This window comes from Leptospiraceae bacterium (genome assembly GCA_024233835.1).
In the GTDB taxonomy this organism is placed as follows: Bacteria; Spirochaetota; Leptospiria; order Leptospirales; family Leptospiraceae; genus JACKPC01.
This window is the reverse complement of the sequence record JACKPC010000005.1, coordinates 288,358-346,028: the sequence shown is the minus strand read 5'-3', so window position 1 is coordinate 346,028 and position 57,671 is coordinate 288,358. Positions and strand designations below refer to the sequence as shown.

Genomic DNA, 57,671 nt, shown 5'->3' with positions numbered 1-57,671 from the left:
GATTATTGCCGATATCTTTGAATATACTTCAAAGTATATGCCCAAATTTAACTCGATCAGTATTTCGGGTTATCACATGCAGGAAGCCGGTGCAACTGCTGATTTGGAACTGGCGTATACTCTTGCAGATGGTCTGGAGTACCTTCGAACCGGAATTCAGGCGGGTCTGGATATTGACAGTTTTGCTCCGAGGCTTTCCTTCTTCTGGGCTATAGGCATGAACCATTTCATGGAAATTGCCAAGATGAGAGCCGGAAGACTTCTGTGGTCAAAAATTGTAAAACAATTCAACCCGAAAAACCCGAAATCACTGGCTCTGCGTACTCATTGCCAGACTTCTGGCTGGAGCTTGACCGAACAGGATCCATTTAATAATGTGGGTAGAACCTGTGTGGAAGCACTCGGTGCAGCCCTTGGACATACCCAATCCCTACACACCAATGCCCTCGATGAGGCGATTGCTTTACCGACTGATTTCTCTGCAAGAATTGCCAGAAATACCCAGATTTACCTTCAGGAAGAAACCAATATTTGCCGGGTGATTGACCCCTGGGGAGGTTCTTATTATATCGAGAAACTGACCCATGATCTGGCCCATAGAGCCTGGGACTTGATTGAAGAAATTGAGAAACTCGGTGGAATGGCCAAGGCTATAGAAACGGGTATTCCCAAAATGCGTATAGAAGAAGCGGCTGCGCGTAAGCAGGCTCGTATTGACTCCGGTAAAGATGTGATTGTGGGTGTAAATCGCTTCAAACTCGAAAAAGAAGAGCCTATTGAAATCCTGGATATTGATAATACTGCTGTTCGTCTGGCCCAGATAGAGCGCTTAAAACAACTCCGTGCCAATCGAAATGAAAACGATGTCAGGGCAGCTCTTGAAGCCTTAACAAAATGTGCAGATACGGGAAAGGGGAATTTACTGGAGCTTGCTGTAGATGCAGCCAGGAAAAGAGCTTCCCTGGGCGAAATCTCAGATTCTCTGGAAAAAGTATATGGTCGTTACCAGGCAACTATTCGCTCTATTTCGGGTGTATATTCTTCGGAAATCTCCGAAAACCCTGATTTCTTGAAAGCCAAGGAATTGGCCGATAAATTTGCCAAAGTTGAGGGAAGAAGACCGAGGATCATGGTGGCCAAGATGGGACAGGATGGACATGATCGGGGAGCCAAGGTGATCTCCACGAGTTTTGCCGATTTAGGCTTTGATGTCGATATAGGCCCTCTATTCCAGACTCCACAGGAAGCAGCCAAGCAGGCTGTTGAAAACGATGTGCATATCCTCGGAGTATCCAGTCTGGCTGCGGGTCATAAAACCCTTGTTCCAAAAGTAATTGAAGAGTTAAAAAAACTGGGAAGAGAAGACATTCTCGTGATCGCCGGTGGAGTAATTCCCCATCAGGACTACGAGGCTCTTTATAATGCAGGAGTGGCAGGAGTTTTTGGTCCGGGAACGGTAATTTCTACGGCCGCTATTCGGATTTTGGAAATTCTTTTAAAAGCTTAAAGTTCTATAGTAGGCGAACCATCGGGTGCGCCTACTTCCTATTCAGGTAAAGATTTTCTTTAGACCTTCCCAGGTGACAAGAAAGGTTCCGATAGTACTTCCGATTTGAGGGAATAGAAGAACCAGAAAAATCCGAATTACACGATTTTGCCAGAAGCCGGTGAAATGCGTGGTGTCATCCGCAATCTTCTCAAAATCTTCTACCAGCGGTTTTCTCAGAAAAGACTCGACGAGAGCCGACATCCAACCCGGTTTGAAAATCGGAATAAAGGTTCCGAGAGGGGCCATCACAAAAGCAGTAAGAATAGATAGCGGATGAGCAAAAGCTAAAATGGCACCTATTGCAGCCAGGCCACCTTTTACCAGGATAAGGTAGTAAATATAATCCATTCCTTCTTTTTTTCCACCGGAGTAGAAGGCATAAGAAATCAGACCGACCAGAAGAAAAGGGATAATTAAAACAGAAGATTTTTGTAACAGGCTTTTTTTTGGAATTTCATCGAGAGCTTCGATTTTGTTTTCATTTTCTATATGTTTCATAATCCCTTCGAGATGTCCGGCTCCAACTACGGCAAAAAGTTTCTTGGATCCGAAGCTGGCCCTGCGAATATTCTCTGCCAGATAGATATCACGTTCATCGATAATTACATTTTTAATTTCTGAATACCTTGCCGGGAGCTGGGAGAACAGGTCTTTTAAGGCATCTTCACTTTTCATTTCTTCGATTTTATCCGGACTGATGTCTTCTTTGACCAGAAGAGAAGCGATAAGATTGGAGAGTAAATACATTTTAGAGAAGAATCCTACATTCCCCCAGGAACGTTTCAGGGTAGTTTGCACTTCCCTGTCTACCGGAACAATTTTTGCTCCTATATTTTCTGCTTCTGAAATGGCTTTACGAAGTTCATCCCCCGGCTTTACTTCTCCTCCAATTTTCTTTTGAAAGGAGGAAAGAATGAGATTGGAAAGAAGAAGATACATTTTCCGCTCTTTAAAAACCTTGAAAATATCAAGTTTTTGGAGATAGTTCGGATCTTTCATGGAATTCATTCTGGACTGGCAGAGCTCTACACAGACTGTATCCGGCTTTTCCTGTTGAATGAAGGACTCAACTGCTTCCACACTTTTTTTGCTAACATGAGCAGTCCCAAGAATATTGAGTTCGCAGTCTTTAATTTTAATTTTTCGCAGAGGTTCGGTTTGAATTTTTTCTTCAGTAGTTTCTTCTGACATGATTATCCGTTCTTTAAGAGTGTTCTAACAGTAAAAAAAAGCTTTTCTGTACTTCAAGTAGATTTTCAGAGCCCCAAAAGTGAGATTCTTTGCGAAGTTTTTTTTTGCTTAACTTGACAGGATAGATATATTTTATATAACTACTAAGTCAGGGTTCCATGATTCTTAGGGATTATAAAATCATTAATGTGGGGATAGCCGAAATTCGATCGGCAAAATCTCCCTACGTACTGAGAACCACTCTTGGCTCCTGTATTGGAGTGGTTTTATACCAGCCGGATATGAAGATTGGAGCTATTGCCCATATCATGCTCTCAAAAGATCCTATCGGTCGAGACAAACTTAAAAATCCGGATAAGTATGTAGAAACGGCTATGCCTCGCTTAATTCAGATGTTCGAGTCAGAAGGGTGCAGGCCGGGCACCTATTCTGCAAGGGTATTTGGTGGTGCTTCTATGTTTAAAAATATAAATTCTTCATTCTTACAGCATATCGGAGAAGATAATATCAATACAGTTCGAGAATTCTTACAATGGAACCAGATTCCCTTGTTAGTAGAAGATGTTGGTGGTCATGAGGGCAGAACAATTAGTCTATATCTCGATGATGGAAGAATCCTCTTAAAAAAGGCCGGTTTTGAAAAGTTCTTGTATAAGGTTAGATGATAATATGAAAGAACAGATAGATACAGTCGTCAGGGACATTAATAAACTTCCACCAATGTCAAATGTTGTGATAAGGGTTATGAACCTTGTCAGGGATCCTGCTGTTTCTATACAGGAACTGGCAACTGAGATATTAAAAGACCCTGCTATCACGGCTTCCATCCTTAAGCTTTCTAACTCGGCTTATTATAGGGCCAGTAAACCTATTCGTACAGTGCAGGAAGCTCTTATGACTCTCGGAATTAAAACTGTAAAAGAAATTATTATTTTAACTGCATCTAAAGCTATTCTAAACAAGGAATTAAAAGGATACCAGTTGGAGGGGGATGCTCTCTGGTTACAATCCCTGGTTGTAGCGGAACTATCCTCTCGAATAGCCAGAGAGAAAGGCCTGAATGTAGAAAAAGACCTGATTTTTACAGCGGGTCTTTTGCATGGAATAGGAAAAGTTATATTAAGCCAGTTTTTTCCGGGTGTCATGTTTAAAATTCGGAATGAATTAAAAGCAGATAATACTCTGAAATTTACAGAAATCGAGAAGAAATATTTCGGTTATACTTATGCCGAGGTGGGTAAAATTGCCCTGGATACCTGGAACTTTCCGGATGAATTGAAAGAAGCTGTTGCATACCATTTGGAACCGGAAAAAGCGAAAGGTTATCCTTTAATCGCTTCGGTTGTACATGTGTCTCATACAATTTCTATTGTCTCAGGTATAGGAATTGATATTGGAGGAATCTATCAGGAACTTTCACCTTTTGCATTGAAGCTTACGAAAGTTACAGAGTCCGACTTAGAGAAATTTTACCTGTCTATGCCTGAATTAGAGAAGTCCATCAACGATTTGAGAAATCCATGAATGTAGTATTAATCGGACCCAGAGGGGTCGGAAAAAGTAAAGTTTCCCGTAAGCTGTCCAAGCTTACCGGTATGGCCTATGTCATTACCGATATGGCAGCTGTCTATGAAAGCGGTGGTATCTCCATTCCCGAAATGGTAAAGAAAGATGGGGGGGACTGGCGTGATTTTCGTAGATTAGAAGTCGCTATATTACAAAAATTACAGAAAGCGGAAAATCTTATTTTGGATTGTGGTGGTGGAATCCTCTTTGATGTAGATGAGAAGGGAGAAGAATTCTTTAGTGAAGAAAAATTCAATCTCTTGCAGAATATAGGAACCGTTATCTTCCTATCCCAGGACACAGAATATCTGATAGATAAAGTAAAGAACGATCCTTCAAGACCCGATTTAAGTGCTTTAAAATCTTATCGCGAGATTTTGGAAAGAAGACTTCCTTACTACAGGAAAGCCGCTTCTTTTACCTTACAGATAGATAACAAGAAAATTACAGAAGTTGCGAAAATGGTAATAAAGCACCTCGGTCTTAGAACGTATTAAATTTACTTCTTACCTGTGAACCACGATTCCTTTTTCAAGCTTACGTTTCAGGACAAGGAGAATGCCATTGACTTTTTCAAGCACAGATTACCTCAGGAGCTTTTAAAAGATATTTCCCTCGATTCTTTAGAAATTACCAAAGATAGTTTTGTCGATCCAAACTTTCAAGATATTCATTCCGATCTTCTTTTTAAAGTTTTAATTGCAAACAAAGAAAGCTACATCTATCTGCTTCTGGAACATAAAAGCTATCCTGACAGTATGACTTCCTTCCAGTTACTTAAATATATGGTCGGTATATGGAGTCTGTATTGGAGTCAATCCTCAAAAGAAAAAAACCTCAGGCTTCCCCTGATTCTGCCTATGGTATTGTATCATGGTGGGGAAGAATGGCAATTCGGAAACGACTTTCTACAATTACAGGAAAAGATGGAAGGCTGGGAAAAATACCAGGTAAACTTTCACTATGTTCTTTTTGACTTTTCCACCTATAAAGACGAGGAGATAAAAGGAGAAATCGTAACACAGCTCTTTATCCTGCTTTTAAAGTATATAAACCGGGATGATTTTGAAGAGAAGCTGGGCTCCATTATTGAACTCTTAGCGGAACTAATGACGAAAACAACCGGGATGGAATACATAAAATCTGTTTTACTTTATATGCTATCGGGAGTCAAAGGAATAGAACTTGACAGGATTGAAAAAATGTTGGAGACTGAGAAGAGTGGGAGAGTAAAAGAAATGCTGACATCCTTAGCTGAGAGACTGGAACAAAAAGGCTATGAAAGAGCTCTGAAGCTGGTCGAAGTTGAAAAGCAAAGAGCTGAAAGAGCCGAAATCGAGAAGCAAAGAGCCGAAGCCGAGAAGCAAAGAGCCGAACATAAAACGAGGCTTAAAACAGCCATTGCCATGAAACAAAAAAGTATGGACATTCCTCTCATCAGTAGCATTACAGAACTGAATCAAACTTTCTTAGAAAAGTTTTTTACTAAAGTCGGTATCTAAAATCTTAAAAAAGCCGGAGTTATACAAACCACCGGCGTAAATTCTTAGCTGTTTTTTTACTATATCCTTAAAAAAAGACCTCCGTTTGATTTTTTTTGTCTCATTCCATTTAGTGAGTCGACAATGGAGGTTTTTTTATTTAGAATTGGAAAAATTCTAAACAATATACAGGGGATTCTAATGAAAAAAAATTTACTTTCCGTGATCTTACTTGCAGGCCTGGTCTTTGCAAGTTGTACAAAAGACAAGAATGATGACGATAAGAATTTGCTTCTGGCTGCTTATGCTATGGCTTCTGCAAATACTTCTTCCTCTTCTTCTTTGACATATAAGATTGTGGATACAGGACAGAACACCTGCTATAATTCCTCGACAGGTGCAGAAGTAACCTGTACAAAAACCGGTTATGATGGGGATTATGCAGGAAACCAGCCGAGTTATACCAAAAGTTCTGATGGGAAAATTATTACTGATAATGTTACGGGACTTATGTGGACTCAGTCTTCTGACATCAATGGAGATGGAACCGTCAATGATTCGGATAAGCGCTATCCTGAACATACCGATTCGAGTTTGAGTGCTAAGTCTTATTGTGATAATCTATCTCTGGGTGGATATGATGATTGGCGTTTACCGGATGTTAAAACATTATATTCCTTGATTCTTTTTACCGGGAAAGATGCAAGTACTGCTGATGGTTGTACAGGTGGAAGTGGCACATGTAACACTGCTTCCCTTACTTTGTTCTTAGATACTAATTATTTTGATAAGGCATTTGGAGATACTTCTGTAGGGGATCGCGTGATTGATGGACAGTATGCTACTACCAGTAAATATGTAACTACAACAATGGGAGGAGATACTACCATATTTGGTTTGAATTTCGTAGATGGAAGAATCAAAGGATATGGATATTATAAAGAAAGTTCTAAAAGTTACTTTAAAAAGTTTTATGTTCGCTGCGTACGGGGTAATACCAGTTACGGAGTAAACAACTTTGTAGATAATGGAGACCAGACCATAAGCGATAAAGCTACAGGTCTAATGTGGCAGAAAGATGATGCTGACTCTACAGATTTTGATAATGCTGTATCTGTTTGTGAAAAGGCAACGACAGCGAATTATTCTGATTGGAGACTTCCTAATGTAAAAGAATTACAGAGTATCGTAGATTATTCTCGCTCTCCGGATACTACAAGTAGTGCTGCAATTGATGCCAAGTTTAATGCTACTTCTATTACCAATGAAAACGGCAAAACAGATTATGCCTATTATTGGGCGTCCAGTACGCATCTTGAGGAAGTCGGAGCTACCGTAACAGCAAGTACAGCCGGAACCAAGGGAACCTATGTATCTTTCGGGCGTGCTAATGGTTATTTCACAAATCAGTATCTGGATGTTCATGGTGCCGGAGCCCAAAAGAGTAATAGTAAACAAAGTATTTCGACCTCTCATACCAGTATTGACCTTGGATATGGAAAGTTTTATTACAACGGTCCGCAGGGGGATGTGGAACGGATTAATAATAAAGTTCGATGTGTGAGAAATTACTAATAATACAAAAAGGCTTCCTGAAGAGGAAGCTTTTTATAGGAGTTATATATGAAACATTACTTATTTACCATAATACTAATATCTATATTTACGATACTTCATTGTTCTTCAGAAAAAAAAGATGATACGGGTACCTTACTTGCAGCAGCAGCCCTGGCAAGTAGTTCTTCATCCTCCTGTGGAACCCTAACTTTAGATAGTGTTACAGCACATAGCAAAAATAATCTTATGGCTATTGCAAAGGCAACAACAACGGCATCGGCACAGGTAGCTATTGAATTTAGTGCCAGCGGCACGGAGACTTTAACAACCTCCTATTCTACGGCTGGAACCAGTCATGAAATTACCGTTATGGGTATGCGTGCCAATACACAGTATGCAATGAAGGCTAAATGCGGTACCGCCTATAGTGATGCTAAGACTTTTACAACCGGCTCATTACCTTCCAATGCACCTACTGTTACCCTGGTTACCAAGGACAATAACAGCTTAGGTGGAATTGTAGTTTTCGGTGTGGGTGTTGGTAAGCGAACAAATCCCTGGATTCGGAAGGTTAGTGCAGGGAATATCCTTGTAGCATTTGATGATGAGGTAAAGACCATGAAAACTAATGGGGATATAGTTACTACTTACGACTTATCATCTTTGAAAAGTTCAGGTAGCTATCATCATGATGCCGTAATATTGCCTAATGGGAATATTATGACTCTTGGATATGAATATGGAACCTCAACTACAGGAGGAAATATTTCCGGAGATAAAATAGTTGAATTGGATTCTTCCGGAAATACAAAATGGGAATGGTCAACATTTTCTTATTTAGATAAGGAGCGTTTTCCGGGATCTTTAGCGAATGCTACGAAAACATATCAGGGGACTTCTTATAAGGAGTGGTCTCATTGTAATGCCTTGTATTACTCTTCTACAGATAGTTCTGTGATTCTTTCATGTCGTTCACAAAGCTGGGTTATCAAAATTGATTATTCAACAAAAGCCATTAAATGGATTATGGGAAGTAATACGGGTATTTCTTCTACTTATAATAAACAATTTATGACTCTTCAGAGTGGTTCGTGGATGACGGGACAACATGCACCCGTTATAACATCTTCGGGTAGTATACTACTCTATGATAATAGAAATGAGTCAAATGGTACCACAAGTATGAGTAGAGCTGTTCAATTTACACTCAACGAAACAGCTTATACAGCAACCCAGTCCTGGGAATATGTGGCTCCTAAATATACTATGTCTTTGGGAGATGTAGATGAACTATCGAATAAGAATATTTTGATTTGCTCCGGCGGACCGGGAACAGATCAAAATGCAAGAATCTTGGAAGTAAACTCATCCGGAACAGATGTCTGGCAGATTCAAGTGAGTAATACATCTGTCTACAGAGCTGAAAGAATATCCTGGTCAGACTTTTTGTAATTTCCACCTCCGGGTAGTCGCTCGGCTACCCGGTAATTATAATGCCTACGAATGTTGTCCATCTTCTATAGCTTCTTTTTCAGTCGGGTTATTTAAATTATAAGCCTGTATCATCAAAAAACTTAAAGTAGCGAAAACACCCGCTATCATAATAAATAATTCAAGTCCCGGTTTTTTTGCGTTAGATGATTTACCCGCAATGAAGTAAGCGTAGAGAATCGGAGCAATAAATTGATTGGAAAAAAGAGCTATAAATATGATCTTATTTGAAATGTTTTCTCTTAGAAACTGCCATAGGAATAAATTAGGATTACTTAAAATAGTCGCTGCAGCAAAAGACGCCATAAAACTCATCTCCAGAAGAGAAATTCCGACACGGGGATCTATTCCCAGACTTATATAAGCAGGATTATTTAGCAGGTGACCGAGTAGACTCAAACCTCCCGGAACAAGAGCAAGGTGTATAAGAATGTCATCAAGAATAAAAATATGCTTCGGTGTTTTACGTATTATCAGTAAAAGTTCATAGGAACCAAAAAGCAGGATACCGAGGGAAGTGAAAACAGAAGTCATTACGATACTTGATTGCGTATCTGCAAGAATGTGAGGAAAAGAGGTCATCATAAGAACAGAAGAGATATTTCCTCCCATAACAAAAACCATTAAGCCAAGAGTTGTAGTCATAGGCCAACCAAAGAGGAAACGTTTGGCGAGTCGAATCCCGGAGAGAATGCAAAGGGATAGGGCGGTAAATATAGACATGACAGGACCGCTGGCAGTGTAGAAAAGGGGCTTTTCTAAAAACCAGAAAAAAATTACAATTATAGAACCTAAAAAGCAAAGGAAATAAAAGAAGATAGCTAATTTTTCAGAAAGTTTCTCGATTTTCATTTATAATGTTTCTCCGGAGATTAGAATATCATAATTCAGATCGGACTTTAAAAGTAAGGGAATTCAGAGTCAAGAAAAAATTTAGTTTTATTAAAAGTTCTTATTAGAACGAAAAAGTATTGCATCTTTACCTTGGAACGCTATGAATGGGAAGTATATATAAGGAGGATTATAAATGAGAATGATTTATAAATTAGGATTTAGCTTGCTTCTTTTAAGTTTTCTTTTTTCTTTATTAGGAGATGGTTTAAGCTTGAAGGATAAGCGTGCCCTGGTCAAAGAAGCTCGAAGGCTTGGAACTCTCGGGATTCGGTATGCTGCTTCCTGGAAAGCACCCGGTGAGACAAAGGCAAGAACAATGGATTGTTCCGGAACCGCTCAATATCTATATAAGCATGTTCTAAATAAAGATATCTCAAGGAGTTCTTATTCGCAATATCAAGACCTGATAAAAGTCAATAGGATTAAAGATGTGCCTATGAAAGCCGGAAAAATAGATGTGGACAAATTAAAAAAAGAACTACGCACCGGAGATCTACTTTTCTGGGTGAATACGCATGATGATATTCCTGCTGATAGGAATCCTCCGGTCAGTCATGTTATGGTTTATTTAGGAATTGATAAAGATGGAAATATGAAAATGGGAGGCTCTCATACATTCGAGAAGGGCGAAACCAGCCAGAGAGGAGGGCCGGATGTATTCTTTTTCAAGCCGGATGCCTCTATTGGCTGTGTCCATTCCGTAAAAGGAAATCGGAAAAGTCCCTGTATAAAGGGAAAAGAAAGTCGATTTATGGCTTATGGTATGCCGGAATAGAAAAAAACTACAGGATGGAGATTTCTATCCTGTAGTTTAATATAAAAAAATATTCTAAAATTCTACTATTTTATGGAAAATCACTTTTTTTTATAACCTGGATATAGATTAGATCCCCAATTTCCGGACTTATCTCTTTCCCTTCAAAGAAAAATAGGGCTGTTGAATCTAAAGTTTCGATGAATTTGAAATTATTATTTTCAGAAGATTTACAAAACGAGAAAGCCTTAGTGGATTTCCGGGCCTTTATTCCTCGAATAGCAGGATTCCAGGCATATACAGTGCTTTCTTTCCATTTAATTATTTGTAAGGGAATTTGAGAATTATTTTCCTGTGGAAATAAGCTAAGAGTTCTTTCACTGAAAAGACCGGGCTTTAAAATCAGTATTCCATTTTTTATATTAAATGTATAGGGATTATGTTCGCAATCTATTACTCGAATCAATACCCATGTTTTTTCCGGACTTTTATTGCTGTAAAGTCTACAGGACTCAGGTTTTAAATTCCATTCTTTCCCTCCTTCTTCAATAACTCCTTCAATTCTCCATTCTTCATACAGACGAAATCTATTGTAACTGAAACGGGATAAACGAAAAAAAGAACCATTTTGGGGTTGTTTTTGCTTTAAGTTAAGAGCATATAAACTAAAGCCTTCAGGCAGAGAACGTTTTTGGCTAAAAAAAGTAAAAGAAGGTTCTCCCAAAACTTTAGAGAAAAGAAATGAAAGAAAAATAAAGATAAAAAATACTGGCATAATAAATCAGCTTAAAAGTTAAGATGAAGAGTTAAAGTCATTTTTTTAAGTCTAATTTATTACAAATACACATAACAGCTAGTTATTCAGGAGGCTGAAAATGAACATGCGGATTTTCAGAAAGTTATCCGGAATTTTATTCATTTTGTTTATATTGGGTTGCACCGTAAAAGATGATTCTTTAAAAAAAGAGGAGAATCTTTATCTTCTGGCTTTGAGTTCCGCAGTTTCCAGGGATTTGGACTGTAAAACCGAAACAAATTTCTGGGTTCGAAATATTGAAACCAATACGTTTTATTGTATGTCTACTGACAAGGTAGCAGAAACCTCTTTCATAAAATTATATGTAGAGAAAAATCTGGCGACAGGTTTGGATTATACGGAAGTCGTAAAAGCTTTTGATGAGAAAATTTATCCTACTTCCAAAGATGCCTTTGGCACCATGTCTTCGATTTATGCACCTGATGGGAAAATATCTGTGGTAATTCTGGATATTAAAGATGGAGCCACATCTGACTCCGGTTTTGTTGCAGGCTTTGTAGACCCAGTAAATTTTTATCAGGATGCTCCAAATAGCCGTTCTAATGAGAAAGCAGTTCTTTATATGGATGGAAACGAATTACTTACACTTCGCTTGAAAGACTTAAGTAAAGGTTATCCCGATACCTTTTTATCAACCCTTGCTCATGAATACCAGCACCTTCTACGTTACCCATACCAAATAGCTACAGGTACTCTGGATGATACCTGGCTGGATGAGGGAACGAGTGAGGTAGCTTCTGACCTGACAGGTTACGGACCTCAGACAGCAAGAATTCAGTGTTTTCGGGGAGATAAAACCACATCCTGTACCAATGGAATAGCCGGTCAGTCTTTATTTACCTGGTCCAGTTCGTTAAAGGACTACGCCTTTGCTTATGCCTTTATGAGTTATTTATATAATAATTCCGGAACTACCGATACAGAAAAGAATGCCTTTTTTAAAAATACTGTTACCGGATTGAATAGCGGCATTCGGGCAAAAGATGCCTCTACTCTGATGACAGCGTTTAAATTCAGCACCGGATATAAATCCAGTATTCTGGGTTCGGACGAGAAAGATATGTTTAAAAAGCTTTTTGCTTCTTTTATGGCTCAGGCAAGTGGTTATACATCGATGGACACAACTTATTTCGGAAACTCATCTGCTGTAAACATGGAAAGTTTGCGACTTGCTTATCCTCTTCCAACAGTACTCAAGGATATTGCCAGTCCCAGTCCCTATTCAAAGGTTACCAAGCAAACTTCGTATAGTTTGAGTCCGACACAGGTATACCGGGTGAACGGCAGTACAAATGGAATCAGTGCAGGAACGGATGGAGTCATTATAGCGAAAGGAATCGAAGAATTTGTTATCTTAAATGGAAGTTTAAATACAAGTTCGACCTCTCAAATGGTAAGTCTTGCTTCGGAAAAAGAGCTTCCCGAATTGCCTGTGTTTCAGATTCAAAAAGAAGCAGGAATACATTGCCCCCTGCAACATTTAAAGTCGGTTCACGCGATTCAAAAGAAGTTGTATAATTTAAAACCTTTAAAATAAGGGGTAAGGAATCTTACTTCGGATTATATATCTGATTCTATTGTTTTTGGGCGGGTCAATCATTGCATTTGAATTGCCTTCTGAGATACAGAAGGCAGCCCGATTGTATAATGCAAAGCTAATAGAATTCAAAAATTATCTTATGTTTCAGGAAGTTACTTTAAATTTGCTTGATAGTTATTCTATTAATACAGAAGAAAAAAGAAAACAAATTTTATACCGACTCCCTGATGGAAAGGCATATTCTTTTGTTTATTGGAAAAGTATTAATAATATAGTCACCCCATCTTCTTCGTTAACACCCTCTTTATTAACATCAATGGAAATGCATTGGTTTTCCCCCACTATTCTTAAGAAATTAGAATTTCATAAAATTCAAACAGTTTCTAACTATAATATATATGAAGTTTTCCATTCTATATCAAAAGAAAAACATGGTCTATTATATATAGATTCCAATACTTATCAAATTGGGAAATTAATAAAGTTTAAAAAAAATATTTTAAATCAAGCGGTAATCCGTCAAGAGATTAAATATTATAATGATGATAAATACCCGCTCATTGAAAGTATTTCGATAAAAACCCAATATATAGAAAAACATCAGAGATATACATTAAAGTTGTTGGTTTTAAATAAAAGCTGCTGGTATAATATTCCGATTTACGAAAAATTAAAAGCTATTGGCATTAAGCCTTAAAACCAAATTTCTTTTTAAAAAGACGAAGAGAATAATTCAAAGAATTTTGCATAGACTTAGAAGTCCAGGGAGAATTTTTCTTATACAAGTAAGGAATTTCTACTTCATCTACATTTCCATAATTCTGCTGTATAATAAAAAGGCTTTCTATATGGAAATCCTCCTCACTAGATTCCAATTCTTTTTTTGCCAGTAGATTAAAGGCACGATATGAATACCTTCGAAAACTGGAAGTGCAATCTTCAAGATTTGGACCGACTACATTCATCAAACTATCTACCATACAATAATTCATGATACGGGTGGTAGTAAACGCCAGCAATCTTCGAAGAAGTGGAGCATTTGTCTGGTTTTCACGTTTTCCTATAACCAGGTCACAGGGAGGATGTGCTAAAAAAGAGGTAATGGATTCTGCATCATAAGAGCTGTCTGTATCAAAAGTAATAATATAATTATACCCTTTCTCTGCTGCATACTTCATGCCTTTTTGAAGGGTTTTTGATAAGCCTGATTTAGCTTCCATCCTAAGGATTGTTATAGATTCAGGATAGGTCTCTTGTAAATGAACCAGAAATTCCCTGCATCCCTTTTCGGAATAATCATCTAAGAGACAGATTTCTGTATACTTGCTAATGGTTTTAACGGTTTCCGGGAGGCTTGTTTCCGGTTTATCTATGTAAAGCAAGGTCAGGTAGGTATCTTTCATATAGGACAAAGGCGGCTTGACCGCCTTTTTGTAAGAGGTTTATCCTGCGTTTGTTTCAGTTTTATCCTGTAAAAATTTTAAAATAGAATTTTTGTCTTTTTCCAGGCTATGTTTATGAATTTCTTCTATAGCTGTTTCTATTAACCCTCCTACAATAAATACGGAAGATTTCACTTCTACCTCATAAGAACGTTGAGATGTACTGGAAGAGGTTTCAGAGTAGAGGCTTGTTCCTTTTATTGTAACAACTTTTTCATTTTTTGGAGGGAAAAGCTTAAAGTCATGAGTATTTGTTTCCGTATCAAAAACCGACTCTTCCAATAGAGCTGCTTCTTCCAGCATATTGGCCATTACGGGAGGAAGAGAACCTACAAGACTAATTTTCCTCTTTTGAAAAATCTTATTACCTTCTTTTCTTTCATCTATAAGCGTAATATTTTTAAGATCGGGAAACCTATCAAGGTGCTTATATCTATCCTCTCTGGCCGCCAACAAATCACTTAAAGGATAATTGAATTTATGTGTGACTGTATATTTCATAAATGAAGCCTTATCTTTTTTGGTTAAGTATCTAATTCAGGCTTGAAATGTAAATAAAAATATTCAATTCCCCATAGATAAACAGGTTTCACAGAATAAGGGTGGTGGAAAGGGATTGACAGGAAAATATTTCTATATAATCCTAAATGCGGTCAATAACCCGGTATTTTCATACCTGAGAGCAGACAGTTTGGAGGTTTTTTTAATGGATAACCAAAGTGAAATTGAACAATGGAAGTATCGATTTAACGAGTTCCTGAAGAAATATAAAGAAAATAATTTATCTTCTGAAGAAGTTTTAGAAAAATCATTTGAGTTTTTTTTACAATGGAAACATGACATAATAGAGACATCTAATAATTTAGCTGTTTCACTTTTAAAATTTCCGCAGCAGATTCAAAACGTAGTAGAATCAAAGGACAGGTTATTAACTATATCGGATAGAAACGCATCTACTTCTCAGGATCTGGCCAGTTCATCGGAAGAATTAGAAGCAAACCTGGATAGAATTTTAGAAAATACCGAAAATGCCAACCGAATCGCAGAAAGAACGGAACGCAATGCTCGTGAAATCGGGCATAACCTCGATCGATTACAAAATCTAACGAAAAATTTAAATGCAGATTCAATACAATTAAAAAGTGATAACTCCCAAATGCTTTCGGAAATCCAAAACCTAAATCATTTCACCGGTGAGCTTGCTTTAAGTATTCGAGATATTAGAGAAATCTCAGACACAACAAAAATTTTAGCAGTAAATGCTTTAATTGAATCGGCACATGCCGGTGAAATGGGAAAAGGTTTTGCTGTTGTTGCAGATAGAGTTTCTGAATTATCAAAAAAGACTAAATCTATAGTAGAGGATATTAATGAAAAATTTTTAACTTTATTTGAAAAACTGAAAAGCTGGAGTCAAATCCTTCTTCAGCAAATAGGAAATGTGGATGGAAATATAGATAATTTAAACCATATTCTTGAAAGCATAGAGGCGAACTCCCAAAAACTCTCAGACACACAGGAAAGCTTTATTGAAATACAATCGGTTTATAAAGATATACAATTAGCATTAAAGGAAATCAGGAATGGTTCTGATATATTAACAAAAAGTTCTATTCACCTTTCTGATTCTTCAACAAAAATTCAGGAAGAGAGTGTATATATAAACGAACAACTTGAATTTATTAGTGAAGAAATTCAAGATGTTGTTCGGAGTATTACGAATCAGAATGCTTCCTGGTTACACGAATTTATTCTGGCTCGAAAGCATGATCATGTTTTATGGGTTCGTGATTTAGAGAAAGCGATACAGGATCAAGATATTCATTCCATCCCGGAAATGGATCATAGAAAATGCAAACTGGGAATGTGGTATTATTCGGCTGCTATAAAAGATCCACGACAGGAAAAAGTTCATCGTTCTATGGAAGAACCGCATATGCGATTACATAGTGCAGCAAAAATCATTTGTGAATTCATAAAAGAGGGAAATTTAGAAGCGATAGAGCGGGAAAGAGAAAAGTTGGCTGAGAATTATAAAAACATTATTTCTTGTTTTCATGACTATGAAACGTATCTTGAAAGTCGGATTCTTGAAAAACTTTCGTAAAACAAGTGAAGGGAAGATAGAAAAATATATGCTATACAAGAAAAGCCCTTTCGAGAGCCTGTATTATTAAAGAGATTCCTATGAAAAAGCACCTTGATAAAGTAAAGAATATTTTAGAAGCACTTCCTTATATTACGGAATTTGCGGGTAAAACAATTGTTGTAAAATATGGCGGAGCTGCCATGGTCCATGAAGAACTTAAAGAATCTTTTGCCAGAGATATTGTTCTTCTGAAGTATCTGGGTATAAATCCTGTAATTGTACATGGTGGAGGGCCTTTTATTAATACAATGCTAAAAGACCTAAAAGTCGAATCTGAATTTGTTAGAGGACACAGAAGGACAGATGTTAGAACAATGGAAGTTGTGGAAATGGTTCTCTCTGGTACTATCAATAAACAAATAGCCAGTCTCATCAGTAGTAAAGGTGGAAAAGCGGTAGGGATTTCGGGTAGAGATGCAAAGCTTTGTATCGGAGAAAAATATATGCCTGAAATAGCCGATGGAAATGGGAAACTTGAAAAAGTGGATATAGGTCTTGTAGGTTCTATAACAAGAGTAAATACAAAACTTATTGATGCTTTACTGTCAAAAAACTTTATTCCGGTTATTTCACCTATCAGTGAGTCAGAAAATGGAGACGTGTTAAATGTAAATGCTGATAATGTGGCCGGTGCCATAGCCGGAGCCTTAAATGCGGAGAAGCTAATTCTTTTAACCGATACAGAAGGTATCATAATTGAGGGTAAACCACAGAGCGTAATGAAGAGAACCGAAGTGGAGCATTTTAAGGAGAGTGGAGAAATTTCAGGTGGTATGATTCCAAAAGTTGATTGTTGTTTAAAAGCGATGGATGATGGAGTTCATAAAGCTCATATTATTGATGGAAGAGTAGAGCATTCCGTTTTACTGGAATTATTAACTGACACAGGGGTTGGAACGCTCATCACTCCCGAATAAAAATTATTTGCTTTCTATTTCTTCTTTTGGATATAGTTTATCTCTTGCAAATAAAAGCTCAATATCTCTCGTAGGACATTTTTTAAACCTGCGAGGGTCCATTTCAAAAATAATTAAGCATAAATAAGATTTATATTTCGCTATATATATATATTCCGTAATACTTAAGTTTCCGAGAATGTCAGCTCTTATCTTTTTTAACCAGGGACTATCTTCATTAACTTTCTGGTATCTCATAGTAGAAAGGTTTAAATCTCTCAGTACGTGTTCGTTCCTTTTGTCTCTTTTTCGAATTTCGTTTCTAAGATGAAAAAGAAGATTTTCTTCTACACGTTCTTTTTGATTATTCTCCTGTTCTTTTTTGTAATCAAGAGGATCGATTAAAAAGTAAGTGCTATAGAATTCTCTATCCAGGTCTAAATCATCTCCCATAATTTTTGCTTTTTCTTCGGTTGAGGAAGAAGAAGTCTCTGAAGTTTTGGGAGCCTCCCCTTTAGAGCTTTCCAGTCCATTGGTTTCATCTACCTGGGCATAAACGGAAAGAGACAATAAAAAACTTATTAGAATTAGTATAGATTTCATCTCTACAATCATCGGATTTTTCTGAAAGAAAAAAAAGAATATTTTCCAAATTGTTGGTTCTCTTAAGTAAGTTTACCTTTTACGAAAAGATACTGGTAGTATTTTTTATCTGAGTGTAGAATATGTTTTGTGAGCCATTTTCGAAGAAAATCGAGGAGCTCAAAACTAATAGTTTCGATTCCTAAATCAAATTCTTTTTTATACTCTACTACATCCTTTGTCAGTTTTCTGTGTTCTTCAATATGTCTGTTAAGATCAGGATAGGAAATGGATCGCATGAATTTCTCTTCGCTTTCAAAATGCTTAATTGTATATTGAATTAGAGATTCGAGGATACCGTTAAGCTTTTCTTTGGTTTCATTATTATGAATGGCTTTGAAAAGTTGATTCAAAATCTGAATTAAATTTTTATGTTCTTCATCTAATTCAGTAACATGGACACTGAAGCTTTCATCCCATTGAACAATATCGCTGGTATCCATAGTAAACTCACTGGCTGCTGTTTTTAAGAATTTGGATGTTCTTAGTTTATCTTTTCCTAATTGTAAAATTATCGTTGAAGCATGGGACAGTTTCTTTGCATCCTCTGATGCGGCGTCGATTATAATTTTCATATGTTCTGTAGAATCTTTTTGACGAATTACTTCAGAAATGATGTTTTGAGATTTCTTGGCCATTTCTTCCAGATCGCTATTCAGGTTCCTTGTTTTTTGGGCCTGATCTTGCACATCTTTAATTGTCATTTTGATTTTAGAATCCAATTCCTGAGAATTATTTAATATTTCATTAATTGTTGCAGAGGTCTCTTCTACTTTTTGAACACCGGATTCTATCGCAAGATTGGTGGATTTAATAAAAGTCTTTATCTCTTTGGCTCTTTCGGCTGTTTTGTCTGCTAACCTGGATACTTCCTGAGCGACAACCGAGAAACCTCTTCCCGCATCACCAGCTCTTGCCGATTCAATGGAGGCATTTAAGGCAAGAAGATTTATTTGGTCTGATATATCGGTAATCAGATTCATGATGTTATTAATAGCAGCAGAGCTTTCTTTGATTTCATACATACTCTGTTTTACAGATGCTATATTTACCTTGCCTTCCTCGGAACGGTTTGCAGAAATCATGGATATAGAGAGTAGGTGGTTAAATTCTTCTTCTATAGTAGTACTGACCTCAGAAAGGTTCTGTATACTTTCATGAATTCGTTCTAATTGTGTTACCTGTGAGTTTATAATTTCAGTAATATAGATTGAAGTTTCATAAAGAGATTTTATAGAGTTTGCAGAATCAGATGCTGTTCGAGTTAGATTATTTGAGGATTTCGTAAAATCATCAGCAAATTCCATCATTGTATTTGCTGAATCATTTATCTGGTTAGAAACCTCGATAACCTGCGAAAAAAAGCTTCGAAACATGATTCGGATTATTTGTATCGACTGTAGTAATTCACCAATTTCATCCATCACTTTAACTTTTATTCCATAATTGAAATTACCTTCTGCCATCTGGTTTGTTACCGAAAAAACCCGATGTAGAGGTAGGACCAATTCATGATAGATTAAATAAAAAACCAGGAGAATGATAACAAATATAAAGGTGAAATAAAAGAGGGAAGTATAAAGAAAAGCGTCTATATCTTTGGACATTTTTATCTTATGGGAATTTAATTCTTTTAAAATAAGGCTTGTCCTTTCCTGTGGGATTAGATTGTCTTTTCTTAGTATGTGCTCAATGAGGTTCGAAGAATTTTTTATTTCTAAATTTTGATGATAGCTGGCATAAGATACTCCGATTATTCCGGAAAGAATAACGATTACCGAAAAAACCACAGTAATGGAAAAACGCGTTATAATCTTTAATTCGCGTATTTTGTTGATAAAAAAACGGTACATAGTCCTGCTACTAATAGATTTTGGAATTTAGGATATATTAAGAATCAAAAAATTCAATATATTTTTTGGAATCGATGAGAAATAAATTTATGAACAAAATCATTATTATTTGAGACAATAGGCCTTGAAACTGTTGAAATACAATTATATATTCTGTCTGAATAATATTTTCCTGGATATAGCAAAAGTCTATTGACTGAGAACCAGAATGCTTTATAATGAAGTGGGTTTATACTATATGAAATATATATTTGTGTTCTTATACTTTCTTGTTTTTTCGGTTTCGCTTAAATCTATGAGTCTCGAAACGAAAGCAGGACAACAATGGTTTTACCTGCAAAAAGAGCTTCAACCTCTCCTCTACTTTCAAGAATTTAAAAAAGGAAAGGAGGCTTTTCATTGGAAGCGAACTGAAGTTCCCGCTAATTTAGCATCTATAGATAAATCTATGCGAATGGGAAAAGGAATTTGGCTTAGGACCTCTTTTGCCTTACCCAAAAATTTACAATCTAATTCTTTGAGCATCAAGTTAGGAGTAATCAGCGATGTAGATATAGCTTATATAAATGGAAAGAAAATTGGGTCTTCCGGGATTGCGGGTCTTGTTAAACCTCAGGCTTATGATAAGCTTCGAATTTACTCGGTTCCGGAATCTCACATAAATAAGGATGGAGAAAATCTACTTCTGATTTATATAGAGAGTAAATATTTTTCTGATTATCTCGGAATCCTTGAAGGGCCTATTCGAATTGATTCTACGGAAAAACTTTTATCAGAATTCTATTTTCAAGAATACGTAAAAATAATATTAAACACTGTGTATATAACTTTTGGTGCATATTTCTTATTCTTATTTCTTCGCAGAAGGAAAGAAAAAGAAAATTTTATGTTTGCCCTGTTTTCATTGATTCTTGTGTTTTACTTGCTTTTTAGAAACCAGCTTAAGTATGGATTTGGTTGGGATTTTATTACTTTGAAGAAATTCGAGTATCTTGTTTTGATCTCTCCGATAACACCATTTTATCACTTTCTTCGCTATTTCTTTGGATTTAAATATTATAAGATTATTCGAATATTGGACATTTCCATAGGATTAGTTTTCTTATATTACCTTCTATTCGCTGAAATAAAAGATATGAGTTTTATCTTTTTATATATAGTATTTCCCTTATGGATGATATACCTGAGTTATGGGTTTTTTGGACTTATTCAACAGGTTCGAAATAAAAACCGGGATGCCATCTACATGTTTTCCGGACAGATAGTGATAATCTTAGCACTTGTTCTGGATACACTTACTACCTGGTATATTATTCAGATTCCGAGACTTATGAACTATGCTTTTTTTCTATATATATTAAGTCTCGCTGTTGTCCTGGCAAATCGCTTTGTGAGGCTTCATGAGGAAGTTGAAGAATTGAATGATAACCTGGAACAAAAAGTTAAAGCTCGGACAGAAGAATTGAGCTTATCTCTCTCTGAGATAAACCAATTAAAAATTCAGCAGGATGGAGATTACTTTTTAACCCACCTTTTATTGTTACCTCTTTCCGGCAATGGTAATTTCAGCAAGGTTTATAAAACTGAAATGTTCTTAAGGCAAAAAAAGCAATTTGAATTCCGCGGAAGACAGTATTCTATTGGTGGAGATACCTGTATTACAGATAATCTGATTCTGGAAGGAAAGGAATATATCTTTTTTGCAAATGGAGATGCTATGGGTAAATCCATACAGGGAGCCGGTGGAGCCCTGGTTTTTGGGGTTATGATTAATGCAATTTTAAAAAGAAATAAACAAAAGAAAGATGAAAATAAGAATATAAAACAATGGCTATATGAAACTTTTAATGAGCTTCAATCTTTGTTTGAAAGTTTTGAAGGCTCTATGTTGATGTCGGTTGTAATGGGATTAGTCGAAGAAGAAAGTGGAGAACTTTACTTTTTGAACGCGGAACATCCCTATACGGTTCTATATAGAGATGGAATTGCTCGCTTCATTGAGGAGGATGATTACTTAAAAAAGCTTGGTTTTCCGGATAACATGGATTTTTTTACCATTAAAACATTTCAACTATTGGAGGGGGATGTTTTATTTATAGGTTCTGATGGACGGGATGATATTCGCCTTTATCAAGAAAATGGAGAAATGAATTATGATGAAACTCTTTTCTTAAAAACAGTCGAGGAATCCGGAGGAGAACTTTCTGAAATCTATAATCTCTCTTCCCGTAAAGGAATGATAAGCGACGATTTCAGTCTTTTAAAAATTTCGGCCTGATAATTTTCTTAAATTTTTAATAAAAAAATTCTTGGTTTCTAATTCCCTTATTATATTCTACCTAAAAGTTATATCAGGAGAAATACATGGTTGAGTTGCAGCAGGATGAGTCTATCGAAGAATTAAAAAAGAAATTAAGTAAGTTAGAATACGATAATAAAATCCTTCAGGATGAATTACTGGCTGTAGAAAAATCACCTTACTTACCCAAGACCCTGGCTCGCTTGCATTACTCCGTGACTTTAAGAAGAGATGAAATTCTTAAAAATGAGTTTGGAGCCAGCATCAATGAGAAACAGGGTTCTCTGTATGAAATCAAAAACCAATTACGGAAATATGCACCACTCATTGGTTTAGACCCGGATATTGCTCGTATAACCGTAACAGAAGCGATTCAAAATATCATAGAACACGGTCATGGTAGCTATGCTCATATCGAAATGGAGATTAATAACCTCGCAACAAATCCTTACATGAAAATGTCTTTCAAACATGAAATGAAACCGGGTCAACAGTACACCCTTACCCAGATAGAAGAAAATGCAAAGAAAGGAGATATAAATTCTGAGTACTTCGATTTTGAAGATGCAAGAGGGCGGGGTGAATTTCTAATGAAAGAACTTACCGATGAAAGGCAAATTATTAACGGTGTAGAACTGGACGATAATGGAGAAAAGATTCACTACTTCAAAAGAATCCTGATTAACTATCGGGATCCTAAAGGACCGAGGATGGAAACCAGCTTTGATGAAATTCGGGAAGAAATAGACAGGCTGGATACAGATGATGTTGTTTGTTATTTTCATACCGATCATAAGCAGGCACGTCTGAATTCTATCACAGTCATAACCAATAAATCAGAAGATCATAGGGTTCGAAAAATTATGGAAGAAGCCGGTTTTTCTTTATCCCATCGTGATACTTATTCCAGAACCCTGTTTTCTTCTTATAAACCTTTGAAAGATGTTACCCGTGAAGAAATAGAACATCTATTTGTAAAAATCCGCAAACTGGTTCAGGCCGAGGTAGAATACAAGCACGGGAATGTAGAATTTTAAATGACTATAGTAAAAATGGGAGCCTTGAGTAAGCCGGAACTTATAGCAGAATTGGCTTCTCGTATGGAAACTACTAAAAAACAGGCGGGAGAATTCTTAGATACTTTTGTAAACCTGGCCTATGAAGAAACAAGAACTCATGGTTCTTTTGTAATTCCCGGTATAGGAAAGCTGGAAATTAAAAGAAAGGCTAAAAATAACAGGGCAAGGAATCCAAAAACCGGAGAAGTGGTGAAAGTTCCTGCAAAAAATATTGTAAGATTTACCCTGTTTCGTTCCTGTAAACAAACGATACTTCCACCTAAAAAATAAGTATGGCAAATGAATATATATATAGACCCCTACAAGATTCTTTAATCGGTCAGTTAGTACTAAAGCTTTGGAGCGAAAATGGAGGAGATGTTGCTGAACTTCAAAAAGCCCTGGACTCAAATTTAGAAGGGACATCGTTTCAATACCATGGAACGAAGAAAGCTCGCAAACAGGTACTTATGACTACTCTTCCGGTAGAAATTCGAAAAGAACTACAAAAAGGAAGACAGGAAATTATCCTTCAAAAATTATCCGAGTTAATAAGAGGAAACTTCAAAGACAATAAGGTCCCCGAAATTGATGTTTTTCTGGAACTTTTTGAGTGGTTATTGGCTGGATTCGATGAATCTGCTTTGCAAGAAAAACTTCTCCATCTTCTTTTCAATCAGAAACTCAGCTTTTCCCCGGATTTTCTTTCCCGTCTGAAAGTATTATACGAAATGGCGATTGAAGAAGAAATGAAGTCTATTCCTTCGGAAGAAGCTTAAGTTCCAGTTCTTTAAAGAATTGGAAGTTGAGCTGAAAGGTATAAATAGCTTCTCTCAGCACCTCGTCTTTTTGTTCCCCTGAAAGTTCAATTGAATCCAGACCATCTCGAAATCGTTCTTTTAGAATTTTGGAATCTTCCGGGAACTGAAAAAAAGAAAGCCCCTGTTGTATGAGCCCGTAGGTTTCGGAAACTTTTTTTCTAAGAAGTTGCCCTCCGGATAAGTCTCCCATGTAACGAACATAAGCATGTGAGACTAATAGGAGAGGAGAAGAATCGGATAGTTTCTTTATTCTTTCCCGATAAGAGATAAGGCTTTCCAGATCGCTTTTTTGGGTTTGTTTCTGAAAAAAAATCAAGTCTGATTCGATATTTCCTTTTCTGAAGAGGCTTTCAGAGTAAACTTTGGAAAGATAAGGATGGTTTTTATTCTGAAATAAACCTTCTTCAAGACAGGAATATAACTCAAACAGATAAGAAAGATACTGAATGTATTTTCCTTTCTCCAGTTCACCCTTAAATAAAAGGCCGATAAAACGGCTGAGTTCTAATTGAAGGTGGACTTCCTTTGTACCTTCTCTTAACATTTGAGAGAGTTTCATCCTGGCTTTACTCCACTGTGAAGACTTACATTTCCAAATACATAATCAGTAAATGCCACATCTATAAAACCCGTAGTTTCCATTCTTTGCTTTAATTCGGCCTGAGCCGGATAGTGCAGGGAAGAAACCGGCAGATAATCAAACATTTCATTTTTTCCTCCCCAGATAAGATAACCCATTAGAGGAACGATTTTGAAAAAATAGAAATCGGCAAAGACACGGATAAACCGGTTTTTAACCTTTCCTACATCCAGATTAATAAAGATGCCTCCGGGTTTCAAAACCCGAAAAATTTCAGAAAGGGCTTTGTCCAGATGGTTTACATTCCGAAGTCCAAAACCTATGCTTATTGCATCGAGGCTTTCATCTTGAAAGTCCTTAAGTTCCGTAGCATCTCCAATTTGAACAACAGCAGAAGGAAAATGTTTCAGCCTTTCTCTGGCTATGGAAAGCATATTTTCGGAAAAGTCTACGGAATATACTTTTTCCGCAGGACTATTTTGATGAAAACGAAGGGAAATATCTCCGGTACCGCAACAAAGATCCAGACAGGTAAAAGGTCGATTCTGAAAGTGAGTTTTGATTTTTCTAACAACGGTATTTTTCCAGTATCTGTGCAGGAAAAAGGTATTCATGTCGTTAAACAGGTCATATTTTTCAGCTATTATATTGAAATTATCCCGAACGAAATCTGCTTTTTTTTCTACCTGTGGCATTTTAAATCCGGCCATAGTGTCTCCCTTTATTCATTGTGGCTTCATTCTCCGTTTATTAAAAGGTGCATAAGACCGAAATTCTCAGCTAAGGATGTCAGCATTTCTTTTACTCTCCCACTCTTCTCAGTCTCCAACATTTTTTCAATCCTGTCAAGTTCTATTCCTTTGACTCCCGACAGCATATAATACTATAAGGACTAATTTTTATCTGTTAATAAATAAACATGGCATCTCCATAGGAAAAAAATCTCATTCTTTCTTGAAGAGCAGTTCTGTAGGCTTCCATGATAAACTCCTGTCCGCAGAAAGCAGCTACTAAAAGAAGAAGACTGCTTCCGGGTAAATGAAAGTTCGTGATAAGTCCCTGGATAGATTCAATCTTATCGCCCGGTCGTAAAAAAAGTTGTGTTTCTCCGTAAGCATCCCTGTAGGTTTTCGTTTGGTTATCATAAATGGATTCTAATACACGCAGAGAAGTCGTACCGAGAGAAATGATTCTTCTTTTTTCTTTTTTAGCCTGATTTAAAAGCTTAGAGCTTTGTTTACTAACAAAGTATTTCTCTTTATGCAATTTCTTTTGTTTCCACTGCTCTTCGTCCAAAGGAGAAAAGGTGCCGTAGCCAATATCGAGAGAGACGGGGCAGAAATCAATTCCGACTTTTTCGAGATTCATTTTTAGTTCAGGGCTGAAGTGTAAGGCGGCCGTAGGAGCTGCAACAGAACGAGCTTCTTTTGCAAAGATACTCTGATAACGCGTTTCATCCAGACTTTCCGCTTTTCGTTTTAGATAGGGAGGAATAGGCATAGCTCCATAGGTTTCAAAGAAGGACTCATCCAGTTCCTGAACGGAATCAATAAACGATTCTTTCCCTTCATTATAGAGAAAATGGAAAGAAGTGCCTCCAACTTTGAGTATATCTCCCTTTTTAAGTTTTCCCGGTTTTCGAAGCATACATTTCCAGATATTTGCCTGGTCCTGCTTCTCTAAAAAGAGACATTCATGTTCTCTTCCCTTTTCTGATTGCAGATAGAGCCTTCTTTTGCTCACCCGGCTATCATTGAAAACAATCAGATCTCCTGCATGAAGGAAAGAGCTGATATCTCTAAAATGGGGTTTTATAGAAATCTGTTCTTTTCTTCGATTCAGTATCATCAGGCGAGATTCATCTCGATTGGGAGCCGGGTAAGAAGCAATAAGCTTCGGTTCTAACTCAAAGTGGAAAGGTCTTAAAGCTTCTTCGAAATTTTCCATTGGGTTCTACCTTTTGACTGACGATAAAATAGAGTGGACATATATAAGAAAAAAGTTCTAGTATGATCTGGAGTAGGGGTTCAAATAAGTGCAAAAACAGAAATATATACCATTTGGAAGAACCGGCAGTATCTGTCTTATCGATTCCCCATTACCTCCATCTCCCGAAGGAGAGAAAGAAGCAAACCTCAACTCTCGTATAGAAAATTATCGCTCTAAAAATATCAACCGAGTTTTTATTATTTCCTCCAAGAAAGAGTCTCATTTCTTCGAACCCTTAATTGAACGTTTACAGGATAAACAAATTACAGTTAATTTTATCCAGTATACAGGAAATCAAGAGGATGTATTTAATGCGGATGTTGAATTGCTCGATTCTATCTACAGGATCCAGGGAAAGAGAAACTTCGCTTTTTTAAGTACGGAAACAGAAATTCGTGATATTTATGTCCTCATCTGCAAGGCTCTTTTATATCTAAATAATAACTGTAAAACCTATGATGTAGCCACTTATCTACAGGATTTGAATTGGGAAAAAACCGAACTCAAATACATTACTTCTTTTCAGAATTATCTAAAAAAAGATTATTATTTATACCGGGAACTGGCTTTTCAAATTCCAACGGTTCATACCCGAACAGAAAAAGTAGCTTTAGGTGAAAAAAAAGAAATTTCCGGTTTAGTCTTTGATAGCTTGGATTCTGCGAAAGAATCTCTCATCTTGAATGACGATGGAAGTTTTAAGGATATTTCTTTTAATCTCAGTTCCTTACATGAGGCTATAACGGAGAAATCATTTGAGAAAAAAGAATTACCTGATAATCATCCCGGAAATGAATTTAAAAATCAGGATATAAGCGATCTATTAAAAGATATTAATACAAAACCGGAACCCGGTAAAACAGCAGCAAAGATTGATTTTAATTCTATATCCGGTATAATTGATCTGGATGAGATTTTATCTGAAGACGATAGGCAGGAGCCTGTAGAAGAACCGAAATTAGTAGAAATTCGGGAAGTGAAAAAAGCTCCTTCTAAAAGAGCTGAAGTGATTAATCTTGATTCCTTAATCGAAGAGGATATAGATAGAAACCTGATAGATTTCAGTAAAACCAGTGTTTATACTCCTTTACCTGAGATTGAAGAAGAATTGGAAAATTTACCCATATCAACGGTTGAAGAAGCCGAAGAAATCCATCATTTTGAAACCCTACAACATGAAGAAGATAGGGATTCATCTCCCAGTAAAACAGATAGTCTCATTGATATAGAGTCTTTAATTGATTCTAATCTTGAAAAAGATCTAATTTATACAAATCCACAGATACAACTTCCAGCTTCTAATTTTATACCGGAGAAGAAAGAAGACAAAAAGGAGACAAAAGTGGAAAATGAAGAAGATGATGAACTTCCTTCTTTTGATGTAGAAGGTCTTATCACAGAAGAACTGGCTGAAGAAGAAGGGGATTTACAACCGGTTCAGGTGACCGATGTAACAGAACCCAAGCAAGAAAAACTTGAAGAAAAAGAAGAAAAGATAGATTTGGAGTCTGAGGATGAGTTAATGGATATAAACCAGCTTATTGATGATGAGTTGGAACCGGAGTCCTTTGCCGATGATGATTTTTTATCCGAGCCTACCGAAAAGAATCTCGATAAACTAATCAATAAAGAAATCAAGTCTTAGAACCGGAAAAATAGACCGGCTTTCTCGTTGACAGTATCTTTTATCTCTATCAATATTGGCATATTTGAATGAAATGGAGATATAGTATGAAAAAGACTCTTTTAGTTTTCCCTCTTTTGTTTTTATTTTCCTGTGCTCTTTTCGAATCTTTCGAGGTGAATGTAAATAACCTTAAGCTTCTGAATATAAACCCGGATTATAAAAAACCTCTAAATACAAATTTTACTGTAGCTTATGATATTCTCGCCAATTCACCATTTATACCTAATATGTCTCTACCGGTAGATAAGATGGGTCTGAATATTTTTGTTGAAGATGTGAAAGCATTTGATTCTAAGCTTCCGGAAGGAGTCAATAGTTTATCCATTGGAAAACCCGTTACCTTAGAAAGTAAAATTGTGATTAACGACGTGAAAGAACTTGCCAGCAAAATCCCTTCCCTTGTTTTAAAGGACCAGTGGTTATATGCTGTAAAAGGAGACTTACAGGTGAAAGGAAGGAACTTTCCGATAGAAACTAAAAAAAGTATGGATAGCCCTTTAAAAGGTGGTTTAGACTTAAAGAATTTAGATAAGCTTAAAAGTTTATTTTAGATTTCTTGCAAAAGCTTTTCGCCATTTTCTTCTTTCTCTTCCTTTTTGCTCTTGCGAGCTTCTATCTTTATCAGAAACAACATAAGGAAGAGAAAGTCTCAGTTCGCAGGGAATTAACCCAACTTCTACTGCTTAAAGATAGACCTGAAGAGTTTAAAACCCGCTTCCGAAAGCAAAATCTTGCTGAAAGCTTATCCCGTGTTTTATTAGAAGAATCCGAAAATCGAGTTCCGTATGAAAAGTCTGAATATAAGGCTTTAATTGATTATTTATATAAAAGTCTGAAAGAGAAAGGCAGGCAGGACTTAGTCGATTGGGTGGATGAAGAAATCAAACAGGCTCCATCCATGCAAGTTCTCTTGGACCGGGTGATTAAAGGTTTAATCCACAACGAAAGAAAAACTTCTCCCTGATACTGAATCTTTACAGATACGAGCGGCTCACACACCGAATACGAGCGGCTCACACACCGAATACGAGCGGCTTACGCGCCGAATACGAGCGGCTCACACACCGAATACGAGCGGCTTACGCGCCGAATACGAGCGGCTCACACACCGAATACGAGCGGCTTACACACTGAATACGAACAGTTTACACAGGAAGAAGAAAGGCAATATCAGGCGGCTCCTATCAGTTCATATAAGGAGCGAGTTTTCTTCAAGTCTTTGGACATTCGAATTCTATTCCGAAGTTCCAGGCGATAGGGAACTCCTTCTGTGATTTCCGGAGGACAGAAGAAATTAAGTTCACTCTCTGTATTTCTGGAAAGAAGATTTATCGGGATATAATGTTTATCCTGCATATTTTGTAAAAAGAGTCCTTCATCTACCTGGAAAGGATCGAATTTCAGGTTACTTCCTTTTAAGGCAGCGATACTATTGGAGGAAATGATAGAATTTTTCTCTCCGGTTTTCAGGTCAAGAAACGCTTTCAGGTTCGGAAGATTGGGTTTGACTTCTGTTTTTTCCAGTTTTACATCCTGAAAGGCCAGTTTAAACTCGGCTGATACACGGGAACTAATATCCAGACTATGGCGGGAACTATCAAAAGAATCGAATTCATCTTCAAAGACGCCCTTTATCACAGGAAAGAACTGGCAGAAGCCATTGAGGTTTACCCGACCACCTTCCTGCAAAATGTTCTGGATGGTTTTTCTCATATCATGATAAACAGCAATGATGTCACTTCGGGTTATGGTGGAGCCACTTTCCAGCATTCTTCGAATCACATCTTCTGTTTCATAAACTTGAGGGGTTATGGGTCTCGCAAAAAATTTATCGGGTAATTTACCGATAATACTGCGGTAAAGTCCATATAGAATCATACGGAACTCCTTATATTTTTAAATTTGATTTTTTTGCATTACTACTTTTAGCTCTTTGTATTTTCGCATAAATAGCAATATCTTTGAACCTTGTTTTTACCGGTTTTACCTGCAAGGTTTTTTTGTGGCTTTATAAAAGAAAAAGTTTATTTATTTTTCAGGAGATGTTGATAGTTCTTAGATTTTTCCCAATTCTGGAAGATTTCACTCTCTTCCTTATGACAGCGAAAACAGCTTCCAACCTGTAGGATTCTTCTTTGTTCGTTTGGGTTTAGGGGTCTGCCGCCGTCTGCGGTGCTATAAAGCTTATTTGGAGTAAGAGCCTGAAAGGGTTTTATCCATCCGTCTTCAGCGATTTCTTCTTTATCAAGGGCATAATCGGGCCGGAAAACAGGATTCGGTTTATCAAACTGAAATTTTCCGCTTCCGTATCCGAGAGCGTAAGGAGATTGATGGCAGGATTTACAGGTTCTGGATTTACTGCTGGTATGAGGAGACAGGGGCGAAAAGAGATTCTCTTTGATGAGAGGTTTTGATTTCTTATAAAACTTTGAAGTATCGATACTTAATTTCATACCCGGAACAAAAGGACGAATGATTCCATCTTTTGTTTTTCCTAATACCGGGAGTTCCGAACGGTATTCTCCGAATTCTTCTATCCATTTGCCCTTTTCCATTTTTTCTGTAAGATGGTTATAAGATTTGAATTCGGGTTCATAGCTGATGTGACAACCATAGCATTGGGGAGCTTTTTGGCTGTGGCAGGTTTCACAGGATAATTTATCATGTTCTGTATCATGACCTGAATGCTGTTTATAAGCATTTACGAAAATTACTTTATTCTTATGTTTTAAAGTAATTTTAAACTCTCTATCTTTCTTGTGACAGTCTGTGCAACGGGCTTTAACGGCTTCGGTTTTCGTTTCGCTCTTTCCGTCACCCATGACATCTTCCTTTCCATGACAGTCTATACAGCTCAATCCGGCCTCATAATGCAGATCAGCTTTTTGTTTGTAGGTAACTCTACCATCTGGCAGGCTAAAAGGTATATCTGTTTCTTCCGGATTCGTTAGTTCAAATAAACCTTTATAACTTAAGGAAATTCTTCCTGAGCGGGAGTGACAATTAAAGCAGGTTTCGTCGGTAGGATAGCGGTTGATTCTTAAGTGTTCCTCTCCATTTTCAGAAAGATGACAGGCCAAACAACCTCCTCCTTTTTCATAGGCGGCAAACATTCCGAAGCTTGTCTTCGAGATTCCTAAATGACAGGAAGCACACATCCCGGCAAAATAAGAATCAGCGGCACTGTGTTCGGGCTTTAAGCTATTTAGTCCTTCTGTTTTATTGGCTTCTCCGAAAACTCTTCGATTTTTTTCTATCATAGCTTTGTTTCGAGTCATGGGAGAATGAAGAATGGTATGGGTTTGAGAAGGGTGGCAATTCGCACAGGTATTACTTTTGGCATCGAGGTTTCCGGGTATGACTACCATACCTTTATGTGCTTCTTCTTTTTCTGTAATTTTCTCATCACCCAGGTGACAGGAAGAGCAGTTTATTTCAGGTGTGTGAATAGAGCTTGTTTGGGAATGACAGTTTAAACAGGTAGAAGAAGAAAAAACCCTGCTTTCTTTACAGGAAAATAAAAATAAGACAAGAAAGCAGGTATATAAAGTGGACTGAATCGAGCTTTTAACAGCCTTCATCAGGTCCTGAGGAGATTACATGTTTTTTCCTTGGTATTTTCTTTACGGTTTTTTCCGGGACCTGTATATCCATTTTTCCCTGGAAATAATTTGAGATTGCATTTTGCTTTTGTTTTCGAATAAATTCTTCCTGTGTATCTTCCGGCTTATACTCCTGTGGTTTCATGATTTCATCATTCCAGGCATTATAGCCACCCTTCAGCATGAAAACTCTTTTGTTTCTGGCCAGTATTCTGGGAAGTTGTAGGGGTTGATCCCCTGACTGGGTATATAAAACAAGCTTTTTTCGGAAATCGGGAACTACTTCTGAGGCCTGTAATTTAGCTTTAGCATCGCTTTTATCAGAGTGGCAAACCGGACAACTAATCGCATTTTTGATGTGATTCTCCTTATATTTATCCACTTCCCGCATGTCTAAAACTTCGAAATCCTTTCTATTTTCCAAATACCAGCTCGCCAGTTCCTGAACACTGATAACCCGGTTTGTGGTATTGGGAGAAAAGGTAAAAGTTTTGGGCCTGTCCCGATTGGTTGCAAAAGCTCCGATCATCACGAAAAAACTTAAGGCAATAATCAGGATACTTCCTCTCTTCTCTAAGAATTGCAGAAAGTTATTCCATTTATTCAGCATGTCCTGCCTCCCCTGAACCGGTGTTTACTGCGGTTTCAATTTTTCTTAAAACAGCGAAAAGTCCGATGGCAAAAACAGTAATAATAAACACCAGAACTCCGTATGGAAGAGGGATGATGTCAGTTAAAAACTTCTTCCCCAGGGCAGTAGAATTGTAGAATTTCTCAAAGAAAGGATAGGCTTCAGCAAACATTCCAACTCCGAAAGCAAAACCTCCGAAGAACATAAAGCCATCAATCTTTCCGGTTGACATGGCGACTGCCGTGGTTCCGGGGCAATAGCCTCCCACGGCAAAACCGATTCCGAGAAGCACAGAACCCACGATTTGAGGCCAGATATAAGTAGGATTGATATAAACCAGGTCGAAATCCATGATTCCCAGATAGTGTAATCCGAAGATTCCTACCATGGCAACGATAACAGCTGTAAACATGACCCGGATTACAGCAAAGTCTCTACCGTACCAGTTATCGCAGAGTTTCTTGGACGAGCCAAAGCCTGCACTTTCCAGAAAATAACCAAAACCGAAACCTAATAGCATCGCTATGATGATGCCAAGTTCCCGACCGATAAAACCAGTTTTTGAAAGAGGTAAAATGAATTCCATTATTGCCACTGCCTCCTGACAAAATACGCGGTGAGATAACCACCGGCAAAAGCTCCTATGATAAAAATCCAGGAACCGAGAGCAAGTGTCGCTCCTCCCGATAGAGCCTGTCCCGAAGTGCAACCTCTTGCCAGCCTTGCACCGAAAGCCGAAATGACTCCTCCACTAAAGGCTAAAAATAGCCTGGCTCCTCCTGAAAAATGCGGTCCTTTATCTATCATGAATTTGACCCGGTTTCCGAAGGCTCCGCTGACAAATCCGCCTACGAAAACTCCCAGAAGTAAAAAGACCAGGAACTCATTGAGTATATGCTTTTCGTCTTCTATATACGAACTCATATATTTCAGGTTTTTTGTATGTTCGGGAGCTACTGCATTCATCGTGTAACCCGTAAAGCGTGTGATGGCTCCGGAGGCACCGAGTCCCCGTCCCATACTTACATAACTTAAGAGAAGAACGAGACCGAGACCAATGCCTGCGATATAAGGTGAAAGATAAGGTTTTGGTTTTTGGTTATGATTCATAAATGTAACCCTATGTAAGAATGTTGTCCTATATAAACAAAAAGAATCCTGAGAAGTAATCCCCCAAAAAGGACGGATAGAGGGGTAAGGATTCGGAAATGAAAGATTTTTTTCAACTCAAGTGCTTCTAAGAAGAGTGGGAACAGGATACCCTGTAGTATAACCAGCATCCAGAAATACCCGGTGAAATCTCCTCCAAAAATCAACTTACCGGCATTATTGTGGTAAGCGGAAGAGGTAAAGAATCCTATAAAAATCTGGATGAGAATGAGTAACTCGGTTACTAAAAAGCCCACATCGATTTTAATCATCAGTCTTTTTTCGATTTCGTTTCGGGAACCGAGTATCATAAAGGCACTGGCACTTGATATTCCGGAAGTAAGAAAGAGAAGCCCGAGTGCGGAAGTATTCCAGAAAGGCCTCGCTACAAAGCTACTGATTAATATCCCGGTGTAGATTCCGATGAATCCTCCCATGACAATATTTACCCAGGCAATTATCTTCCCGTAGGGTTTTATTCTCTCGGCCAGGTCAAATGCTTTTGAAAGTAATCCTGCAACAAAACGTAAAGGAGACAGGTTTTCGAAGAAATTCTTCAGCATCTGCCGATTCTCCTCTTCTAATTGCATCAAGGCAAAGAGAATGGATGAGGGAAACATAAGGATTAACGCCCAGGAACCCCAGGACATTGGAGATGTCCACTTGAAGGTAAGATAAAGTCTCCAGACATAAAGCTTATGCTCCAGATCCAGAAACAGGAATAGCATACCTATGCTCAAGAAGATGGGTGCGAAAATAGGAGCTGTCCTCACAGTAAACGGAAGTTCTTTGTCTCTTTTCATTAAGTAAAAGATTCCCGAAAGAATTAAAATTCCCGCAGTCAGACCACCCAAAAACAGATAGCCTGGAATTTCCCAGCCCCAGATTGTTAAATTAGGATCGATGTGAGGGTTCGATCTCGTAATGGTAATTTCAGTATCCATAGTTCTAAGCCCTTACCTTTTTTTACCGGTTTTACCGTAAAGCAAATACAGATTCGGTTCGGTTCCTGCATCTGTTTTTAATTTCTTGTAGTTCCGTTTCTGAACCAGTTTGAATATATCGCTGTTCTTATCGTTCATATCTCCGAAAGTCAAACAATAGGTGGGACAAATATCCACACAGGCCGGATTTTTCCCTTCAGCTACTCTATGGTCGCAGAATGTACACTTATCCACAAAACCCTGAGGGTGAACGTAACGAGCATCATAAGGACAAGAAGCCACACAGGCCTTGCAACCTATGCACATATCCGGATCTACTTTTACTATGCCACCTTCAATAGTGTGAGAGGCCCCGGTAGGGCAACAATACACACAGGGAGGGTTACTACAATGATGGCAACGTTCGGAGTAGTTTTCCATGGTAAGATTAGGAAATACTCCTGAAACAATTTGCACTGTCCATTCTCTGGCATGTCCGTCCGGGACTTTGTTTTCATCCTTGCAGGCTATGACACAGGCATTGCAGGCAACGCACTTTTCCATGTCTATCGCCATTGCGTATCTTTTTTTCATCGTCTTATCCTAATCCTTTATGCCTTTATCAGGCTTACAAAATTGACGTTCATTCCTGTTCCACCCATTATAGGATCTTCTTTATAGCGTGTTACCATATCGCTATCAGAAGCTCCCCTGTTAAATGCCTTTGTCAATTTTTCTGATTTGTTTCCAAAACCATGCACCATATAGACGCAATCCTGGCGGATCCTCTGGGTAACTTTTACTTTTATGCGGCCGCTTTTAACTCCATCCTGGTTTTGAAGAACTACATAGCTACCATGCTTAATTCCAAGAATCCTGGCTATCTCCGTATTCAACCAGAGTTCATTTTCCGGGAAAATCTCAAGGCTTACGCTGTTATTCGATGTTCTGGAAAAAGTATGAACCGGGTGTCTTCCGAAAAGTAAGCGAAAGTATCCTTCCGGTGGTTCTTCCTGAGGGATATATTCCGGAAGACCGGCAAAGCCTGCATCAGTGAGAGCCTGGGAATACAGTTCTATTTTCCCTGACTTTGTGGAGAATTTCATGGTTGGGGAATTATCATAGATCTCGACTTTCCGGGTAATCGCGCCCTTTTTCTCGATTTCCACAAAAGAGAAATTATTAATTTTGGCTTCTTTCTCCAACTTTTCTTTCATATCTTTATACGGGAAATATTTTTCGAGGCTTTCTCCGTTGACCTTAATTCGTTTCGCCAAATTTTTAGCTATCCACCAGCCGGGTTTACTCTGATATAAAGGCTCAACAACCGGTTGACGTATCGCTATATAAGGAGTACGGAAAGGTTTATCATCGTAGTCATCATATCGCTCCAGAAATGTTGCTTCCGGAAGTACAATGTCTGAATATGCAGTAATTTCTGCGGGAAGAATATCGATAGTAAGAACGAAGTCAAGTGCCTGTAAAGCTTTCCTTACCTGTCTGGGATCGGGCAGGGTGGTGGGTAAATTACAACCATAGACTAACCAGGCCCGCATTTGCTCTCCTTCCTGAATCTCATGCTCTCCCGCTATGGCTGAATTTACATAGCACTGAGCCGGAACTGCTGAAGCGAAAGGAAAAATCTGCTTGGGTTTGAGCTTAAATTTTTTCTGCTCAGGAAAATCAGGTAGGGCGTCTTCTTTTACTCCCATTCCGCTGGGCATATAAATTCCACCGCGCTTTCCCCAGTTGCCTAAGAGAGCGTTTAGTATTGCAATGGCACGAGAACGTTGTGTGTCATCTCCATACCAGACTACGTGTCTTCCGGGGTGGATAATCGAGGCAGGTGCATTCTTTGCAATAAATCGGGCTGTTTTGCGAATTAAATCAGGTTCAATACTTGTATGTAGATAAGCCCATTCGGGAGTTTTATCTTTTACATGAGCGGCTAACTTATCAAAACCACTTGCATTATTTGCAATAAACTCTTTCTGGTAAATGCCCTCAGTTATCATCACATTTATCCAGGCTAAAAGAAGTGCAATATCAGTTCCCGGTTTTATGGGTAACCAATAATCTGATTTTCCTGCCATAGTTGAATAGCGTGGATCAACTGTAATAAAACTGGCTCCGTTATCTATGGCTTTACTCAGTTCCTGCACCTGGGTATTGTGCATGTTCTCTCCAAGATGAGAACCTATCATAACCACACAGCGTGTGTAGGGTAAATCCAGACCCTCGGGTGAACCCACATCTCTACCGAATGTAAGTCCAAAACCTTCTTGCCTCGGACCTCTACATTGTGCATAACTGGGAGCTGTTACATTTTTACTGCCCATGCCTTTAAGGAGAGTCTTAAAGAAGCTTCCCCCATGACCGTGGGAGAAAAGTGCTATTTTATCAGCTCCATGCTTTTCCATTATTTGTTGTAATCTACCGGCTGCTTCATCGAGTGCTTTATCCCAGCTAACCACTTCAAACTTTTGTTTTCCGGATGCTGATTTCGTTCGGATAAGGGGAGTTTGCAGTCTATCTTTATCATAAATAATTCCCCTTGCACTGGTTCCTCTCGGGCAAAGTCGCCCATTGGAGAGTGGGTGATCCGGGTTTCCTTCTACCTTTATGATCTTTCCATTTTTTACACTGGCGAGCATACCGCATTTCCAGAAGCAAATCTCACAAAATGTAGGAACTTTTTTATCAGGTTTTAGATCTTTTACCGAATCGGCATAAAGTGGAGAATCGAATGTGTCAGTTGCTACCTTACTGGCAGCCGTGCCTGCGAATACCGCTGCACCTATTTTTAGGAAGTCTCTTCTTGTAATCATAATATAGTATACCGGGTATAATATACCAGTCCTCCTCTAACTAATTTCTACTTATGATTTTAGAAAGTCAAATAGTAATTATAAAATCTCTATGAAAAATATCATATTAGTATATTGAGATTGATTCGCATTATAAGTAAAAGTGAAGCTAAATGCTTCTTGTCTCGATGGGATGTATCTCTGTTTATTATTTCTTTCTTGTTATAAGATATATATTTGTAAGAAAAATTAAAATTGCGCCAATGACTCCGGCTATCGTGGACGGTGGATCCTGAGCAATGATTGGGCCAAGAAAAGCTGCCAATATAATTCGGGTTGAAGAGATAATTCCTCCTTCAATGGCAGTGATATATCGAAATCCTAAAGTTAATAAATATTGTCCTAAGATACCATTTATAGCACACAGACCGAGGTAATATAATTCCTTGCCGGAAGGAATATGAAAAACGGAAAAGTATAGAAGGAAAATAAAAAAAGTACCACTTGAAAATAAGAAGAATAATATGGTATCTGAATCATCATATTGACGGGATAAATTTAAAAAAATTATCGCTATAGCAGCAACAATACCGGAACCGAGTCCCCATAAGCTTTGTAAACTCGCATGAATAGAAAAAGGATTCACGATTAAGAAGATTCCGATAAACGCAAGGAATACGATAAGGTAACTATGCAAATTTCTTTCTTTCTTTAGAAATATCCAAGAAATAATTGCGATAAAGAGAGGATAAGTCATGTTTAAGATATTGGCTTCGGAAGAACTTGTAGCATGAACCGCTTTAAAAAACATGAGAACAGCAATTGTATTAAAAATGGCTCTTCCGGCAAGATAGCCTTTATGAACCGGGCGGATTCGTTTTCTTTTTATAAGAAATATTCCTGAAAACACAAGAGTTCCCAGTAAAAACCGGGCAAATACAAAAAAAGCGGGATGTATAACTACTTCTTGCCTGGCCCAACGAATACTTACGGTTGACATATAAAAAAAGAAAGAAGAAAGAAATACGAAAAAGCTCCCCAGGGTTTTTTGCATAAATAACGGATCTGATTAAATATCGGGATCTTTCTTTCGGATAACTTTTAGTTTTTTAAAGGATAAAGAAAATTCGGCTATCGAGCCACTTGGAAAATCATATCGTCTTTCCGGTAAGGAATCCACACATATTCCTCCATCCATATCAGATATGATTTTACAGCAGGTCTCTACTTTAAAATCATTCAGCTTGTAGTTTTTTCTGGCTGTTTTGCTGAGTTCTCTACTATATGCTTTGAAATAGGGTGCTGTTTTGGGAAAAGATGGATCAGTTTCTTCATCATTCTGGTGACAGGAAAGATACCAGCCTGTGGAGCCGGCTCCGGTACAGAATAGCAGGCCGGAACTTTTCTGTTTTTCTCGGATCCCATCAAAACAAATATGGTAACTACTAATTAGATCCGGATTATTATTTCGAACAGTTATTTCGCTTATCGTCCCGAAGGTTTCCACTTTTCTTCCATCCGGATGTGTAATTCTTGCAATGATAAGAGGCCATTCTTCTACATAAACATCCGACCAATCATTTTGCACGGTCTCTTTGAGGGTCTCTGCACTAAAGGATAGCATGGCACCCATAGATGTTTCGGTATCAGAATTACAACCGATGATATATATATCATTTTGAATACAATAATGACCTATGTAGGTAAAATGATTGTCTCCACCGAGGGCAATAATCAGATCAAACTCTTTCAAGTTCAACTTTTCCAGTTCCTGCCTGTAAACGAGACGGGTAATTTCAGGAAAAATGTTACGAACTTCTTCACGACTTTTGACCTGCCTTTCATGAGAAGCCATAATACGTTCTTCAAGCTTGATTAGTTTGTAAATTTTCTTTCTCTCTTTTTCATCGGCATAGCGAAAGGTATCTAACTCATAACGAGTCCTTTTGCTTACGATCAGGATGCGTTCCGGGGAAAAGTTTAATTTAGTCATGGGAGAAATCCTACCTTTCTTAGTTTTTCCTACGAATGTATAACTCTTTTTCTAATCGGGCTACTACTTTTCCATTCTCATCGTAAATTTCTGTCTTATAAAATCTTGTGGTTTTTTTAGTATTTTTTAAAATTTCTTTGATTTCTGCAAATTCTGCATCTGATAAAAAGAAAGTAACCTTGACGGTTCCTTTTCCCGGAGAAATAAATTCGATTTTTGCACTTTTATCCCAGACAATATAATCCTCTCCCAGATTCCAGAGTAGAATAAACATATAAAAGGGATCACACATAGAGTAAAGGGAACCTCCGAAATGTGTACCAACATAGTTTGTATTTGATATAACAAGAGGCATGCTCACTTCCACTGTATTTTTATTCAGTATTTTAGGTTTTACGCTGGCACCTTTATAGGGACCGAAGTTTTCAAAAGCTGCTTCTGAACCAAATGTCTCTTCCATAAACTTCCACATAGGGAATACTTCAAAATTTAAACCACTGCTTCTTTTATTCATGGTATCTCCAAATTAATTTTGTATTTTCTAAATCTGTAATTTTTTTTTAAATTGGCTCGGACTTTCTCCGGTTTGTTTTTTAAATGTACGGTTAAAAGTTGCTTTGGAAGGAAAACCTTTTTCTAATGCCAGATGAAGAAAATTGATTTTTAAATGTGGGTTTTTCTCTAATTCAAGAATAACTTCTCTTAATCTATAATCATTAACAAAGGTATAAAAATTAGTTTGCATTTTTTCGTTTAGTACCTGCGAGAGATGATACTTCGGCACCTCTAAGTTTTTAGCCATAATATCTAAGGAAAAATCCGGGTTAAGATAGGGTTTTTCTTCTTTCATATAATTTAGAATTTTACAAACAATTTCCATACTCGAATCGTCTTTGAGACCGGAAAGTTTATATTTTTTAATATTTCTATTCTCGACCTCGTATTCTGTAATTTCTGGAGTAGGCTGATTCTTTAAAGAGAAGGACTCAAATAAATCCAAAAAAACCTGATAGTAAACCAGCAGAGTGAATATAAGCATAATAAGAGGACGAATCAAGATAATTTCAGAAACCGGTGGAAACCAGAGTAGTAAAGCATTTATTATAAAGAAGGAAAATAGAACACTTACATACCTATAACTATGCCCTATACGCAAAGTTTTGGTGGTAATTAAGGTTTTGATAATTAAATAGATATAAAATAGGGTAGAAACTGTATTCGTAATTTTGTATACTAAAACAGGTAAGGGAAATATGGGAATTTTCGGAAATAGAACATTTTGCTTATAAACAGGTAGTTTAGGGGGAATAGGCTGATATTGTTTTATTATTTCTTCTAATACGAATATTATAAAAAAAGGTAAAAAATGCCAGATAAGTTTTTTTTTGTTTATGGAAAATTTTTTAGCTCTTATATATAGAAAGAGCAAGGGGCCATAAGTAGAATGGAAAGCACCGGATAAAAGTAAATACGGTGACGCTTGAGAATTATAAATAATATGAAAACCGGATTGCATAATAAAAGTGCATATTAGGAGAAAAATGAATGCTTCCGAGATAGTTTTTTCTTTTTTTAACAGAAGGAGTATTAGGGATAATATACCGAGAAAAACAATGAGATAGGGAACCACCATGATAAAACACCCTTCGAAAAAAAATTAGCTCATAACCAGACTCGCAGAGTAAAACGGAAGTGTGTGAAAGAAATATTCTTCTATCAGTGGAACGAAACCGTATTGTTTCAGGAGGAAATCCGTAGGACGATTAAAATTACATCCTTCCGAAACAATAGACCAGACCGGATTTAAACCATCCTGAATCATAGCTGTAAAACTATCAACAGAACGAATGTGTTCTAATATAATTAACTTTCCTTTCGGTTTTAGTATTTTTTTAAATTGTAATATACTATTTTCCGGGTCCGGAACCGTACAAAGAACCAGGGTAGAAACGATGTAGTCCATGCTGTTCTCTTCTAAACCTTCCGGGAGTTTGTCCCCAAAAAAGCCGGAAATAATTGGATGGATTTTTGCTACCGGAGACTCTTTTTCCATTCTTTCTGTAGCTTTTTTCCACATGTGCCTGGAAGGTTCCAGGGCAAAAACTCTCGCTTCTTCCGGATAATACCGAAAGTTAATTCCTGTTCCGCTTCCAATTTCTAATATATCACCTTTTAGTTCAGATAGTAAAGAATGGCGTTTTTCTCTAAGGATTTCTTTTTCTATCGTGTACATGAAACTATCATAGAAGCTGGAAAACAGGAAGTTGTAAGCATTCGAAAAGCAGGACGTACACATTCTATTACTCTGAAATTATATCGAGGATTAGCTCGCTTAAAAGCCTATCTATTTGATTGACTTCCTGGTATTCGATGACAATATCAGCAAGAGCGGATGAAAACTTTTCTTTAAAGGAACTATATTCTTCTTCTTTATCTTCAGCTAAAAATTCTCTAAGAGTCATAGTTCCATAACGCTTTAAAAACATTCCTTTTACATTTTCATAGGAAAGCTGTAGACTTTCATTTAATTTTTCATCTTCTAAAAGGGTATCTCTTAAACGATGAAACTTGCTTTCCGCTATTTTGATTTGTTCCTCTTTAGGAAAATCTAATTCTGAAATCGGAGAACGAAGAAAATTTAGTGTAAGGTCATAGCCAAGATTACTATTTGCACTTTCAAGACTTGTTGTATAAAGGAAATCGGCTACCTTTGGGAGTAAACCCGGTAAAAACATATTAATAAAAGTTTTAATCTGTCTGTCCATCCCGGTGGCCTGCATGGCACCAAAAAGGGGATTAAACTTTTTGTTAAATTCAATAATAGCGCTTTCTACAATATTTGATAAAAGCTGTTTAATGGAATCCTGACTCATGAATTCAACAATAAGTTTTCGAGAGGGTTTAACTTCTATTGAGTTTATAAATTCAGCTATTTGCTTTTCCGTTTCTTTTTCCATTCCCTCGGAAAGAGTTCTATAGGGGAAAATATTAGCATGATCTAATTTTGCAATAGCCTGAAAAATATTTTTATCCTGTTTCAAAATTTCATAAAGCTCTCTATTGAACAGGTGCCGGGTCTGTGGAATCAGGGTTTCCATTTTTGTTTGAAACAAAAAGTCAAGGATTCTTTGAATCGAGCGTTTTAGTTTCTCTTTATTTTTTAGATAAGTCTGTACTTTTTTTAAAATAGGTTCATCAGTCATGTTCGTCTACTTCTCTCCAAAAGTGATTCATTGATATATGCAGCGGTGCTAATTCAAGATAATGCTGATAGTAAAGATTTAATTTATCCAATGGACTATATATTTCGTATAACTTATTTGTTCCATAATATTTTTTTTGATTATATTCTATATAGGCATTCTTTTTAGCAAAGTATATATAATCTGCAAAAAGTTCTTCGTAAGAGGACTCCAGGCATTTATCTGAAACATTACAAAACTTTTCCCTGTAAAGAGCGTTTGCCAGCCGATTCATCTTATAAAAAAAGAAATGCCTCGAAACTCCATTTTTTATATCTTCTGAAAAAAGGCCATAGGCAAATAAATGACCCGGACTTAAGGTAAAACCCGTAATGCTTTCCCGCAGGAGTAATTGTGCAATATGACTTCTGGAGTTTTCTCGCCTGATGTAAAACGGCCTGCCCGGATAAATATGGGCCTTAATCCCATTTTCCGAGAGCAAATCATAACTCAGGTTTATCTGAAGAACCAATAATTTCTCTTTTTCCTGTAATAGAGATTGAAGGATAAAAGGAAAACTGCTAATTTTTTCCGGGAATTCTTCGGAATATAGCACAGGGTGCTGTTTGGATTCTAAAGCTTTCAAAATACTCCTGATACTTTCCTGTTTGGTTTCTTCATCGCTAAGGAAAGAATGAAAGTCCGTTTTGAAATCAAAGCGAGTATCAATAAGCGGAAAAAGGCTGACTTGTTCGATTGTATCCCAAAAAAAACGGGGATTTTTTTTCTGGTAGAATCCTAAAAATTGCTTCTTTGCGTGTTGAACCGGAAAAAAAAGCTTTCTATCCTTTCTGTGGCAGATCCTATCGATATGCGGAAATAGGAGATAATCAAAGGGTTTATTGGAATTAAGGAGAAGAAGCGTGGATTCAGGCACTTTGAGACGGCTTTTTTTCCTGGGAAAATAGACCTGAACGGAAGAGAAATAAAATCCACAGAATTCGGGTAATATTTCTCTAATAATATCTAACATGTGATTCGGTAAAAACTGTTATCTCGCTATATTTCTAGAATAAAGAATGTCGCCGGGCTTTTTTTTTGCAAACATTTAATTCTGAATTTTATCTTGAAAAATTGCCAGTATTAATTTTTGATGAAGGGCATGGCAGAAAAGCAATTGGAAGAGCTGATTCTTAGCTCTAAAGAGAAATTAGATAAGGTTTCCGAAGAACTTAAAAAAGAAATTACAGGTCAGAATACTACCGTAAGAAAGCTGTTAATCGGCCTTGTTTCACAGGGGCACATTCTTCTTGAAGGGATGCCGGGGCTCGCCAAGACCCTCCTGGCAAAATCCCTGGCCGGAACTCTAAACCTCTCCTTTAATCGAATTCAATTTACTCCTGATTTACTTCCTTCCGATTTGATAGGAACCGTGGTTTTTAACCCTAAAAATGCCAGCTTTGAGACCCGAAAAGGTCCGATTTTTACAGGAATCCTACTGGCTGATGAGATCAATCGGGCACCGGCCAAGGTACAATCTGCCTTGTTGCAGTGTATGGGGGAAAAAATTGTAACCATAGGAGAGACAACCTACAAACTGGATACTCCTTTCATGGTAATTGCAACCGAAAACCCTATTGAGCAGGAAGGAACTTACCAGTTGCCGGAAGCCCAGATGGACAGGTTTCTGATGAAAATAAACGTAGGATATCCTTCTTTCCAGGAAGAACTTGCTATTCTTTCCCAACACGGAGATTCCGGAGAACCCGACAAGGGGATTCAGAAAATATTGGGTGCAAATGAGCTATTGCAGATTTACAACCAGGCAAATGCCATTCATATTGATGAAAAACTAAAAGATTATATTATTCGAATAGTCCGAAACACCAGACCGGAAACAACTTCTATAGAAGAATTGAAACCCTATATCAAACATGGGGCTTCTCCGAGGGCTTCGCTGGCACTTTTACGAGCAGGAAGAGCACATGCTCTCATGGAAGGTCGTTCTTTTGTGACGGCAGAAGATATTCGTTCCCTGGTATTTGATGTTTTCCGACACAGATTGATTCTTACCTTTGAAGCTATTTCGGAGGATATTACAGTTGAATCCCTTATAAAGACTATAATGGAAAGCACGGAGTTACCCTGATGATTTTATCCGAGCTGGAAAAACTTGTTCGCCAGATCGAATTTAAACATCGAAAAAAAATTAGAAGCATTAAAGCCGGAGGTATGCTTTCTACCAAAATCGGTAGAGGTATGGATTTTAAGGATGTCCGGGAATATTCTTACGGAGATGATACTCGCTTCATAGACTGGAACGTTACCTCAAGGACTGGCAATGTTCATGTAAAAGTATTTCATGAGGAAAATGATAGACTGATTAATATATTTCTGGATATATCTTCCTCCATGCTATTTTCCGGTAGCAATGACTATAATAAGTTTTTTATCGGGTTTCAATTCTTAGCTTTCATTTTACTTCTTTCTCTACATTCCGGAGACAGGGTAAATATTGTATTATATTCTGATAAAGTAGAAGAAATTCATAAGGATGTAAAAACAAAAACAGAAGCATACAAAATACTTAAGAAAATCTATAGTTATTCCCTTTTAAATAAAAAGACTTCTCACCATCTTCCTTTTCAACTATTAAAAGATAGAATGCCCAGAAAATCTGTATCCTACATCATCAGTGACTTTGCCGGTCTTTCCGACCTGGGGCTTTACAGGCCTTTGCAGGAATTGCATGAGCTCTACGCCATTCGAGTTTCTGATAGAAGTGAGGAAAAACCAGAAGATAAGGTATTTAAGTATTTTTTTATAAATCGAATAGAAGAGGGGACAGGAGGTCCTTTTTATAGGAGTAGTTTCCATCGGGAGTCAAAATTACTGGCTCAATTTTACCGTAATAATCTGCTCCACCTCCGTACGGATTCAGAACTCGGCAAAGAGATTTTATATTTTATGAGTAAATAGTTTTATGTTCAGTATTTTTAGCAGGCAATTTTTTATTCTTCTTTTTGTATTTTTTTTCAAGTTATCTCTGTATGCAGAAGTGAAAGAATATTTTTCAGAAAAGCAATGTAATGTAGGAGATAGCATCGAGTTTCGGGTGGATTATCAGAATACTGATATCAAAGATTGGAAATTACCGGAAAAAGGTTTTCTATACGGAAAAGAGGGAGATAAAAAAGCAGATCTTCCCTATGGGAAAATAGAAGAAATATCAAAAGAAAATAATTCTTTGCGAATAAGAATTCGTTTCTTGCAAAAAGGAGAATTTACTCTTCCCCTTTCCTGGCAGGATAGTAAAGGAGATTGGAATCCATCGTTTGCGAAAATCAAGGTATATTCCAACCTGAAGGGAGACGAAAAGAAACTACTCGATATTAAAGACCCGGTTTTTTTTAGAGGACCTGTATTACTTCGAATTTTACTAATATTCTTGATCTCTACAATTCTTGTCGGTACTATTGTTTATGTTATTTATTATTTCTCAAAGAAGTATAATGCAGGCCCGAAGGACGCCATTATAGAAAGTCCTCCGATTTACGAGCCGATCTATTTATATAAAGATAAAATTTGGTCTCTTCTTGAAGAAACTCCTATTTATAGAAAAGATTTTCTATACATTTTATCCGGTTTTATCAAAGAGAAAATTCATAATAAATATCAGATCCAGGTAGAACACCTAACGTTTCATGAAATGGAAGATATTTTTAAAAGAAAATACAGGATGAACTCAGAAGAAATAAAAAAGATAATAAATTTTTTCGATTCTCTTAAATATATGCCGGATGATACAATTTTAAAAAAACAGGATGCCGAGAGCATGCTTTCACACTGGGATAGTTTATTACTATGAATTATTTTGAAAGACCCTATTTTTTATACGGGATAATTCCTCTTTTTCTTTATCTTATCGTATTTTATTATTTTAGAATCTACCGAAACAGACAAGAATTGTCTCTCAGCAACCAGGAAGCTACAAAAATAGGTTTTCGATTTTCATTTGATTGGCTCGCTTTCTTACGTTTTATTCCCTTACTTCTTGTCCTGATTGCTCTTGCCGGACCCGGGAGAAAGATTGAAATGCTTCCGGAAGACAGACAGGGAATAGATATGATGATAGCAGTAGATGTATCGGGTTCTATGGCGAGAAGTAATGATTTCTTGCCGAGTAACCGCCTCGAAGTATCAAAAAGTCTTATCCAGAATTTTATTCGTAAACGAAAGAACGACCGAATTGGTCTTGTGGTTTTTGCCGGTGCTGCTTATTTGCAATCCCCCTTGACTTCCGATAGGGACTCCCTGGTTGAACTCTGCCGGGAAATTAATGAGAAATCTATTGTTGAACAGGGAACTGCTATCGGGGACGCGATTTTATTAAGTACTTATCGCCTAAAACGTTCTCAGGCCAAATCGAGAGTGATTCTTATCATTACGGATGGTGTTTCTAATACGGGAAAAATAGATCCTTTAACGGCTAAAGAAACAGCCAGGCATTTCGGTATTAAGATCTATACAATAGGAGTGGGAAAATCACGATTTGGTGCATACCAGGTTGATTTTGAATCCTTAAAAAAGATTTCGGATGATACAGGTGGCTTATTTTTTCGAGCTACCGGTCCGACGGAGTTTCAGGAGGTTATGGATTCTATCGATAAGTTAGAAAGAGATAAAGTGAAATCCAAACCGAAGCTGATTACAGAGAGTTATTTCTTAAGATTTCTAATCCCGGCCCTGATTTTTATGGCTTTAGATTTTCTTATTCGAGCTTTTCTTCTCAGGTATTCCTTATGAAAAATGTAAATTTTCAATCTATCCTTATTATTCTTTTTTTTGTTGTTTCTTTCTTATTATACCTCGGTATTAAAAACTATCAGAATTTTGTAATTCGCTCTTTTTTAAAACAGTATCCGGGTCTTAAGAAAAACATAAAACGTATCGGAGGAAGTTTATTAGTTTTTCGTTATATTTTATATATCTGTATGGTGGTTCTTTTATCCATTTCCCTTTTAAATCCATCCTTTTCAGAAGAAGAAGGTTTTAAATCGTATACAGGAGTAGGGGTGGATATACTCTTTATCGTAGACACGAGTCTTTCGATGAATTCTGTAGATACAAAACCCAATCGTCTGGGTTTATTCAAGGAAACGGTCCTTCGTTCTTTATCGGATTTAAATGGTAATCGTCTTGGGATAATAGCTTTTGCCGGAGAAGCTTTTTTATACTGTCCGATGACAAGCGACATCACTGCGTTTGCTGATTATATACGCGGCTTAGATGTGGATATGATTCCGGATAGCGGAACGGATATTAAGGCTGCTTTTAAAAAAGCAGAACCTATTTTGCAATCAGGTAAGGTCTATCGCAATAGACTGGTAGTTCTTGTAACTGACGGAGAAAATATGGAAAATGAATTTCCTGAAACTCTGGATGCACCTCTATTTATCTGGGGAATCGGAACAGAAGCCGGTGGACCTATTTACTATAGTGATGAAGAAACCGGTTCAAAAGGTTACATTACCCGAGACAGGCGATTGCAAAAGCAACAGGGTAGCCCAGGCCTTATCATCAGTAAACTGTCTCAGTCTTACTTGCAAAAACTATCCAATAAGCATTCAGCTACATACATTCACTTAAACCGCAGTAATCAGGCAGCCAATATTCTTGTAGAAGAAATTAAAGGAATGAAGAAAAATACAGGGAAGCGTATGCAGGAATTCATTAAAAGAGATGGCTATCAGTATTTTCTATTCCCGGCATTTTGTTTGATGGTGTTTGACTTACTTTTTTTGGAAAGTTTGTTTAAATATCTTCTCAGCAGGAAACGTTAAGGTTTCCATACCAATTAATTATTAATGATTTACCTGAAAAATTTCCACAGGGGAAAAGATGACATTTACAAAAGAGAAACTATACTACCTATTTAGCGGTTTAATACTTATGGTATTTCTAATATTAGGAATGCAGAGAGCAAAGAATCCTTCTGATTTCCGAGACTACTATCGAGCTTCAAAGTCTTTTTCGGAACATAAGGATATTTACAATTTAAACCTTATAAAGAATTTTCATAAAGAATTTGATTTTATGGAAATTCTTAAACCGGAAAACTGGGAGAAATTAGAAGCTCTGAAGGGAAGCGTGGGGACTTACATTTATCCACCTCTTTTCGCTTTTCTATTGCAACCTCTATCTTCTCTGGAATATGAGCTTTCTGCAAGAATCTTTTTTCTGATGAACTTCCTCTGTTTACTATTTTCTATATTTTTGATTTATAAAATGCTTTCTAAAGAAGGTTTTGCTTTTGCTATGTTTTTTACTCTTCTTGTAAATTACCGTTTTTTCGAAAATCATATCAATAATAATCAGGTGGCCTTTCTTCTCATCTTTCTCTCTCTCTTTGCTATCTACTGCCGCAATGCCTATCTTAGTGGTTTTGCCCTGGCACTTGCGATTATTATAAAACTCACACCTGCTATTTTTCTTCTATACTTTTTCTTGCAAAAAGAATACAAAAAAATGTTCAGCACCCTTATATGTTCCTTTGTCCTTTTGTTTCTACCTTCCCTTGCCGGGCATGAATATCATATAAAACTATTATCGGATTGGAATACCCTTGTCTTACAGAGTGCCATGAAAAGCCCTCTTTTTCGTGCCTGGAAGAACAATCAGAGTCTTGTCGCCACCTTAGCCAAGTATTTTCTCATGGGGGCTGACCCGGTAAATCAGCCTTCACTTTCTATGCCTTTTATTACCCTGCAAGCAGTGCAGGTCAAGTTGATGTTTTATTTTTTGGGAGGACTTTCCGGACTTTCTTTAATATGGATTCATTATAAATATAAAGCAGAAAAACTGGCTATAGTTGCTATGCTCTTTATTCTTTCGGTAATCCTGAGCGGAATCAGTTGGTTACATTCTTTCAGCGTTTTGCTGTTTCCTGTATTTTATCTTTTCTATTTGTATGCAAATGGACTTTTAGATAAGAAAGAAAAAATTGCTGTCTGGATATATTCTATACTGGTTATATTTAGCAACCGTGCCTTTATTGGAAATACATTCGAAAATCATTTATTACTTCTTTCCTTATTTTTGTATACTTCCTATTTGTTATATGGTATTTTAGTAAAGCTTACTTTTAGAATCAGGCAAGTTTAAATGAAAGTAGTTTTCTTACATTTTGAAAAAATCAATAGTTTCTTTCAGGTCTTCTCCGTAATGACTTAAGGATTCTCCGGTAGAAGCCAGTTCTTCAGAAGCAGCAGCCGTATTTTGCGTAATCTGATTTAGCTGTTCTATTGCTTTGCTAATATGCCGTATATTATCCGTTTGTTCTTTAGATGCGGCTGAAATTTCTTTCACCAGATTTGCCGTTCTTTCTACATCCGGTATTATCTCATTTAATTGGACGGCAGATTCGTTTGCTATCACTAGACTTTTCTCGGCCAGTTCTCGAATTTCCTTTGCTACTTCTTTGCTTCCTAAAGCCAGCTTTCGAACCTCAGTTGCCACTACAGCAAATCCCTGACCTTCCTTTCCTGCACGAGCTGATTCAATACCCGCATTTACCGCCAGAAGATTAGTTTGAGAAGCAATTTCTTCTACTAAATTAATTTTATTGGAAATCTCTCTCATCGCGTCTAAAGTTTTATGGACGGACTCTCCACCTTTCTGTACTTTGTTAGCTGCTTTTATGGCCAATTCTTCTGTCATGGATGCATTCCGAGTGTTTTGTTCAATAGAAGAGAGGATTTCCTGAATTGCAGCACTGGACTCTTCTACGCTGGCTGCCTGCTCATTTGCTCCCTCACTTAATTGATTGGAAGCTTTATTTATTTCTATAGAGCCAATTGTTAATTGAGAGGATATGTCGTAGGCTTTATTGAAAATTTCACGTATTTTATCAATGGCAAAATTAAGAGAGTTTACAATCAGGGAGTAGTCACCCTTGAAATCACCCTCGACTTTTTTACTCAAATCACCACTGGCGAGGTTTTTTAAAACTTCTGTTGCTTTGTTTAAAGGATTTAGGATTTCATTTAAAAGTTGATTTAAGCCAACAATAATTTCTTTAAAGGAGTAACTAAATTTATCTTCATTCCCACGAATTGATAGTTCTCCTTCAATGGCAGCTTCGATTAATCTTTGAAGCTCCTGATTGATTGCAAGCAAGCTCGATTTTACACTATCTAAGCTTTTGTTGATAAAAACTTTTTTTCCCGGAAATGTCGGAGCTATTATACTCAGGTTTCCATTTCCGTATTCTCCGACTACTTCTATGATCTTCTTTGTTTCAAGCAGTTGTTCCTGAACCAGGGAATTTACACCCTGTGCCATTTCTAAATAAGCTCCCGAAAATATTTTTTCAGGAATGGAGTAATCAATATTTCCTTTTCTTTGTTCCTTAGCCATTGTTTTTATTTCAATGATGAAGGTGGAAAGGTTATAAACTAATGTGTTGATATTATCTTTTAAGGTATTAAAATCTCCCCTGTATTCTTGGACTATTTTCTCCGGAAGATTTCCTTTGGAGATATTTTCTATATAAGAAGCAGCTAATTTTAGAGGTTCCACGACAGAGTCCAATAAACGATTCATTCCAGCTATCATTTTTTTATAATCGCCATCGTATTGTTCTTCGTCAGCACGATAGGATAGTTTTCCCTCAGTTGCATTCTCTGTAAGATGTATAATATCGGTATATATTTTTTCTAAAGAGTCCAGCATTCGATTTACTGCCTTCGAAACATTTCCTATTTCATCATTAGTATAAACCTTTACCCTGAGTTGGAGATTGGATTTTTCCGAGATATCTTCAAATATAGAAAGCAAATGAGAAAGAGGATTATTAATCGAGCGAAAAATAATTAAGCTGAAAAACAGAACCAATACGGCGGAAAAAAAAGTAATTAGAATTAGCATTGTAGAAAGTTTATAAGTAAGTCCATTTACTTCTTTTTCATTGTTCTGGGCTTTTAAGATTAGATAATTATAAACCTCATCCACTTCTTTTTCCAGTTGATAGGTAGCTTCTTTGAATGGTTTCATTTCTTTATTTACTTCAAGACTATCTAACAAAATTTTCTCTCTTATTTTGTCATACAAAGAATTAAAACCTCCGGAGTAAGTTTCAAAGTTTTTATTAATGGACAGCAAGTTGGCCTTAATCTGGCTTTGATTCTCAAAACCTTCTATCAGTTTATAGGAGGCGTTTAATTGTTCTGAAACGTTTTTTACTTCCGAGTCCCACTTTGTTTTATAGGAAGCAACTGATTCCGAAGAACTGATATTGATAAGTATATCCTTTTCATATCGTCTTAAATTCAATACACTCTTTTGTATGAAAGTAACCTGATTTAGAAGAGCTGCATCTTTTTGAACTACCGAGGTAAATTTGTCTGATATGATTCTAATTCCATAAAACCCAAGTATCCCGGTAAGAAATAGCATAAGAAAAACGACTGCATAACTTAAGAATAATCTATATTTTATCTTTAGTTTTTTTAACATAGTTCTATCTCGACTGTGGATATAATTCTTCTTTTACGATTTCTTCTGCGGAGTCGAATATTTTATAAAGCTTAGGATTGATATCTTCAAATACTTTTTTAAACCTTTCTTCTTTGTCTTCGGGGTAAGCTCTACGTATTAATATTTTTATTATACGGTCCGGATATTTTCTAACTATTTCTGCATAGGCTTCCGGATCTTTTTCTCCGGAATCTCCTATCAGTATAAACTTTCGCTTCGGATACTTTTTTAAGAGTTCGCTTGTCTTCTCGAATTTATATTTCTGGGGTGAAGAAAACAGGTTAAAAAAATCTGTATCTTTAATGCGAAAATTCTTTAATAAATATTCTCCTTCCGGAAAATCACTTTGTTCGAAAAATTCAGAAAGGGGAACATAAAGCTGGTAAGGGCTTGCACTGAGGTAGTGAATGGCAACTCCTTTGGAAGCCAGAGTATTATACAAATTGGCCATGCCTTCGATAGCCCGGAAGGGTTTTATGAATGTATTTTCTAAAAGTTTCTTTTTATTTCGAACATCGCTATATTTTATAGTATCATCCACATCCGAAATCAGGGAAATTCCTTCTTCCGGAATAAGAAAAGTTTTCCCGATGAAGTTACGTTTGTCTTTTGTTGGAACTTTTTGTTTATAAGTAATCACCTTTAAACCTTTTGTTAAGTTAGGTATTTCTAATAAACTTTTTAAATGGCCATTGGCAGAAGTTTTACCGACTTTGTAAGCCTTTCCTTCTATAGTAATCTCGATTCCTTTCCAACGTTCATTATCTACCAAAAACCAGTGAAGACGAGATTTGAAAATTTTTTCTTCTTCTGTATCTCTTTGAATCTTGAGAGACTTTCTGAGTGCATCGATGAAGAGTTTTCTCTTTTTAGAATTCTCTTCCTTTTCAAATACGTGGGCATGAATGGGCACAATCCAACCTTTTGAGAGTTCGTGATGGGCGGAAGTTGGATAAAAGATTACATCTTCGTCGGGTTTTATGGGAGATGCAAACATAGGATTTCCTAAAAAGAGAATGGAGAGTAAGGCAAAAATGAGTTTCATATTTTTAAAAAAGTATACAGGGTTTTGTAGTTTTAAAGCAAGTAAAAAAGTTTTTTCATCAAAGAAACACCTTTCCGGTAAGGCAGTAAAGTTCTGTCTTGAAAAAATATCAGCTCTTTAAATGCTAGCTTTTAATGGATTTTCAGGATTTTAGAAAAGAAGCCGGTGATAGTTGGTATAGCTGGAAATGGCAGTTACAGAACCGCTTTACTACTATATCCAAACTGATTCCCTTTATTCGTTTGAGCCGAGAAGAAGAGGAGGGCTTTCTTTCCACTCGCAACCTGTTTCATTTTGGTCTGAGTCCATATTACTTTTCTCTTATAGAACTTGATAATCCAAACTGTCCGATACGAAAACAGGTCATTCCCAGTTCTGAGGAGTTAGAAATATCAGATTATGATAAAATAGATCCCCTCGCAGAGGAGACTCACATGCCGGTGAAAGGAGTGACCCATCGTTATCCGGATAGGGTTATCTGGTATGTAAGCCACATGTGTGCTGTTTTTTGTAGGTACTGTACAAGAAAAAGGAAAGTCGGAAGTAGTGAGCATACGCCCCAACAAAAAGATTGGGAGAATGCCCTTCAATATTTTCGGGAGCATAGAGAGATTCGAGAGGTAATTCTTTCGGGAGGGGACCCTCTGTCTCTTTCCGATTCAAAGCTTCGTTACCTTTTATCTTCTTTAAAAGCGATTCCCCACCTGAACCAGGTTCGAATTCATACCCGATACCCGGTAACTCTCCCTTTTCGGATTACGGAAAAGTTATGTAAGGTTCTATCGGAATTCTATCCTCTCTACATTGTGACACATTTTAACCATAGCCGGGAATGTACGAAAGAAGCTTTTGAAGCTATCAAAAACCTGAATTGCCTGGCTCATGCTATCGTTTTAAATCAGTCTGTTTTATTAAAAGGAGTAAACGATACAGCAAAAGACCTGAGTGACTTGCACTATGGCCTGATAAAAATGGGTGTAAAGCCTTATTACCTGCATCAGTGTGACGAGATTTATGGAACTTCCCATTTTCGGGTGCCTATCGAGGAAGGAATCAGGCTGATGAAAGCGATACGAGGGAATACCAGCGGAATTTGTCAGCCTCTATACGTGGTGGATCTCAGTGGAGGTGGAGGGAAAGTTCCGGTTCCACTTCCGTATTTGAAGGAGAAAAGGGAAAAATCCTATCTCCTGGAAAATTTTCGAGGGGAGGAATACGAAATTGGCCTATGAAATCCCGAAAAGAAAGAATTTTTCCGGGTAAATAAGCTTTGACCTTCCGAAGTATAGTAATATAATGTGCCAGAGGAAACTAAAAAGGAGTAGCCGATGTGGTTAAAATTAGGGGAATCAGAAATTATAAACCTGAACTTTGTTTATACAATTAAGAAACACCACAAGGCACCCATTATTGAAATTGTGTACAATGACCTGAACAACATTAAGTCGCTTTCCTTTCCTTCTATAGAAGAACGAGACAGGGCATTTAAAGCCATATCAGAGAATTTATCAAGGACCAGACAATTTTTTGAATAATGGAAGAAACATTTTCCGAAACATCCCTCTTTGATGAGCTGAGAGACAATCTTTCCGAGATAAACTCATTTAGGCCCTTTGATCTGGTTTTTTATGGTTCGAGAGCAAGGGGGGATCATACGCCCATTTCTGACTACAATTTTTATTTGATTGCCAGTGTTCAGGATCAGATGAATGGAACTTTTATACAATCGATTGGAAAGGCCCTCAATCTTTTAGAGTCTGAATCTTCTGTAAGTCTTGTGGCAGGGGACAGGGACTCTTTTCGGATGCGGGTAGAGCTTTTTGAACCGACTTCGATTCACCTCTGTGAACTCGGACAGGTTTTATACGGTCAGAACGACTTTGTGAAGCTTCAGGAAGAATGGCAGACAATCAAGCATAGAAAGCCCGATATTCCGGCACTTTTATCTTTTTTGGACAATCGCTATAATTTTTATAAGACACTAAAACCTCGTAATACAAAAGAAGATGTTTCCAGACTGGAAAAGATCCTCCAACTGAACCTGCAAATCTGGATTTTAAACCATATACCCGATCTAACAGTAACCGAAATCTGGTTTATGGATATTCCTTCCCGTTTAATTTTACTTCTACAAAAAATGTACGGTAGTGAAATTAATGAAGAAGTGAAGCTTCTCATTACTCTTTATGAAGAAATTCACGAGCTAAAACAAAATATACGCATGATTTTTCCATATTCGGATAATCAGATGAATCGGATTAAAGAGTCAATCCAACAGATACGGGGTTTGAGTAAAATCCTGGAGAAAAAAAGCTGAAGTTATTTTTTGTTTTATCCCTTATACTCTGTTTTTCCTACTTTCCTGTATTTTCTTCTCCACCGGCGGATGAAAAGGAATACTCCAAACCTTTACTTCGTGTCTGGCCTGTATATCGCATCGAAGAATGTGAATGGGCCATCCGGGTGTTCATCTGCCAGAAATGTGTAAGAAGAAATGAACAATACGCACAAAAAATCTATTTTTTAGAGAATGGTGTGTATAGAGAACACGGATGTTATACAGAGAAAAAAGGCTTCTATCTTTTAGAAAAATAGAAATACTCTGTAAATAGAATCGGAAAAACTTTTTTTATTGCTTCCAAATACTGTATTCTTATTTTACTACTATAATTTTATAAAGAGGTTCGTAATGAGAAAAACTACTTTAATTTTCTTTTTAATAGCTGGACTTACCTTCACCTGTAAAGGTGGAGATCCGAATGTTCCAGGTGAAACAGTTGGAAACCCCCATAAGTTTTCTGCTCAGGATTATGCTAGCGGCAAAGTAAAAGCGGAGAAAAAGTATGTAGCTATACAGGGAATGCCTTTAACTTATTTCTATTCTTACACTTTCAAGAAGAAGAAATTTGCTCCTTCTACACCATCTGAAGACAAAGCAGAGAAATTCTATTTTCCTATAGTTCCATCTACTTATAATTATAAGACAGATGAGATTGCCATTTTTGCATACTGTTCACCTACAAAGTTTAAATCTTTAACCGGAAACTTAAAAAATTTCCTGGATATGAAAAGTGGAGAGAAATCAGTAAATGGTAGATTAACTCGTTATTTACATAAGGTTCCTCAGAAAATTCTGGATGTATATACAAAACCAAAAGGTGGAGTTGCTTTCAAAGTAGCTTCTTCTGATAAGTTAATTACTGTTGATGTGGAATCTATAACAGAGCTTGGAGCCAGCCCGACTCCTGCCAAAAAATAAATTAGGGAACTTTTCAGGAGGATAGGTGAGCTATCCTCCTATGATGAAGACAATTCTCGAATTTTTCTATTTTGTAAAACCACATAATTTAGTATCACCTTTAGAAATAATTTGGCAGGAAGATTGTGAGTAAGAGTCCTTTTTCTATTATATGCGTAGGTAAAGAGCCCGGACATTTTTATACTACAGTTTTTCCTATATTTGAATTCAATACGAGTTTCACAGGAGAACTATTATTTTACTCAGAAACTGAAATCTTACAAGATTCAATCGATGGTTTTTGTATTTTGTTTCATGACATACAGAATATAGATGAATTATTCTTGCATAAACTCCGCAATAAACATAATTTCCTTTTTTCGCCTGTGATTGCTATATCTCGAAATGCATCGATTCAGGAATCAGTGCTGGCTATCAAGGCGGGTTACCAGGATTATCTGGATTGGAAAGCCATTACAAGCAGTGAAATTTTTCGACTCGTACATCATTATTCACCCGAAAAACAGGCATATAAGAAAAATCATGAGTTTTATATAAAAACCAGAGAGTTGGTAGGCGAATTAGTTTCAGACTATACATTTGGCATTGTATATAATCATAAAACGGAAAGCTTTCTTTTTGAATGGGAGTTTGGAAAGAAGATTATCGGTTCTGTTATTTTTCAAGAAACCATAAGAACCTTTGGGAAGAAAATTTTTCTTAAAAATTTAAAGCTCAAGGAATCCGACATTTTATCTCTACTCAAAACTGAGCATGGAAGCAAGATTGAAACCGTTATAGACTTTGTTGAAAATGGGGAAAAACACTGGTTAAGTATTCTATTAATTCACTTCAAAGAAAAGGAAGAGCAGTTTTTTATAGGAATTGCAAGAGACGTAACAGAAAAAATACTGTCAGAAGAAAAACTTCACAGACAATCAGAATTGATAGCAGCCATCTTTGATAATTCACCTTTGTATATGTCAATGTATGATGGAAAAGGATATTTACTTCGTGTAAATAAAGCCAAATCGAAATTCTTAAAAAAATATAATATAGCAAAAAAGCCGGGAAAATACAATTTATTTTCTGACCCGGTTATAAAAGATATGGGTTTGTATATTTTTTTCAAAAAAGTTTATGATGGTGAAACTGTAGATAAAAAAGAATTTTATTTGTATTCGGAAAAATTTTTATGCGAAGAGGGAATCTATCTGGATGGTATTCTTCTACCTTTAAAAGACCAGCAAGGAAAAATAGAATTTGTTGTTACATTTTTAAGAGAGGTAAATGAGCAGGTAGAAATTC

57 protein-coding genes (2 of these 57 only partly in view) are annotated in these 57,671 nt (G+C 37.0%); 30 read left to right on the top strand and 27 right to left on the bottom strand.

Annotated features, from left to right (window positions below; translation table 11 throughout):
• Nucleotides 1–1,507: the 3' portion of a methylmalonyl-CoA mutase gene (gene scpA, locus H7A25_21805; protein ID MCP5502549.1), read on the top strand. 662 nt of this gene lie to the left of the window's left edge; the window shows 1,507 of its 2,169 coding nt (coding positions 663–2,169); the start codon falls outside the window, past its left edge; the stop codon is at nt 1,505–1,507.
• Between the two features lie 42 nt (nt 1,508–1,549).
• Here the strand turns inward: scpA and H7A25_21800 are convergent, their stop codons facing one another.
• Nucleotides 1,550–2,740: a TraB/GumN family protein gene (locus H7A25_21800; protein MCP5502548.1), complete on the bottom strand. Its 1,191-nt coding sequence runs from the start codon at nt 2,738–2,740 to the stop codon at nt 1,550–1,552.
• Between the two features lie 158 nt (nt 2,741–2,898).
• Here H7A25_21800 and H7A25_21795 point away from each other — a divergent pair, with 158 nt between their 5' ends.
• From H7A25_21795 to H7A25_21770, 6 genes are all read left to right on the top strand, one after another.
• On the top strand, nt 2,899–3,405 hold the full coding sequence (locus tag H7A25_21795; GenBank protein ID MCP5502547.1) for a chemotaxis protein CheD: 507 nt from the start codon (nt 2,899–2,901) through the stop codon (nt 3,403–3,405).
• A 4-nt stretch (nt 3,406–3,409) separates the two neighbouring features.
• Nucleotides 3,410–4,264 carry an HDOD domain-containing protein gene (locus tag H7A25_21790; protein MCP5502546.1) on the top strand — a complete coding sequence of 285 codons (855 nt, stop codon included), beginning with the start codon at nt 3,410–3,412 and terminating at the stop codon, nt 4,262–4,264.
• Nucleotides 4,261–4,803 (top strand): shikimate kinase, encoded by a 543-nt coding sequence (locus H7A25_21785; protein ID MCP5502545.1) that lies wholly within the window; start codon nt 4,261–4,263, stop codon nt 4,801–4,803. Before H7A25_21790 ends, H7A25_21785 begins: the two co-directional genes overlap by 4 nt.
• 15 nt (nt 4,804–4,818) lie before the next feature.
• Nucleotides 4,819–5,808, top strand: coding sequence for an Rpn family recombination-promoting nuclease/putative transposase (locus tag H7A25_21780; protein MCP5502544.1), 990 nt, complete (start codon nt 4,819–4,821; stop codon nt 5,806–5,808).
• Between the two features lie 123 nt (nt 5,809–5,931).
• Nucleotides 5,932–7,362: a DUF1566 domain-containing protein gene (locus tag H7A25_21775; GenBank protein ID MCP5502543.1), complete on the top strand. Its 1,431-nt coding sequence runs from the start codon at nt 5,932–5,934 to the stop codon at nt 7,360–7,362.
• A gap of 48 nt (nt 7,363–7,410) precedes the next feature.
• A complete protein-coding gene (locus H7A25_21770) occupies nt 7,411–8,796 on the top strand; it encodes an aryl-sulfate sulfotransferase (GenBank protein MCP5502542.1) in 1,386 nt (461 codons plus the stop codon).
• A 45-nt stretch (nt 8,797–8,841) separates the two neighbouring features.
• Here the strand turns inward: H7A25_21770 and H7A25_21765 are convergent, their stop codons facing one another.
• Nucleotides 8,842–9,687, bottom strand: a complete 846-nt coding sequence (locus H7A25_21765; GenBank protein MCP5502541.1) for a hypothetical protein — start codon at nt 9,685–9,687, stop codon at nt 8,842–8,844.
• 175 nt (nt 9,688–9,862) lie between these two features.
• Here H7A25_21765 and H7A25_21760 point away from each other — a divergent pair, with 175 nt between their 5' ends.
• Nucleotides 9,863–10,504, top strand: a complete 642-nt coding sequence (locus tag H7A25_21760; protein MCP5502540.1) for a C40 family peptidase — start codon at nt 9,863–9,865, stop codon at nt 10,502–10,504.
• Nucleotides 10,505–10,574: 70 nt separating this feature from the next.
• On the opposite strand, the gene H7A25_21755 is transcribed toward H7A25_21760, so the two are convergent.
• Nucleotides 10,575–11,258, bottom strand: coding sequence for a hypothetical protein (locus H7A25_21755; GenBank protein MCP5502539.1), 684 nt, complete (start codon nt 11,256–11,258; stop codon nt 10,575–10,577).
• Between the two features lie 100 nt (nt 11,259–11,358).
• Between H7A25_21755 and H7A25_21750 the strand changes: the two genes are divergently transcribed.
• On the top strand, nt 11,359–12,837 hold the full coding sequence (locus H7A25_21750; GenBank protein ID MCP5502538.1) for a hypothetical protein: 1,479 nt from the start codon (nt 11,359–11,361) through the stop codon (nt 12,835–12,837).
• A gap of 142 nt (nt 12,838–12,979) precedes the next feature.
• Nucleotides 12,980–13,537 (top strand): hypothetical protein, encoded by a 558-nt coding sequence (locus tag H7A25_21745; GenBank protein MCP5502537.1) that lies wholly within the window; start codon nt 12,980–12,982, stop codon nt 13,535–13,537.
• Here H7A25_21745 and H7A25_21740 read toward each other — a convergent pair.
• Together H7A25_21740 and H7A25_21735 are read right to left on the bottom strand one after the other, a co-directional pair.
• A complete protein-coding gene (locus H7A25_21740; protein ID MCP5502536.1) occupies nt 13,527–14,243 on the bottom strand; it encodes a glycosyltransferase in 717 nt (238 codons plus the stop codon). The two genes, H7A25_21745 and H7A25_21740, sit on opposite strands and share 11 nt — an antisense overlap.
• A gap of 39 nt (nt 14,244–14,282) precedes the next feature.
• Nucleotides 14,283–14,783, bottom strand: a complete 501-nt coding sequence (locus H7A25_21735; protein ID MCP5502535.1) for a DUF2505 family protein — start codon at nt 14,781–14,783, stop codon at nt 14,283–14,285.
• A 205-nt stretch (nt 14,784–14,988) separates the two neighbouring features.
• Here H7A25_21735 and H7A25_21730 point away from each other — a divergent pair, with 205 nt between their 5' ends.
• The gene (locus tag H7A25_21730; protein MCP5502534.1) at nt 14,989–16,389 is read left to right on the top strand and encodes a CZB domain-containing protein; all 1,401 of its coding nucleotides are present in this window, start codon (nt 14,989–14,991) and stop codon (nt 16,387–16,389) included.
• Nucleotides 16,390–16,469: 80 nt separating this feature from the next.
• Nucleotides 16,470–17,348 (top strand): acetylglutamate kinase, encoded by an 879-nt coding sequence (gene argB, locus H7A25_21725; GenBank protein MCP5502533.1) that lies wholly within the window; start codon nt 16,470–16,472, stop codon nt 17,346–17,348.
• Nucleotides 17,349–17,351: 3 nt separating this feature from the next.
• Here argB and H7A25_21720 read toward each other — a convergent pair whose 3' ends face one another.
• Both H7A25_21720 and H7A25_21715 read right to left on the bottom strand, forming a co-directional pair.
• Nucleotides 17,352–17,930, bottom strand: a complete 579-nt coding sequence (locus H7A25_21720) for a hypothetical protein (GenBank protein ID MCP5502532.1) — start codon at nt 17,928–17,930, stop codon at nt 17,352–17,354.
• 62 nt (nt 17,931–17,992) lie between these two features.
• Nucleotides 17,993–19,822 (bottom strand): bacteriohemerythrin, encoded by a 1,830-nt coding sequence (locus tag H7A25_21715; GenBank protein MCP5502531.1) that lies wholly within the window; start codon nt 19,820–19,822, stop codon nt 17,993–17,995.
• A gap of 208 nt (nt 19,823–20,030) precedes the next feature.
• On the opposite strand from H7A25_21715, the gene H7A25_21710 reads away from it, so the two are divergent.
• The 4 genes from H7A25_21710 (at nt 20,031) to H7A25_21695 (ending at nt 23,958) form a co-directional block, all read left to right on the top strand.
• Complete coding sequence (locus tag H7A25_21710) at nt 20,031–22,100, top strand: SpoIIE family protein phosphatase (protein ID MCP5502530.1); 2,070 nt, start codon at nt 20,031–20,033, stop codon at nt 22,098–22,100.
• A gap of 113 nt (nt 22,101–22,213) precedes the next feature.
• Nucleotides 22,214–23,158, top strand: a complete 945-nt coding sequence (locus H7A25_21705; GenBank protein ID MCP5502529.1) for an ATP-binding protein — start codon at nt 22,214–22,216, stop codon at nt 23,156–23,158.
• Nucleotides 23,159–23,470, top strand: a complete 312-nt coding sequence (locus tag H7A25_21700; GenBank protein ID MCP5502528.1) for an HU family DNA-binding protein — start codon at nt 23,159–23,161, stop codon at nt 23,468–23,470.
• A 2-nt stretch (nt 23,471–23,472) separates the two neighbouring features.
• Nucleotides 23,473–23,958 carry a hypothetical protein gene (locus H7A25_21695; protein ID MCP5502527.1) on the top strand — a complete coding sequence of 162 codons (486 nt, stop codon included), beginning with the start codon at nt 23,473–23,475 and terminating at the stop codon, nt 23,956–23,958.
• Here the strand turns inward: H7A25_21695 and H7A25_21690 are convergent.
• From H7A25_21690 to queA, 3 genes are all read right to left on the bottom strand, one after another.
• Nucleotides 23,936–24,559 (bottom strand): biliverdin-producing heme oxygenase, encoded by a 624-nt coding sequence (locus H7A25_21690; GenBank protein ID MCP5502526.1) that lies wholly within the window; start codon nt 24,557–24,559, stop codon nt 23,936–23,938. The two genes, H7A25_21695 and H7A25_21690, sit on opposite strands and share 23 nt — an antisense overlap.
• The gene (locus H7A25_21685; GenBank protein MCP5502525.1) at nt 24,556–25,290 is read right to left on the bottom strand and encodes a ubiquinone/menaquinone biosynthesis methyltransferase; all 735 of its coding nucleotides are present in this window, start codon (nt 25,288–25,290) and stop codon (nt 24,556–24,558) included. Before H7A25_21685 ends, H7A25_21690 begins: the two co-directional genes overlap by 4 nt.
• A 196-nt stretch (nt 25,291–25,486) precedes the next feature.
• Nucleotides 25,487–26,527 carry a tRNA preQ1(34) S-adenosylmethionine ribosyltransferase-isomerase QueA gene (gene queA / locus H7A25_21680; GenBank protein MCP5502524.1) on the bottom strand — a complete coding sequence of 347 codons (1,041 nt, stop codon included), beginning with the start codon at nt 26,525–26,527 and terminating at the stop codon, nt 25,487–25,489.
• Nucleotides 26,528–26,615: 88 nt separating this feature from the next.
• On the opposite strand from queA, the gene H7A25_21675 reads away from it, so the two are divergent.
• From H7A25_21675 to H7A25_21665, 3 genes are all read left to right on the top strand, one after another.
• Nucleotides 26,616–28,214, top strand: a complete 1,599-nt coding sequence (locus H7A25_21675) for a hypothetical protein (GenBank protein ID MCP5502523.1) — start codon at nt 26,616–26,618, stop codon at nt 28,212–28,214.
• Between the two features lie 86 nt (nt 28,215–28,300).
• Entirely contained in the window at nt 28,301–28,807 is a 507-nt protein-coding gene (locus H7A25_21670) for a hypothetical protein (protein MCP5502522.1), read from the top strand.
• Nucleotides 28,808–28,812: 5 nt separating this feature from the next.
• Nucleotides 28,813–29,220: a hypothetical protein gene (locus tag H7A25_21665; protein ID MCP5502521.1), complete on the top strand. Its 408-nt coding sequence runs from the start codon at nt 28,813–28,815 to the stop codon at nt 29,218–29,220.
• A gap of 206 nt (nt 29,221–29,426) precedes the next feature.
• Here H7A25_21665 and H7A25_21660 read toward each other — a convergent pair whose 3' ends face one another.
• From H7A25_21660 to H7A25_21590, 15 genes are all read right to left on the bottom strand, one after another.
• Nucleotides 29,427–30,134, bottom strand: a complete 708-nt coding sequence (locus H7A25_21660) for a DUF4469 domain-containing protein (GenBank protein MCP5502520.1) — start codon at nt 30,132–30,134, stop codon at nt 29,427–29,429.
• Nucleotides 30,135–30,280: 146 nt separating this feature from the next.
• Nucleotides 30,281–31,837: a cytochrome c3 family protein gene (locus H7A25_21655; GenBank protein MCP5502519.1), complete on the bottom strand. Its 1,557-nt coding sequence runs from the start codon at nt 31,835–31,837 to the stop codon at nt 30,281–30,283.
• Nucleotides 31,824–32,468: a rhodanese-like domain-containing protein gene (locus H7A25_21650; GenBank protein MCP5502518.1), complete on the bottom strand. Its 645-nt coding sequence runs from the start codon at nt 32,466–32,468 to the stop codon at nt 31,824–31,826. The genes H7A25_21655 and H7A25_21650 overlap by 14 nt, the downstream gene beginning before the upstream one ends.
• On the bottom strand, nt 32,458–33,075 hold the full coding sequence (locus H7A25_21645; GenBank protein ID MCP5502517.1) for a YeeE/YedE family protein: 618 nt from the start codon (nt 33,073–33,075) through the stop codon (nt 32,458–32,460). The genes H7A25_21650 and H7A25_21645 overlap by 11 nt, the downstream gene beginning before the upstream one ends.
• Entirely contained in the window at nt 33,075–33,599 is a 525-nt protein-coding gene (locus tag H7A25_21640; protein ID MCP5502516.1) for a YeeE/YedE family protein, read from the bottom strand. The genes H7A25_21645 and H7A25_21640 overlap by 1 nt, the downstream gene beginning before the upstream one ends.
• A complete protein-coding gene (nrfD, locus tag H7A25_21635) occupies nt 33,596–34,582 on the bottom strand; it encodes a polysulfide reductase NrfD (GenBank protein MCP5502515.1) in 987 nt (328 codons plus the stop codon). The genes H7A25_21640 and nrfD overlap by 4 nt, the downstream gene beginning before the upstream one ends.
• Nucleotides 34,583–34,594: 12 nt before the next feature.
• Nucleotides 34,595–35,155, bottom strand: coding sequence for a 4Fe-4S dicluster domain-containing protein (locus tag H7A25_21630; GenBank protein ID MCP5502514.1), 561 nt, complete (start codon nt 35,153–35,155; stop codon nt 34,595–34,597).
• Nucleotides 35,156–35,172: 17 nt separating this feature from the next.
• A complete protein-coding gene (locus H7A25_21625; GenBank protein MCP5502513.1) occupies nt 35,173–37,392 on the bottom strand; it encodes a molybdopterin-dependent oxidoreductase in 2,220 nt (739 codons plus the stop codon).
• Nucleotides 37,393–37,576: 184 nt separating this feature from the next.
• On the bottom strand, nt 37,577–38,422 hold the full coding sequence (locus H7A25_21620; protein ID MCP5502512.1) for a DMT family transporter: 846 nt from the start codon (nt 38,420–38,422) through the stop codon (nt 37,577–37,579).
• A 15-nt stretch (nt 38,423–38,437) separates the two neighbouring features.
• Entirely contained in the window at nt 38,438–39,361 is a 924-nt protein-coding gene (locus H7A25_21615; protein MCP5502511.1) for an NAD+ kinase, read from the bottom strand.
• A gap of 19 nt (nt 39,362–39,380) precedes the next feature.
• Nucleotides 39,381–39,875: a YiiD C-terminal domain-containing protein gene (locus tag H7A25_21610; protein ID MCP5502510.1), complete on the bottom strand. Its 495-nt coding sequence runs from the start codon at nt 39,873–39,875 to the stop codon at nt 39,381–39,383.
• Nucleotides 39,876–39,902: 27 nt separating this feature from the next.
• Complete coding sequence (locus tag H7A25_21605) at nt 39,903–40,994, bottom strand: AraC family transcriptional regulator (protein MCP5502509.1); 1,092 nt, start codon at nt 40,992–40,994, stop codon at nt 39,903–39,905.
• A gap of 24 nt (nt 40,995–41,018) precedes the next feature.
• A complete protein-coding gene (locus tag H7A25_21600; GenBank protein MCP5502508.1) occupies nt 41,019–41,594 on the bottom strand; it encodes a class I SAM-dependent methyltransferase in 576 nt (191 codons plus the stop codon).
• Between the two features lie 67 nt (nt 41,595–41,661).
• Nucleotides 41,662–42,564: a hypothetical protein gene (locus tag H7A25_21595; GenBank protein ID MCP5502507.1), complete on the bottom strand. Its 903-nt coding sequence runs from the start codon at nt 42,562–42,564 to the stop codon at nt 41,662–41,664.
• A complete protein-coding gene (locus H7A25_21590) occupies nt 42,557–43,576 on the bottom strand; it encodes a hypothetical protein (protein MCP5502506.1) in 1,020 nt (339 codons plus the stop codon). The genes H7A25_21595 and H7A25_21590 overlap by 8 nt, the downstream gene beginning before the upstream one ends.
• Before the next feature lie 129 nt (nt 43,577–43,705).
• On the opposite strand from H7A25_21590, the gene H7A25_21585 reads away from it, so the two are divergent.
• Genes H7A25_21585 through H7A25_21560 form a run of 6 tightly spaced genes read left to right on the top strand, consistent with a single transcriptional unit; the run spans nt 43,706 to nt 49,707 of the window.
• Nucleotides 43,706–44,692 (top strand): MoxR family ATPase, encoded by a 987-nt coding sequence (locus H7A25_21585; protein ID MCP5502505.1) that lies wholly within the window; start codon nt 43,706–43,708, stop codon nt 44,690–44,692.
• Complete coding sequence (locus H7A25_21580; GenBank protein MCP5502504.1) at nt 44,692–45,522, top strand: DUF58 domain-containing protein; 831 nt, start codon at nt 44,692–44,694, stop codon at nt 45,520–45,522. Before H7A25_21585 ends, H7A25_21580 begins: the two co-directional genes overlap by 1 nt.
• Nucleotides 45,523–45,526: 4 nt before the next feature.
• Nucleotides 45,527–46,411 carry a hypothetical protein gene (locus H7A25_21575; protein ID MCP5502503.1) on the top strand — a complete coding sequence of 295 codons (885 nt, stop codon included), beginning with the start codon at nt 45,527–45,529 and terminating at the stop codon, nt 46,409–46,411.
• Nucleotides 46,408–47,349, top strand: a complete 942-nt coding sequence (locus tag H7A25_21570; protein MCP5502502.1) for a VWA domain-containing protein — start codon at nt 46,408–46,410, stop codon at nt 47,347–47,349. The genes H7A25_21575 and H7A25_21570 overlap by 4 nt, the downstream gene beginning before the upstream one ends.
• A complete protein-coding gene (locus tag H7A25_21565; GenBank protein MCP5502501.1) occupies nt 47,346–48,386 on the top strand; it encodes a VWA domain-containing protein in 1,041 nt (346 codons plus the stop codon). The genes H7A25_21570 and H7A25_21565 overlap by 4 nt, the downstream gene beginning before the upstream one ends.
• Nucleotides 48,387–48,444: 58 nt before the next feature.
• Nucleotides 48,445–49,707 carry a DUF2029 domain-containing protein gene (locus H7A25_21560; protein ID MCP5502500.1) on the top strand — a complete coding sequence of 421 codons (1,263 nt, stop codon included), beginning with the start codon at nt 48,445–48,447 and terminating at the stop codon, nt 49,705–49,707.
• 15 nt (nt 49,708–49,722) lie between these two features.
• Here H7A25_21560 and H7A25_21555 read toward each other — a convergent pair whose 3' ends face one another.
• The gene (locus H7A25_21555) at nt 49,723–52,059 is read right to left on the bottom strand and encodes a HAMP domain-containing protein (protein ID MCP5502499.1); all 2,337 of its coding nucleotides are present in this window, start codon (nt 52,057–52,059) and stop codon (nt 49,723–49,725) included.
• Between the two features lie 4 nt (nt 52,060–52,063).
• Nucleotides 52,064–53,125: a DUF2183 domain-containing protein gene (locus tag H7A25_21550; GenBank protein ID MCP5502498.1), complete on the bottom strand. Its 1,062-nt coding sequence runs from the start codon at nt 53,123–53,125 to the stop codon at nt 52,064–52,066.
• Between the two features lie 134 nt (nt 53,126–53,259).
• Between H7A25_21550 and H7A25_21545 the strand changes: the two genes are divergently transcribed.
• The 5 genes from H7A25_21545 to H7A25_21525 form a co-directional block, all read left to right on the top strand.
• Nucleotides 53,260–54,357, top strand: a complete 1,098-nt coding sequence (locus H7A25_21545) for a KamA family radical SAM protein (GenBank protein ID MCP5502497.1) — start codon at nt 53,260–53,262, stop codon at nt 54,355–54,357.
• A gap of 96 nt (nt 54,358–54,453) precedes the next feature.
• Nucleotides 54,454–54,660, top strand: a complete 207-nt coding sequence (locus tag H7A25_21540; protein ID MCP5502496.1) for a hypothetical protein — start codon at nt 54,454–54,456, stop codon at nt 54,658–54,660.
• Nucleotides 54,660–55,442 (top strand): hypothetical protein, encoded by a 783-nt coding sequence (locus H7A25_21535; protein MCP5502495.1) that lies wholly within the window; start codon nt 54,660–54,662, stop codon nt 55,440–55,442. The genes H7A25_21540 and H7A25_21535 overlap by 1 nt, the downstream gene beginning before the upstream one ends.
• Before the next feature lie 372 nt (nt 55,443–55,814).
• Nucleotides 55,815–56,384: a hypothetical protein gene (locus H7A25_21530; protein ID MCP5502494.1), complete on the top strand. Its 570-nt coding sequence runs from the start codon at nt 55,815–55,817 to the stop codon at nt 56,382–56,384.
• 125 nt (nt 56,385–56,509) lie between these two features.
• Nucleotides 56,510–57,671: the 5' end (the start) of a hypothetical protein gene (locus tag H7A25_21525; GenBank protein ID MCP5502493.1), read on the top strand. Its footprint extends 1,172 nt past the window's final position; 1,162 of the gene's 2,334 nt are visible here — the first part of the coding sequence; it begins with the start codon at nt 56,510–56,512; its stop codon lies off the right edge, out of view.

Excerpts from the sequence above, each read along its gene's own strand:
- H7A25_21655 (MCP5502519.1), bottom strand. The coding sequence starts at position 31,837 with ATGAAGGCTGTTAAAAGCTCGATTCAGTCCACTTTATATACCTGCTTT.
- H7A25_21735 (MCP5502535.1), bottom strand. The coding sequence starts at position 14,783 with ATGAAATATACAGTCACACATAAATTCAATTATCCTTTAAGTGATTTG.
- H7A25_21620 (MCP5502512.1), bottom strand. The coding sequence starts at position 38,422 with ATGCAAAAAACCCTGGGGAGCTTTTTCGTATTTCTTTCTTCTTTCTTT.
- H7A25_21795 (MCP5502547.1), top strand. The coding sequence starts at position 2,899 with ATGATTCTTAGGGATTATAAAATCATTAATGTGGGGATAGCCGAAATT.
- H7A25_21595 (MCP5502507.1), bottom strand. The coding sequence starts at position 42,564 with ATGACTGATGAACCTATTTTAAAAAAAGTACAGACTTATCTAAAAAAT.
- H7A25_21575 (MCP5502503.1), top strand. The coding sequence starts at position 45,527 with ATGTTCAGTATTTTTAGCAGGCAATTTTTTATTCTTCTTTTTGTATTT.
- nrfD (MCP5502515.1), bottom strand. The coding sequence starts at position 34,582 with ATGGATACTGAAATTACCATTACGAGATCGAACCCTCACATCGATCCT.
- H7A25_21790 (MCP5502546.1), top strand. The coding sequence starts at position 3,410 with ATGAAAGAACAGATAGATACAGTCGTCAGGGACATTAATAAACTTCCA.
- H7A25_21615 (MCP5502511.1), bottom strand. The coding sequence starts at position 39,361 with ATGACTAAATTAAACTTTTCCCCGGAACGCATCCTGATCGTAAGCAAA.
- H7A25_21745 (MCP5502537.1), top strand. The coding sequence starts at position 12,980 with ATGTTTCAGGAAGTTACTTTAAATTTGCTTGATAGTTATTCTATTAAT.
- H7A25_21550 (MCP5502498.1), bottom strand. The coding sequence starts at position 53,125 with ATGAAACTCATTTTTGCCTTACTCTCCATTCTCTTTTTAGGAAATCCT.
- H7A25_21580 (MCP5502504.1), top strand. The coding sequence starts at position 44,692 with ATGATTTTATCCGAGCTGGAAAAACTTGTTCGCCAGATCGAATTTAAA.
- argB (MCP5502533.1), top strand. The coding sequence starts at position 16,470 with ATGAAAAAGCACCTTGATAAAGTAAAGAATATTTTAGAAGCACTTCCT.
- H7A25_21545 (MCP5502497.1), top strand. The coding sequence starts at position 53,260 with ATGGATTTTCAGGATTTTAGAAAAGAAGCCGGTGATAGTTGGTATAGC.
- H7A25_21590 (MCP5502506.1), bottom strand. The coding sequence starts at position 43,576 with ATGTTAGATATTATTAGAGAAATATTACCCGAATTCTGTGGATTTTAT.
- H7A25_21770 (MCP5502542.1), top strand. The coding sequence starts at position 7,411 with ATGAAACATTACTTATTTACCATAATACTAATATCTATATTTACGATA.
- H7A25_21685 (MCP5502525.1), bottom strand. The coding sequence starts at position 25,290 with ATGGCCGGATTTAAAATGCCACAGGTAGAAAAAAAAGCAGATTTCGTT.
- H7A25_21535 (MCP5502495.1), top strand. The coding sequence starts at position 54,660 with ATGGAAGAAACATTTTCCGAAACATCCCTCTTTGATGAGCTGAGAGAC.
- H7A25_21730 (MCP5502534.1), top strand. The coding sequence starts at position 14,989 with ATGGATAACCAAAGTGAAATTGAACAATGGAAGTATCGATTTAACGAG.
- H7A25_21560 (MCP5502500.1), top strand. The coding sequence starts at position 48,445 with ATGACATTTACAAAAGAGAAACTATACTACCTATTTAGCGGTTTAATA.
- H7A25_21585 (MCP5502505.1), top strand. The coding sequence starts at position 43,706 with ATGGCAGAAAAGCAATTGGAAGAGCTGATTCTTAGCTCTAAAGAGAAA.
- H7A25_21785 (MCP5502545.1), top strand. The coding sequence starts at position 4,261 with ATGAATGTAGTATTAATCGGACCCAGAGGGGTCGGAAAAAGTAAAGTT.
- H7A25_21660 (MCP5502520.1), bottom strand. The coding sequence starts at position 30,134 with ATGATTCTATATGGACTTTACCGCAGTATTATCGGTAAATTACCCGAT.
- H7A25_21630 (MCP5502514.1), bottom strand. The coding sequence starts at position 35,155 with ATGAAAAAAAGATACGCAATGGCGATAGACATGGAAAAGTGCGTTGCC.
- H7A25_21775 (MCP5502543.1), top strand. The coding sequence starts at position 5,932 with ATGGAGGTTTTTTTATTTAGAATTGGAAAAATTCTAAACAATATACAG.
- H7A25_21555 (MCP5502499.1), bottom strand. The coding sequence starts at position 52,059 with ATGTTAAAAAAACTAAAGATAAAATATAGATTATTCTTAAGTTATGCA.
- H7A25_21650 (MCP5502518.1), bottom strand. The coding sequence starts at position 32,468 with ATGCTGAATAAATGGAATAACTTTCTGCAATTCTTAGAGAAGAGAGGA.
- H7A25_21800 (MCP5502548.1), bottom strand. The coding sequence starts at position 2,740 with ATGTCAGAAGAAACTACTGAAGAAAAAATTCAAACCGAACCTCTGCGA.
- H7A25_21720 (MCP5502532.1), bottom strand. The coding sequence starts at position 17,930 with ATGAAATCTATACTAATTCTAATAAGTTTTTTATTGTCTCTTTCCGTT.
- H7A25_21690 (MCP5502526.1), bottom strand. The coding sequence starts at position 24,559 with ATGAAACTCTCTCAAATGTTAAGAGAAGGTACAAAGGAAGTCCACCTT.
- H7A25_21715 (MCP5502531.1), bottom strand. The coding sequence starts at position 19,822 with ATGTACCGTTTTTTTATCAACAAAATACGCGAATTAAAGATTATAACG.
- H7A25_21640 (MCP5502516.1), bottom strand. The coding sequence starts at position 33,599 with ATGAATCATAACCAAAAACCAAAACCTTATCTTTCACCTTATATCGCA.
- H7A25_21740 (MCP5502536.1), bottom strand. The coding sequence starts at position 14,243 with ATGAAAGATACCTACCTGACCTTGCTTTACATAGATAAACCGGAAACA.
- H7A25_21645 (MCP5502517.1), bottom strand. The coding sequence starts at position 33,075 with ATGGAATTCATTTTACCTCTTTCAAAAACTGGTTTTATCGGTCGGGAA.
- H7A25_21540 (MCP5502496.1), top strand. The coding sequence starts at position 54,454 with ATGTGGTTAAAATTAGGGGAATCAGAAATTATAAACCTGAACTTTGTT.
- H7A25_21605 (MCP5502509.1), bottom strand. The coding sequence starts at position 40,994 with ATGGTGGTTCCCTATCTCATTGTTTTTCTCGGTATATTATCCCTAATA.
- H7A25_21565 (MCP5502501.1), top strand. The coding sequence starts at position 47,346 with ATGAAAAATGTAAATTTTCAATCTATCCTTATTATTCTTTTTTTTGTT.
- H7A25_21710 (MCP5502530.1), top strand. The coding sequence starts at position 20,031 with ATGCTTTATAATGAAGTGGGTTTATACTATATGAAATATATATTTGTG.
- H7A25_21755 (MCP5502539.1), bottom strand. The coding sequence starts at position 11,258 with ATGCCAGTATTTTTTATCTTTATTTTTCTTTCATTTCTTTTCTCTAAA.
- H7A25_21700 (MCP5502528.1), top strand. The coding sequence starts at position 23,159 with ATGACTATAGTAAAAATGGGAGCCTTGAGTAAGCCGGAACTTATAGCA.
- H7A25_21750 (MCP5502538.1), top strand. The coding sequence starts at position 11,359 with ATGAACATGCGGATTTTCAGAAAGTTATCCGGAATTTTATTCATTTTG.
- H7A25_21530 (MCP5502494.1), top strand. The coding sequence starts at position 55,815 with ATGAGAAAAACTACTTTAATTTTCTTTTTAATAGCTGGACTTACCTTC.
- H7A25_21670 (MCP5502522.1), top strand. The coding sequence starts at position 28,301 with ATGAAAAAGACTCTTTTAGTTTTCCCTCTTTTGTTTTTATTTTCCTGT.
- H7A25_21760 (MCP5502540.1), top strand. The coding sequence starts at position 9,863 with ATGAGAATGATTTATAAATTAGGATTTAGCTTGCTTCTTTTAAGTTTT.
- H7A25_21695 (MCP5502527.1), top strand. The coding sequence starts at position 23,473 with ATGGCAAATGAATATATATATAGACCCCTACAAGATTCTTTAATCGGT.
- H7A25_21600 (MCP5502508.1), bottom strand. The coding sequence starts at position 41,594 with ATGTACACGATAGAAAAAGAAATCCTTAGAGAAAAACGCCATTCTTTA.
- H7A25_21610 (MCP5502510.1), bottom strand. The coding sequence starts at position 39,875 with ATGAATAAAAGAAGCAGTGGTTTAAATTTTGAAGTATTCCCTATGTGG.
- queA (MCP5502524.1), bottom strand. The coding sequence starts at position 26,527 with ATGGAAAATTTCGAAGAAGCTTTAAGACCTTTCCACTTTGAGTTAGAA.
- H7A25_21570 (MCP5502502.1), top strand. The coding sequence starts at position 46,408 with ATGAATTATTTTGAAAGACCCTATTTTTTATACGGGATAATTCCTCTT.
- H7A25_21765 (MCP5502541.1), bottom strand. The coding sequence starts at position 9,687 with ATGAAAATCGAGAAACTTTCTGAAAAATTAGCTATCTTCTTTTATTTC.